The following is a 56,161-nucleotide window of genomic DNA, read 5'->3' on the forward strand; positions in this document are numbered from 1 at the left end:
CTCCCGGTAGACGACCGGGTTGATAGGCCGGAGGTGGAAGCACGGTAACGTGTGGAGCTGACCGGTACTAATAGGCCGAGGACTTGACCACAAAGCATCTTGCTCGCGTCCACTATGTAATTCTGAAACAACAAACACGCCCTGGTTGGTTGGTTGTGTTTGACAGTTTCATAGGGTTACGGCGGTTATGGCGGGAAGGAAACACCCGGTTACATTCCGAACCCGGAAGTTAAGCTTCCCAGCGCCGATGGTACTGCACTCGGGAGGGTGTGGGAGAGTAGGTCACCGCCGGACAATCGTTGAACACGGGGAAGGGCTCCACGCACACGCGTGGGGCCCTTTTTCGCGTTACGGGCCCCTGCGCGTGGCGCGTGGGGCTCTTCTCTGCGTTGTGGGGCCTTCCGCGTTGCGCGCGTGGGCCCTTCTTCTGCGTTCCGGGTCGTTCGCGGAGGTCGGGCGCGGGCCCTTCTTCTGCGTTGACGCGGTGTACTGGGAACGGCAGCGTGACCGCCAAGTCCAACAGCGGCTACGCGGGTGGCAGCTTCGGCTACCAGGCCGGCAAGTTCGATTGTTCCGACCCCGGCAAGCCGGCCAATGCCTACGCCTATGCGTACGACACGATGTCTATGCCTGCGCCTGACGCCTACGACACGATGCCGGGGCGCTACTCGGCTCGCGTCCTCATCCAGATTGAGTAGGCCGTGTTGTGAGCTGCGTCGTGCTGTGAATGTACGACTGACAGGGCCGACCTGGCGCATCCGGGTCGGCCCCACTGTGTGGACGGCTGCATTCGCGGTTGCGTGCGGGGCTGGCCCGCCACGCTTGCGGCGGTGGGTTGTCACACTCCGACGTCTGTCTCGGTCAGCTGTCCCCGCCTATTCCTTCTCCCCTTGTGTGGCCGCCGCTTGTGTGGTCCCGGGGCGCCGTGCTCGGGCGCTCGGACGCGGCTTCGCGGGCGCAGGGAAGCAGCGGAAGGGAGGCGGCGCCGGGGATAGTGATCAGGACGGGGATCCGCGCGTACATTCCTGCTGGAACCGGTTTCCTGCTGGAACCGGTTTGGTGGAGCGTGCCGGTGGGGTGGCGTCCGAGAGTCAGCCGGTCTGATCATCGGGTCGGACCGATCGGCGTTCCCAGGCCAGGGCCGCAACCACACCGATGGCATAGGCGACCAGGTCCCATGGGTCGGGGAACGCGCCGACCAGGACACCGCCGATGCCCGGCGGGGTAATGCCGACTATTTGGTAGAACTCGACGGCGGCGGCGATCGCGGCCGTGGCCAGGGTGCGGCGTGCGGCGGTGGTGCGCCACAGCAGCCCCAAGAACGCGTAGACCAGCATGGTGGCGCCGACGTCGCTCACGTAACCGCGAATGAACGGTTGTCCCGGGCCCCGGTAGAAGAGGGTGAACGCGCCGACGGCGAGGGCGATGCCACCCAGAAGGACCATGGCGCGGCGCATGAGATTGACATCTTCCCCGAATCTCAACGATCAGGACGAACTGATCATAGAGCTCGTCCTTATGGTGGCATGCTGATTGCGTCAGGTCAGCGACCGCGCTGGAGTGCCATGGCTGATCCAGCCAGGCCTCGCACCGCTCGATCTCATCGCCGATGCCCTCATCCCACATCCATGCGCAGCGATCACCCCGTTCCTCGGCTCTCTGCTCCATCAGAGACCACGCCCGCCGGGTCCGCAGTGCGAACACCTCGATGAGCCGGGAACGGTCGACGTCTGACATCCGTAGGCGTCGGCCAGGATCCGGCAGCGGCGCGGCACGTCCATCACCATCCTGACCTGTCCGCCCACCCAGACGCCGCATGACCGCCCGCCTGGATCATGCTGTGCGCCCACCTGGAGAAGTTCCTGACCGTGCACACGGACCGACGCGACCGCATCGCCCATGTGGGTGCCCCTGCGCGGAGCAATGCGCGTTCACACCGCAAGCGTTCCGTGGAGTCGTGCGTACACCTCGATCTCGAAGCGCATACGGGGATCGGAGAGGCCGCACACGAGCATCGTCGCCGCCGGTCGGATCTCGCCGAAGTAGCGGCGGAGGGTTGGCCAACACGGCTCGAAGTCCTCCCGGTCGGGCAGCAGGTAGCGGACCCGGACGACGTCGGCGAACGTACAGCCTGCTTCCATCAACGCGGTCCCGACGTTGCGCAGGCACTGCTCGGCCTGTTCGACCACGTCGTCGGAGATCGTCATGGTCGCGTAGTCGAACCCGGTGGTCCCAGAGACGTGGACCCAGTCGCCGTCCACTACGGCTCGGGCATATCCGATCTGTTCCTCGAAGGTGGAGCCGCTGAAGATCGCGCGTCGTGCTTCTGTCATACGCCGAACCGTAGGCGAACTGCCGTGATACGTCTAAGACTTCTCAGCGAATGATGTGATATCTCTGCGCGTATGGAACGTCCTCAGCTCGCGCTGCATCAGCTCTACGCGTTCGCCGTTCTGGCCGAGGAACTGCACTTCGGGCGGGCCGCCGTACGGCTGGGTGTCGCGCAGCCGCCCTTGAGTCAGCAGATCAGGCGGCTGGAGGAGAGGGTGGGGCATCCGCTGTTCGAGCGAAGGGCCGGCGGGGTCGTTCTGACGTCGGCGGGGCACGAACTGCTGCCTGCCGCTCGGCGTGCGCTCGGCGAGATCGCGGACGGCCTGGAGGCGGCGCGGCGCGTCGGTGGGGGAGAGGCCGGGCGCATTCGGGTCGGGTTCGCGGCGTCGCTGGCATTGACGATTCTGCCGGGGATTCTGCGGGCCTATCGGGATCGCTATCCCGCGGTCGAGATGGAGATCAGGGAGATGACGACGGCGCCGCAGGTGGCCGCGCTCCTGGAGCGTTCGATCGACGTCGGGCTCCTGCGGGAGCCGCCTGACGATCCGGGGCTGGCCGCTGAGGTTGTGCTTTCGGAGGAGTTCGTGGTGGTTCTGCCGGTTGGTCATGTTCTTGCCAGTCGGCGGGTGGTTCCTGTCGCGGCGCTGGCGGAGGAGCCGTTCGTGCTGCTGAACCGGGACGCGGGGCCGACGGTTCACGATCGGATCGTGGGTCTGTGCCGGTCGGTGGGGTTCGAGCCGCGCATCGGTCAGTACGCGGTGGAGTGGGCGACGGTCTCCGCGCTGGTCGAGGCGGGGCTCGGGGTGTCTCTTGCCCCGGCGAGCGTGCGGCGGATCAGGCTCAAGGGGGTGGCCTATCGCCGGATCGAGCCGGACAGCGCGCGCACCACGGTGGCCATGTGCTGGCGGCGGGATGATGCGAATCCGCTGGTTGCTCGGTTTCTGGACGTGGGTAGGGAGAGCCTCCCCGGCCCGCGTTAGATTTACATGCCTTGATGCGTACATACGCCATGAGGTATATTTGCTGGTATGAGCGATGTGATCTGGGCGGCTCTCGTGGATCCCCATCGGCGAGCGGTGCTCGATCTGCTGCGTGAGCGTGATCGGTCGGTCACGGAGCTGGTCGACGAGCTCGGTGTCACCCAGCCGACCGCCTCCAAGCATCTCCGGGTGCTCCGGGCGGCGGGGCTGGTCCGGGTGCGCAAGGACGCGCAGCGTCGCATCTACGCGATCGATCTGGAGCCGATCGCCGAGCTCGATCAGTGGCTGGCCCCGTACCGGCGGCTCTGGAACGACCGGCTCGACACCCTCGGGCGTCACCTCGATGAGATGGGCACAGGCGACCGACATAGGTAAGCAGACATAGGCAAGAGTCATGATGGACCGCGGAACATACGTCGAGATCGACGGCCGGCCGGCCGTGCGCTTCCAGCGCACGTACCCCCACCCGATCGAGCGGGTGTGGCAAGCGGTGACCGAGCCGGGCGAGCTGATTCACTGGTTCCCGCAGAACGTGACGATGGACGCGCGGGAAGGCGGGAAGATCGAGTTCTCCGGCGACCCGCATATGGACAGCATCACCGGCACCATCCTGGTCTGGGATCCGCCGCGGTGCTTCGCCTTCACGTGGGGCGGTGACGAGCTGCGGCTGGAGCTGGCGCCCGATGGTGCTGGTGGGTGTACGTTCACGCTGGTCAACGTGATCCAGGCGCAGGACGCGGCGGCGCGCAACGCGGCAGGATGGGCGGTGTGCCTGGCCGAGCTGGACAAGGTCGTGGCCGGGCAACCGGCCGACGGGCCGCACGGCAAGAGCGCCGAGTCATGGCGTGAGCACTACGACGCCTATGTCGCGGACGGCCTGCCGTCGGGTGCCGAGATTCCTCAATAGTGCCCTAGCCTGGCCCTTCGTCCGCCGGGAGGGCTTCCCTGTTGCACGAGTGATCGGCCGCGCCCTCGTCGATGAGGTCCTCGTACACGCCGACCTTGTAGTTGATCAGGTCCATGCACTCGCTGAGGTTCGCCATCTGGGTGACCAGATACTCGCGGTGCCGTCTCAGCAGGGCGAGCCGTTCCGTCTCGTTCCCCGCGCCCTCCCTGACGAGCTCGGTGTAGCGGCGGATCGCCGCCAGGGGCATGTCGGAGGCGCGCAGGACCATGCACAAGGTCAGCCACTCGATGTCCTGCTCGCTGTAGACGCGGTTCCCGCCGGCTCCGCGGCGCACCGGACTGTGCAGGATGCCCTCGCGCTCGTAGAAGCGCAGCGTGTGAACGCTCAACCCGGTCCGCTCCGCGACCTGCCCAATGCTCAAAATATCCGGCATGTCGTCCAGGTTAGGGCTTGATCTAGAGTCGACTCCAGATCCTAGGATGCCGCGCATGACCATGCGTTACCGCACGCTCGGCGGCACCGGCATAGAAGTAAGCGTCCACTGTCTCGGCGCGATGATGTTCGGTGCTGTCGGCAACAAGGACCACGATGACTGTGTCCGCATCATTCACACCGCGCTCGACCGGGGGATCAACTTCATCGACACCGCGGACATGTACTCCGCGGGTGAGTCCGAAGAGATCGTCGGCAAGGCGCTCGAGGGACGCCGCGACGATGTCGTGCTCGCCACCAAGGTGCACTTTCCCATGGGGGAGGGCCGCAACCGGAGCGGCAATTCGCGGCGCTGGATCGTCAAGGAGGTCGAGGAGAGCCTGCGGCGCCTGCGTACCGACTGGATCGACCTCTACCAGGTGCATCGCCCTGACCACACGACCGACATCGAGGAGACGCTCTCCGCGCTGACCGACCTGGTACGCGCGGGGAAGATCCGCGCCTTCGGCTGCTCGACCTTTCCGGCCGACGAGATCGTCGAGGCGTATCACGTCGCCGAGCGCCGGGGGCTCCAGAGGTTCAGGACCGAGCAGCCGCCCTATTCGCTGCTCGCCCGGGGGATCGAAGCCTCGGTGCTGCCGGTCTGCCAGCGGTTTGGGATGGGGGTGCTGACCTGGAGCCCGCTTGCGTCCGGCTTCCTGAGCGGCAGGTACAGGAAGGGGCAGGCCATCGATCTCACCACCGGCCGTGCCTCGCTCACGCCGGCCCGGTTCGACCCCTCGATCCCTGGGAACGTGGCCAAGTTCGACGCGGTGGAGGAGTTGGCCGAGGTCGCGGACGGTCTCGGATGCTCGCTGCCGGAGCTCGCCGTGGCCTTCTGCGCGGCGCATCCTGGGGTCACGTCGGTCATCACTGGGCCGAGGACCATGGAGCAGTTGGAGTCGTTGCTGAAGGGGGCCTCGCTCACGCTCGACGACGCGGTTCTTGACCGGATCGACGAGATTGTGCCGCCGGGGACCAACGTCTACCACCCGGACGGCGCCTGGACCCCGCCGACGCTGTCGGACCCCGCCCGGCGTCGGCGGCCGCTGGTGGAGCGTGCGGCGGGTTGAGGGCCGCAGGACCCTGAAGGGCCGTTGTCTGGTGCGCCGGTGATCTGGGCGGGCGCGGCTGGGCCGTGCTCGCCTGCCTGGCCGTGCTCGCCTGGCTGGTGCGGTGACCGCTGGATCCCCGGGTGGTCCGTCACACGACCGTCTCTAGTCCTGTGAACGTTCGTGGTGGCTGGGGTCCCTTGAAGGAATACCCCCTTCGGGGGGTGGAAGAGACGGTCCGTCATGGTTGGTGCCCCTGAGGAGGGATTCCTCTTCCCGGGGACGGAAGGGGGCGGTCCGTGATGGTTGGGGTCCCTGGGCGGGATATCCCCTTCCAAAGGACGGAAGGAAATGGTCCGTCGTGGTTGGTGTCCCTGAGGAGGGATTCCCCCCTTCCGAGGGGTGGAAGGAAACAGTCCGTCGTGGCCGGGGTCCCCGAGGAGGGATTCCCCCTTCGGGGAAGCGAAAGAAGGCGGTCCGTGGTGGCTGGGGTCATACCCGCTTCGGGGTAGCGGGGGCGCGGTCCGTGGTGGTTGGGGTCCTGGGTGGGCCGTCCCCTTCCGGGGGTGGAAGGGGACGGCCCGTCAGGTCGGGGTCTCTTGTAAGACGGGTGGGTGGTTACTTCGGCAGGACCAGGAGGGCGTCGCCGACGCCGCGCTCCACCCCGTCGGACGGGCGGTTGACCAGCTTGTTGCCCACCACCATCGCGGTGGAGCCGCCGCCGTCCAGGTTGACCGCCTGCTTGGCGCCCAGCCAGCGCATGAACTGGGCCGCCTCGACGAAGTTGGCCCCCACCGACACGCCGGGCTGCCGGCCGTCGATGGTCGCCAGGATCAGGCTGCCGTTGCGGGTGGTGCCCAGCAGTGTGCGCGGGTGGCGGCGGAGGATCATGTTCACGGAGTCGTGGCCGTCGCGCTTGGCGGTGATCTTGACCTGGCCGTTCCTGACCAGGCCGACGTTGCCGCCGATGACGCTCAGGTCGGGGGTCAGCTTGAGGGCCTTGCCAGCCCGTACGTCCACGACTTTGGTGTCGATCTTGACGGTTCCGCCTTCCGCCGCGTGCGCGTTCAGCCATTCGGCGGCGATTCCGGCGGAGCCGTGCAGGACCCGGGACCCGGCCGGTACCTCGGCGCCCGGCGCGCGTAGTGCCACGACCTTGTCGTTGGCGTCGAGCACGGCGTCGGCGCCGTTGTCCGTGGGCGTCTTGGCGCCGTACTCCGCGGTGTAGAGGATCAGCTCGTCCGCCGCCGCGGCGCGGTTGACGCCGTTGACCACCAGCTTCTGGCCGTCCTGCGCGATCGCGGTCACGGTCGACTTGAGCTCGGTGATGCGGGCCGTGCGGCCCTTGAGCACGACGGCGGAGCGGCCCGGTACGGCCTCGCTGAGCAGTCGACCACCGACCACCGAGATGCCGACGGGCTCGCCGCGCAGGTTCTTGGCGGTGTGGATGTTGAAGAAGCCGCCGTTCACGGCCGCGAGCGCCTTGTTGGCCTTGGCCATCGAGGAGACGGTCTCGCGGGCGGCGACGCTGGTGCCGAGCGTGGAGGTGTACGAGCCGCGGAACTTCCTGGCGTCGATCATGACCACCTTGACGTCCCAGGGCCCGGTGGTCTTCATGCCGTCGTCGCCGACGTAGTCGACCCTGACCTTCAGACCGGCGTCCTTGAGCTTCTTGGCCGTCTCGGCGGCCTTGTCCTTCTCCTCAAACTTCCAGAGGCCGACCCGCACCATGTAGACGGTCTGGGCGTCGGCGTCGGCGACCTTCGGCCGGACGACCTTCTGCAGGCTGGCCGTCTCGCCCGTGGCCTCGACCTCGGCGACCTTGGCCTCGGCTGTCTGCTGCATGCCATAGTCGCGGCCGCTCGGCATCAGGACCGTGACGGTGAAGCCGTCGGTCGCCTTGCCCGCCTTCACATTCCAGAGGTCGATGCCCGGCGCCACGCTGGTCATCGTCTTGGCCGGTACGGCCGGCACGCCCAGCGGGAACTTGGCCGAGGGGAACGAGACCGAAACCTGCTCGGCGGCTGCGCTGGGGACAGCCGTCGCCGTGAGGACCGTGGCTAGCGAGAAGCCGACGGCGAGGGTGCGTCGAGACATGAAAACTCCAGAGGGCGGGCAAAGGAACCGACCCATCCTGGCGAGATCATGGTGGCGGAGGCGGGGAAACACGCTAAACGGTCTGAGAGGTTACAAGATTGACATCCCTCGGGGGATTTTCCTGCGCGCACTGTGGGCGCGGCGTTACCGTGCGGTAGGCCGCGACCGAGCGGCGTACCAGTCCGAGAGGCAGCCGTGATGGGGCTGAGCATCCTCCTTGTGATCATCGCGAGCGTGATTCTGGGGTTCATCCTGGGCGCGTTCGTCACCCGTCCGCGCGGATGGGTGATGTATTCCGACGACCGGACCCGCCCCGTCGTGACGCGCGATCCTCACGAGTGACAACGAGCCGGCGCAAGCCGCACAGCTTCTGGGTTCTGTGCGGCTTGCGCCCACCCCTACAACTACAAGTGCGCTGACCCATACAATGGGGCGCATGACACGCATCAGCATGTGGTGGCGGCCGACAGACGGCCGCTGATCTCCGCATGCTCGGGCCGTCCTCAGGACGGGCCCGGTGCGTGGGTTCTTCTTCAGGACGGCATGACCTGAAGAAAGGAACCCACGATGGACCACATCGTGCTCACCGGAGACCGCCCGACAGGGCCGCTCCACCTGGGCCACTACTTCGGCACGCTGGCCAACCGCGTCGCCCTGCAGAACGTCCACCCGATGTACGTGCTGGTCGCCGACTATCAGGTGATCACCGATCGGGATCTTCCCGGCGCGATCCAGCAGAACATCACCAGCTTGGTCCTCGACTACCTCGCCATCGGGCTCGACCCCGCGAAGGTGACGATCTTCCAGCACAGCGCGATCCCAGAGCTGAACCAGCTGCTGCTGCCCTTCCTCAGCCTGGTGTCCGTGGCCGAGTTGAGCCGCAACCCGACCGTCAAGGACGAGATCGCGCACAGTACGCAGCAGGCGGTCAACGGCCTGATGTTCACCTATCCGGTGCATCAGGCGGCCGACATCCTGTTCTGCAAGGGCACGCTGGTGCCGGTCGGCAAGGATCAGCTGCCGCACGTTGAGGTGACACGGTTGGTGGCGCGGCGCTTCAACGAGCGCTACGGGCCCGTCTTCCCGCTGCCGGAGGCCATGATGGGCGCGCGGCCGCTGCTCAAGGGTCTCGACGGCGGCAAGATGAGCAAGAGCCGGGGCAACGCGATAGCCCTGTCCGCCACGGAGGACGAGACGGCCGCGCTGATCCGCGCGGCCCGTACCGACTCCGAGCGGCTCATCACCTTCGACGAGGCGAATCGGCCGGAGGTGGCGAATCTGCTCACCCTGGCCGGTCTCTGCCTCGGCCACGCGCCCGAGTCCATCGCCGAGGAGATCGGGAACGGCGGGGCCGCCACACTGAAACGGCTGGTCACGGAGGCCGTCAACGAGTTCCTCCGCCCGATGAGGAAGCGCCGCCTTGAGTACTCGGCGGCCGATGCCAGGCAGGTGCTGACGGACGGCAATGAGCGCGCCCGTGAGCGGGCGATCGTCACCCTCGGGGAGGTGCGGGCGGCGATGGGCTTCTGACGGGCAAGGGCGACCGGCTTCTGGCGGGCAGGTACGAGCGGCGTTGGGCTTCTAGCGGGTAGGTACGAAGCGCGGGGCTTTGGCGATGGCCAGTTCGGTGGCCGGGGATCTCAGGGGGCGGCGGTGCCGCGGTCTGGTGAAGCCGGCCTCCCTGAGCAGGCGGGCCATTTCCTTGTAGTCACGTATCCGGCCGCCGCCCGCCACCAGGTAGTTGAGGTGGAGCAGATGGAGCAGGGTGCGGCTGGCCCGGCCCGGCATGAGGCTGTCACCGAACTGGTCGCCGATCGCGATCGTGCCGCCGGGGTTGAGCGCCTTTGCCAGCCGCGCCAGCAGGGTGACCACCTCCTGGTCGTCGAGACAGTGCATGACGTTGAACAGCAGGATCACGTCGTACCCGCCGCCCAGGTCCTCGTCGAGGAACGAGCCGGCCCGCAGCGTCAGCCGGGGGTGGGCCGCCGCCGAGGCGAGGGCCTCGGGCAGGTCGATCACGGTGCTCCGCAGTCCCGGGTGCCGCCGCAGCAGCTCTACGCTGTAAAGGGCATGGCCGCCGCCCACGTCCAGCATCCGCGTGGCGCCCGCGGGGACCGGGATGGCGGCCGCGATGGCGGGAGCCTGGCGGCCGGCCACGGCGGCGGTCCACGCCTGGAACGAGCGCGACAGCTCGGGCTCGCTCTCCGTCAGCGCGTACAGCGAGGTGACGGGCGATCCGTCACGTACGGTCCGTTCGAGCTGGGGCCAGATCACGCAGGCGGTGCGCTCCCAGAAGTACAGGCCCTCGGCCAGGCAGGCGGGGGAGTCGGAGGTGAGCCAGACGCGCGCCGTGCGGGTCAGCCGGTAGCGGCCGCGTCTGGCGCGCAGGTAGCCGAGACCGGCCAGCCCGCGCAGCAGCACGTCCGTCGCGTGCGGGTCCAGGCCGAGCGATCGCGCGAGGTCGGCGGCGGTCGCGGGGCCGCCGCGCAGGGCGTCGAAGAGGCCGAGCCGCATCCCCGCGATCAGCGCGTGCAGGCCCATGACGCCGAAGTAGTCGAGCATCGGGGGCAGGATTGACAGGCGGTGCGCCGCCGCTTCCAGGGGATTGCCGAATAAGGGCACATCGCGACGGTAAGCCGAAATGCTATCTGCTGTCCCGGCGGAACGACTCCAGCGCCAGCAGTGCCACGTGCAGGGACAGGCACGACTCGACGTCGTCCAGGTCGGTGTCGAGGATGCGTTCGAGGCGGCGCAGCCGGTCGTAGAAGGCGGGCCTGGACAGGTGGGCCTTCTGGGCGGCCACCGCCTTGTTGCGTCCCGCGTCCAGATAGATGCGCAGGATGCGGGCCAGGTCGCCGCCGCGCTGCGCGTCGTGCGCCAGCAGCGGTCCGAGCTCCCGCTCGGCGAACGTCTGCAGCCTGGCGTCGTCGCGCAGCAGGTGGAGCAGCCCGCGCAGGCGCAGGTCGGGCAGCCGGTAGAAGGCCCGGCCGTCGGGCTGCCGGACGGCGACGTCGGCCACCTGCTCGGCTTCGAGGAAGCTGCGGCGTACGTCCCTGATCGACTCCACCACCGAGCCCGAGGCCAGGACGAACGCGGCGCCGGGCTTCCACAGGACGCGCAGCCGATCGGCGAGCGCCGTCAGCGCGGGCTCGGCGCCCGAGCGCGGGGGCAGGGGGAGCAGGACGCCGACGCGGTCCTGGTCGAGCGCGCCCACGAGGGCGGGCAGCCGGGCGTCGCGGCAGGCGGCGGCGGTGGCCTCGGCCAGCTCGCCGAGCTGCGCCTGCCCGTCGAGCGCCTGCTCGACGGGCTCGGTCGGCCGGATGACGACGCTGACCAGCTTGCGGCCGGTGAGCGGCACGCCCACGGCGCGGGCGCGGGCCGCGGCCTCGTCCGGATCGGCGTAGGCGTGGGTGAGGATGCCGGTGATGATCGTGCCGTGCGCCTGGCGTTCGAGGGACTCCTGGTGGCGTTCGAGCAGGCGGCCCAGGGCGAGCGTGGTGGCGGCGCGCTCGGCGAGCACCAGGTCGCGGGGCGACGGCGGGCTCTCGCAGAGCAGGATCAGCCGGCCCCAGTCTTGCCCGCGCGCGCCGACCGTGGTGACCAGCCAGCCGGAGGCGGCGTCGTAGGCGGTCCGCTCGGCCGGTGCGACCGCGCGCGACCTGCTCTCCCAGCCGGCCAGCAGCGCGCCGGCGTCGCGGCCCGCGGACTCGCAGGCCAGCACCTGGTGGGCGAGGTTCTCCAGCAGGACCGGTCGGGTGGACAGCCGGGCCACCTGGACGAGCACCTCGGCGGGTGAGGCGCCCTCCACGGACAACTCGGTGAAGACCTCGTGCAGCTGCTCGGAGGCGCGCAGCTCCTCCAGCTGGATGTCGATGATCCGCTCGTGCACGGACTCGGTGATCTGCACGAACGGCGTCTCGCGGGTCAGCACGATCAGCGGCAGCCCGTGCTCCTCCGCCGTCTTGACCACCGCGCGGGGGAGCTCGCGGACGAATCGGCGGCCCAGCTCGACGATCAGCCCGGAGGCGCCGACGGCGGACAGCTCACCGATGTAGTCGGCGAGCTTCTCCGGGTCCTCGGGCAGCGCCACTCCCGTGGTGAGCACCAGCTCCCCGCCACGGAGCAGGTGGGCGATGTCGGCGATCTCGCCGACGTGCACCCACCGCACCTTGGTGTCCAGCCGGTCGCCGCCCGCGACCACGCGCGGGTTACCGCGGCGGACGGTGTCCAGGGCTAGGACGTCGGCGATGGTCGGAAGCACGCGCCCGAGCCTAGCCGATCAGCCTGTAAGATCGGATAGGTACCCATTTACAGAGTGCCGGTCACGAGCCCAGCTCGTCCTCCCTGAACTCCTGGGCGGCCTCCCGCTCCCGCAACTCCACTCGCCGGATCTTGCCGGAGATGGTCTTGGGCAACTCACCGAACTCCAGCCTGCGCACGCGCTTGTACGCCGCCAGTTCGCGCCGCGAGTGCTGGAAGATGGAGCGGGCCGTCGCCTCGTCCGCCTCGAATCCGGGCGCCAGCGTCACGTAAGCCTTGGGTACGGCCAGACGCACCGGATCGGGCGCGGGCACCACGGCCGCCTCCGCGACGGCCTCATGCTCCAGGAGTACGCTCTCCAGCTCGAAGGGCGAGATGCGGTAGTCGGAGGCTTTGAAGACGTCGTCGGTCCTGCCGACGTAGGTGATGTAGCCGTCGCCGTCACGGGTCGCGACATCGCCCGTGTGGTAGTAACCGCCCCGCATCGCTTCACTAGATCCACCGACATATCCGGACATGAGGCCGAGGGGGCGGTCAGTCAGCGGCAGGCAGATCTCGCCGTCGTCGCCCACCTCGCCGGTGATCGGGTCGAGCAGCACGACGTCGTAGCCGGGCAGCGGCCGGCCCATCGACCCCGGCTTGACCGGCTCGCCGGGCACGTTGCCCACCTGGGCGGTGGTCTCGGTCTGGCCGTAGCCGTCCCTGATCGTCAGCCCCCACGCCTTGGCGACCTGGTCGATGATCTCCGGGTTGAGCGGCTCGCCCGCCGCGACGGCCGTACGCAGGGGCAGCCGCCAGGAAGCCAGGTCCTCCTGGATGAGCATCCGCCACACGGTCGGCGGCGCGCAGAACGTGGTGACCCGCTCGTCGCGCAGCACCTCCAGCAGGGCGACGGCGGAGAAACGCTGGTAGTCGTGGATCAGCACGGTGGCGCCCGCGTTCCACGGCGCGAACACGTTGCTCCACGCGTGCTTGGCCCAGCCGGGCGAGGACACATTGAGGTGCACGTCGCCGGGCTGGAGCCCGATCCAGAACATGGTCGACAGGTGGCCCGCCGGATAGGAGGCGTGCGTGTGCTCGACCAGCTTGGGCTGCGAGGTCGTGCCCGAGGTGAAGTAGAGCAGCAGCGTGTCGCCGGCCCGGGTCGGCCCGTCAGGGGAGAAGTCCGCGGCCGCTTCGCGGGTCTCGGCGTAGGGCAGCCAGCCGTAGGCGTCGCCGACCGCGATCCTGGTGTAGCCGCCGTCGCCGAACTTGCCCGCGTCGGAGGCGTTCGCGATCACGTGGGAGATGCCGCCGCGTTCGACGCGCTCGACGATGTCCTTGGCGGTCAGCAGGGTCGTGGCCGGGATGATCACCGCGCCCAGCTTCATGGCCGCCAGCAGCGACTCCCACAGCTCGGCCTGGTTGCCCAGCATGAGCAGGATCCGGTCGCCCCGTTGTACGCCCTGCTCGCGCAGCCAGTTGGCCACCTGATTGGAGCGGGCGGACAGCTCGGCGAAAGTGTAGGTGACCTTGCCGACGATCTTCAGCGCGACCGCGTCGGGGGTCTCGGCGGCCAGGACACCGTCGAACCAGTCGAGCGCCCAGTTGAAGTCCGTCAGCTCCGGCCAGCGGAACTCGCGGCGAGCCGTCGGATAGTCGGCTTCGAGGAGGAGGTCACGTGCGGCACGGAAATCGCTCATGTTCGGGATCCTGCTACGTTGCCAGCCGCCTCTCAAGGCCGTCGAGCACCGACACGAGGCCGAAGTCGAAGCACAGCTCGCGCATCGCGCGCGGATCCTCGTAGTCGGTGGCGATGATCGCCTCCGAGAGGTCGGGGTAATCGGCCGCGGCCTTGGCGACGGTCTGGCGGAGCTCGTCCCCGTCGTAGTCGTAGCCCGCCATCGCGGTGTCCCAGGCGACTTCGGGGATCGTCATGCCGAACACGAAGGCGGTGAGCGCCGCGTTGGCGTAGTCGATGTCCGCCCCCGCGAACCCGGCCAGCTTGAACGTCTTGCGCGTCTGGTCGGAGATCATGAGCGCGTTGGGCCCCAGCGCCGGCAGGCGGCCGATGAGGTCGGCCGACCACCGATGCCGCAGGATCACCTGGCGCATGCTGTGGGCCATGACCGAGGCGGCGTCGCGCCAGCCCACCTCCTCGGGGTCGGGGGCCATCATCTCGCCCCAGATCTCGTCGTAGACCAGCTCCAGCAGCTCGTCCTTGTTGGCCACGTACCAGTAGAGGCTGGTCGCCCCCGCGCTGAGCTTCGCCCCGAGCTTGCGCATGCTCAGCCCGGCCAGGCCCTCGTCGTCGAGCAGCTCTATGGCGGCCGCGACGATCTCTGCGCGGCTGCGGCCAGGGCTGGCCGGCTTGCGCTGCTCGCGGAACCACACGGAGTTGTACTGCTTGCTGGTCACACCTCCAGGATAATTCCACTCGCACACTGTACGAGTTTTGTCGTACGGTGTGCGAGTGGAATCGAACACTGTGCGAGATCCCCGTCGTTGGTGGATTCTCGGCGTCCTCTGTCTGTCACTCCTGGTCCTGGTCGTCGACAACACTGTCCTCAACCTGGCCATCCCCAAACTGATCAAGGATCTGGGCGCGAGCCCCGGCGACATCCAATGGATCATTGACGCCTACGTGCTGGCCTACGCCGGTCTGCTGTTAACCGCGGGCAGCCTGTCCGACCGGTTCGGGCGCCGGCGGTTCCTGATCATCGGCCTGCTGTTCTTCGGCGGCGCGTCGCTGCTGGCGGTGCTGTCGTCCGAGCCGTGGCAGGTGATCGGGTCGCGGGCCCTCATGGGCATCGGCGGGTCGCTGCTGATGCCCTCGACGCTGTCCATCCTGATGACCGTCTTCGATGAGGAGGAGCGGCGCAAGGCCATGGCCGCGTGGAGCGCCGTCGCCATGGTGGGGGTGATCGCGGGCCCCACGCTGGGCGGCTTCCTGCTCGACCACTACTGGTGGGGCTCGGTCTTCCTGCTGAACATCCCCATCGCCCTGGTCGCGGTCGTCGCCGCCGTGACGCTGATGCCGGAGACGCGCAGCGCGGGCCGGAAGATCGACCCGGTGGGCGTGGTGCTGTCGATCGTCGGCCTGACCTCGGCCGTCTACGTCATCATCGAGCGCGAGTGGAACCCGGTCGGCATCGCCATCGCCGTGGTCGCGCTCGGCGCGTTCGTGATCTGGGAACGGCGCTCGGAGCACCCGATGCTGCCGCTCGAACTGTTCAGGAACCGCAACTTCAGCGGGGCGTCGTTCTCGATCCTGCTGATGTCGTTCGGGGCCGGCGCCGTGATGCTGATGCTCACGCAGTATCTGCAGTTCGTGCTCGGTTACGGGCCCATGCAGGCCGGTCTGGCGCTGCTGCCGTACGCCATCGCCGCGACCGTCTTCAACGTGGTCGGCGCCGGACTGGGCAAGAAGGCCAGCAACCGGGTGCTGATCTCCACCGGGCTGGTGGTCATGAGCGGCGGTTTCGTGGTGCTCGCCACGACCACCGGCTACGTCGCGGTGCTCACCGCGCTGCTGATCATGGGCGTCGGTGGCGGCCTGGCCGGGCCCGCGGCCTACGCGTCGCTGATGGGGGCCATCCCCATGGAGCACGCGGGGGTCGGCTCCGCGCTGAACGACACCGTGCAGCAGGTCGGCATGGCCATGAGCATCGCCATCCTGGGCAGCGTGCTGGCCGGGGTGTTCACCTCGGCGATGCCCGCCGACGCGCCCGAGGCGGCCAGGGAGTCGATCGGCGGCGCCTTCCACCTGGGCATCGTGGAGCCCGCCCGCGCGGCCTTCACCGACGCGATGCACTTCGGCTCCTGGGTCGGGGCCGGGTTCTGCGTGGCGGCCGCGCTGCTCGCCCTCGCGGTGCTGCGGCCGGCCACTCCCGCGGTCACCGCCGACACCACCGAGTCCGCCCCGGTCTAGCGGATGCGAGGCTCACGCATGGCCTCCAGGCTGTCCAGTTTGTGCGTCCGCTCGTCGTGGCCGACCTGCCGCAGCAGGTCGGCCACCGACCCGTAGCGGCCGTACTCGGCGGCGTAGGTGCCCGGGTCGGGGACGAAGTCCAGGCCGGGGTTGTCCGCCACGAACGTCATGTACTCGTGCTCCGCGTGGTCCTCGAACTCCGCGTTCAGCCGGTAACTCCAGTCGGGCCGGACCAGGAACAGCACCCACGACACGTGGTAGTAGAAGAACGAGATCAGCCACGGCGCCGCCTTGTGCAGCAGCCAGTTCTGCTTGAGCCCGTGCCGCTGGACGAGGTCCTGCATGATCAGCAGGTGCCACTGCTCGTTGTCCTGATCGGTGCGGGCCTCCACGATGCGCTCGAAGACCCGCCTGGCCAGGCCCGAGCGGCCCGCGTGGCGGTGTACGGCCCAGTAGCCCATGCGCTCCCACGCCTGGTACGGCACGCGGGCGATGATCTCCAGCATGGCGAACTTGGTGAACGAGCCCTGCTTGCCGTACATGAGGTCGACGGGCTTGAACATCATCTTGGCCAGCAGGCTGTACTTCATGCGCGGGGTGTCGAGCGTGTCCCGCTCGGCGCGGAGCAACTGCTCGCGGTCGAGCTTCGGCGGGCCGGGGTGCACGTCGGGCCGGTGGTCCACGGTGATGGTCATGTCCGCTCTCCCTGAGTCTTCTTCGGTGATGACTCGATGGTGGGGGAGCGGGGGGTGGCCGGTCGTCGGCCTCCGGTGGGCAATCGTGGTGCCCCCGCGGGCGTAGCGATCAAGGCGGTCGTACGCCCGCAGGGGGACGGGAGATCCCCTAGGGGATCTGGCCCGGCCGGTCAACGACTCCGCCGGCCAGATCGGCTCTCAGCCAAGCGCTCCCCTTGCGGGCGCTCGGCTTCGGGTTGCCGAGGAGATACTCGTCACGGTTCCAGACGGTCCGCTGGCCGAGCAGGCGGTAGGTCTGGGGATCGAGCACGAAGTAGCGGGTGGTGATCTGCTGGCCCTTCGGCTCGTAGTACACGCCGATGCCGGGGCGGTCGTCCGCGTCGAGGACCCCCACCTCCACCTTGACGGCGGGGATCTTCGCCAGTGCCCGGTAGATGGTCGCCTCCAGCTTGGGCGGCATGATGGCCCCTTGGCCCAGATAGAGGGTCAGCACGCTGAACGCCTGGGCGTCGCGGGGCACGGGGTCGCGCGGGATCGGCACCCCGTCCTCCATGAGCGGCTTGAGCCAGTGCTTGTCGCCTGCGACGTGGGCCAGCAGCTTGTAGGGGTCGGTCGGCAGGGCCGCCAGCTTGTCGTAATACTGCTGCGGCGTCAGGTCGTCGTCGCCCGGGTCGAGTTGCGGGAGGTCGCTGACCTGCAACTCGCCGTCCTCGCCGATCAAGGCGGCCCCCTTGCCGTCGAACCTCATCCACTGCTCGCTGATCGTGGTCTTGCCGTTGACGGGTTGGACGTCCTTGGTCTTGGTGTAGACCCACTGGTCGGGCCGCGGCTTCCGGAAGGGCCGCCGCTCGGCGACCAGGGCCGCCTCCTCCAGGAGTTGGACGCTGCCCGGTCGGGTGGTGTGCACCGCGGGTACGGGACGGGTCTGGTCCGCGGGTCTGGTGAACGGCAGCGCGACCGCCAGCCCGGCCGCCACGGTCCCGGCGAGCAGCACGCGCTTGGCGAGAGGCTGCCACAGCCGTCGCCGCTCTGGAGGCGTGACTGTCGCGGCCGTGGCCGAGGTGAGCCGGTCGCGCAGAGCGGCGAGCCGGGCCGCGTCAGGCTCCGGCGCGTCCGCGCGTAGCCCCTGGAGCAGGTTCAGGTCATCCACGGTCGGCCTCCTCGTCGGTGATCGCGGTGGGGTCGACGCCGCCCAGCGCGGCGCGGGTGCGTTTCCTGGCCCGGTGCAGCCGGGAGCGGACGGTTCCGAGGGGGATGTCGAGCGCCCTGGCCACCTCCTCGTAGCTGAGCTGCGCCCAGGCGACCAGCAGGAGCACCTCCCGGTCGTCGGCGGAGAGCGCGGCCAGTGCCTCGGCCAGCTCCCGGTGTACGGCCGAGGCCGACACGCGGGCCTCCACCCGGTCCGTGTAGCCCTCCGCCACCTCGTCGATCCCGGTCCTGGCCAGTGCCAGGTAGGACCTGACCTCGCGGCGGCGATGGTGGCCGATGAGGTTGGCGGCCATGCCGTACAGCCAGGGGCGGGCGTCCGCGCGCCCAGGGTCGTAGTGTTCGCGCCGCCTGAACGCGGCCAGGAACGTCTCCGCGACGATGTCGTCGGCCAGCGAGTCCCCCAGGCGGCGGGTGACGTAGCGATGTAAGGCGGGCGCGTGCCGGTCGAACAGCGCGGCGAAAGCGCCCGGGTCGCTGTGGGAGCGCCGGATCACCTCGGCGTCGTCCATGCCGCTCAACGCTCCGCCGGCGCCCTCGGCCGACTCTGTTTCCACAACCACCCGGTACTCCTGTCGCCGATACTGTCAGCCCCTTTCACCCGATGGCGGGATTTGAGTTCTCGGGAGTTGTAAGTCCTTATGTCCTGACATATGGTCGAAGTTCGTGCAGGAGTCCGCGTGACATCATGTAAGGGGATTTGGTGTCGTGTGGACATGTTGGAGGTGGGTGTGGCGATGACGAGCCGGGATACTCGAAGCATGTCGGAGCTTCTCGCCCGCCACCGGGCAGTGATCCCCAACTGGGTGGCACTCAACTACAACGAGCCGATCGAGATCGTCAGTGGCAAGGGCAATCGCGTCGTCGACGCCGATGGCAAGAGCTACCTCGACTTCTTCGCCGGCATCCTCACCAACATGATCGGGTACGACGTGCCCGAGGTGCGCGAGGCCGTCGAGCGTCAGCTCGCCACGGGAGTCGTCCACACCAGTACGGTCTACCTGCTGCGCGGCCAGATCGAGCTGGCGGAGAAGATCGCCAGGCTCTCCGGCATCCCCGATGCCAAGGTCTTCTTCACCAACTCCGGCACCGAGGCGAACGAGACCGCGCTGCTGCTGGCCACCTACGCGCGCAAGAGCGACCAGGTGCTCGCCATGCGGCAGAGCTACCACGGCCGCAGCTTCGGCGCGATCAGCGTCACCTCCAACCGGACGTGGAAGAACAACTCGCTCTCCCCGCTGAACGTGCACTTCCTGCACGGCGCCGACCGGCATCTGACCCAGTTCAAGGGGCTGTCGGACGCCGACTACATCGCGGCCTGCGTCGACGACCTGCGCCACGTGCTGGCCACGGCCGTCTCCAACGACGTGGCGGCGCTGATCGCCGAGCCCATCCAGGGGGTGGGCGGGTTCACGATGGCTCCCGACGGGCTGTTCGCCGCCTACAAGGAGGTCCTGGACGAACAGGGCATCCTGTTCATCTCCGACGAGGTGCAGACGGGCTGGGGGCGTACCGGCAGCGCGTTCTTCGGCATCCAGAACCACGGCGTGACGCCCGACATGATGACCTTCGCCAAGGGCCTGGGCAACGGGTTCGCGGTCGGCGGCGTCGTGGCCCGCGGTGACCTGATGGACAGCCTGCCCGCGGTGGGCCTGGCCACGTTCGGCGGCAACCCGATCTCCATGGCCGCCGCCAATGCCACGCTCGATTACGTGCTCGACCACGACCTCCAGGCCAACGCCGCCAGGACCGGGAAGATCATCGCCGATGGCCTGCGCGCGGCGGCCGAGCGGCTGCCGATCATCAAGGCCGTGCGCGGCAAGGGCCTGATGTTCGCCGTCGAGCTGGAGAGCCCCGCGCAGGCCGCGCGGTTCATGGAGGAGACCAAGAAGTCGGGGCTGCTCGCGGGCAAGGGCGGACTGTACGGCACCGCCATCCGCATGGCCCCGCCGCTCACCCTCACGGTGGACGAGGCCGCTGAGGGCTTGAGCATCATTGTTCACGCACTGGAAGTCATCAACGCAGAGGCAGCGACGCAGTGAAGTTCGTCAAGCACTGGATCAACGGAGCTCTGGCCGACGGCGACAGCCGTACCCAGGAGATCTTCGACCCGTCGACCGGCGAGGTCGGCGGGCACGTCGCGCTGGCCTCGGCCGCCGACGTCGACGCGGCCGTGGCCGCCGCCGTGGCGGCCTTCCCCGCCTGGCGGGACGCCTCGCTGACCAAACGGGCCCAGGTGCTGTTCCGCTTCCGCGAGCTGATGTACGCCCACCGCGACGAGCTGGCCGCGCTCATCTCGGCCGAGCACGGAAAGGTGCACTCCGACGCGCTCGGCGAGGTCGCCCGCGGCCTGGAGGTCGTGGAGTTCGCCTGCGGGATCCCGCACCTGCTCAAGGGCGGCTTCTCCGAGGGCGTCTCGACCCGGGTCGACTCCTACTCGCTGCGCCAGCCGCTTGGGGTGGTGGCCGGCATCACGCCGTTCAACTTCCCGGCCATGGTGCCGATGTGGATGTACCCGATCGCGATCGCCTGCGGCAACGCCTTCGTGCTCAAGCCGTCGGAGAAGGACCCGTCCGCGTCGCTGCTCATGGCGCGGCTCTGGCAGGAGGCCGGGCTGCCCGACGGCGTCTTCAACGTCGTCCAGGGCGACAAGGTCGCCGTCGACCGGCTGCTGGAGCACCCCGACGTGCGCGGCGTCTCCTTCGTCGGTTCGACCCCCATCGCCAAGTATGTCTACGAGACCGGCACCAGCCACGGCAAGCGGGTGCAGGCGCTCGGCGGGGCCAAGAACCATATGCTCGTGCTGCCCGACGCCGACCTCGACCTGGTCGCCGACTCGGCCGTGTCGGCGGGCTTCGGCTCGGCCGGCGAGCGGTGCATGGCGATCTCCGTCGTGCTCGCCGTCGACCCGGTGGGCGACGAGCTCGTCCAGAAGATCGTCGAGCGCGTCGACAAGCTGGTGATCGGCCCCGGCTCCGACCCCAGGTCCGAGATGGGGCCGCTGGTCACCGAGGCGCACCGCGACAAGGTCGCCTCCTACCTCGACCTGGGTGTCGAGGAGGGCGCCAAGCTGGTCGTGGACGGCCGGGACACGCGTGTCGAAGGCGGCGGCAAGGCGTCGGAGACGCCCGGCTTCTGGCTCGGCCCGACCGTGCTCGACCACGTGCCGGCCGGCTCGCGGGTGCACACCGAGGAGATCTTCGGCCCGGTCCTGACGATCGTCCGCGTCGGCTCGTACGAGGAGGGCCTGCGGCTCATCAACGGCGGCGCCTACGGCAACGGCACCGCGATCTTCACCAACGACGGCGGCGCGGCCCGGCGCTTCCAGAACGAGGTCGAGGTCGGCATGATCGGCATCAACGTGCCGATCCCGGTGCCGATGGCGTTCTACAGCTTCGGCGGCTGGAAGGCGTCGCTGTTCGGTGACACGCACGTCCACGGCACCGAGGGCGTCCACTTCTACACCCGCGGCAAGGTCGTCACCTCGCGCTGGCTCGACCCGTCGCACGGCGGCGTGAACCTGGGCTTCCCCACCAACGGGTGAGCGATCTCCACCGGGGAGGGACGCGCCAGGCGTCCCTCCCCGTCGTGTGCCCGATAGACTCCCGCACACGGACGAGGGAGGAACGTGGATCGCCGCATACCTGCGATGGCGCTGGCCATGACGGCTCTGATCGCCAGCATGGGGGCGGCGGTCCCATCGCCGAAGAAGACCCCGTCCCCGACCCCCACCCCGTCGGCGAGTCCGACGCAGGGCGACGGCACGCTGCAGATCCTCACCTACCGCGGCTACGCCGAATACGGCGGCACCAGCCCCAGGGTCAACTGGGTGGGCGACTTCGAGAAGACGACCGGCTGCCGCATCGCCCGCCTCGACACCGTGCAGACCGCCGACGACATGAAGAGGGCCGTCGACCAGCGTTCATACGACGTGATCTCGGCGGGCCCGGTGCTGGCCGCCTCGATGATCGAGGCCAAGCAGGTGCAGCCCATCGAGCCGGCCAAGGTCACCGGTTACGACGACCTGACCAAGCGCTTTCGCGACATGACCAAGGTGTCGGGCAAGGTCTACGGCGTGCCCTATCTGTGGGGGTTCCACGAGTTCCTCTACGACTCGACCAAGGTCAAGGACGGCGGCCTCAAGCAGGTCTTCCAGTCCGACCGGGTCTCGCTCAAGGAAGGCCCGCTGACCATCGCCGACGCGGCGCTCACCGACGGTAGCGTGGACGACCCCTTCGAGCTGACCAAGAGCCAGCTGGACCGGGCGATGGCGCTGCTGGGCGAGCACAAGGGCCGCACCTACTGGAAGAACCCGCTCGACCTGGTCAAGGGCTTCGCCACGGGCTCGCTCGACTACGCCCAGGCCACGCCGTACTATCGCCTGCTCCTGCAGAAGGCCGGCAAGCCGATCAAGGCGGTCAGCGCGCGCAAGACGACCGGCTGGCTCGACTCCTGGATGCTCGGCGCGAACATCCCCAACACCGACTGCGCCTACCGCTGGCTGAGCTGGATGGCGGCGCCGTCGGCCCAGCGTGACGCGGCCGCCTGGGTCGGTCTGGCGCCGGCCAACCCCAAGGCGTGCAAAGGGCGGGCCAAGCAGATGTGCGACGCGTACGGGGCCGACAAGCCGAAGTGGCTCGACCGGGTCGCCTTCGCCGCTCGGCCGCCGGGGGGTTGCCGGGGTTCTGATGGGGAATGCACTGATTACGACACCTGGACCAAACAGTGGGGCACACTGGTGAATTGAGCGGGGGCTGCTTTACCCACACATGACCTTTGCCGCAGGCTCGCCCCGTCCCCCCGCTGGGCCGTGCCTGCAGAGACGCCCCGGGCCTCCCCCCGCTCCGGGGCGTCTCGCTTTTCCGGAGGACTGGCCGAAAATTCGACTGAATGACCAGTCAGTGAGTATGTTCTGCTCATGAGAATCCTTCTGGTCGGCGCCGGCGGCGTCGGCTCCGCTGTCGTGCCCATCGCCGCGCGCCGAGATTTCTTCGAACACATCGTGGTCGCCGACTCCCAACAGAGCCGGGCGGCGCGAGCCGTCGCCGGCGTGGACGATCCGCGGTTCAGCGCGATCAGCCTCGACGCCGCCGATCGGGCGGCGGTGGAGGCGGCGCTCCGGGAGCACCGGTGCGATGTGCTCTTCAACGCCGTCGATCCGCGGTTCACGATGCCGCTGTTCGAGGCGGCTCTGGCGGCCGGGGCGGACTACCTGGACATGGCGATGTCGCTGTCCAGGCCGCACTCCAGCCGGCCGTACGAGATGCCGGGGGTGAAGCTGGGCGACGAGCAGTTCGCGCGCGACGAGGAGTGGCGGGCGCGGGACCGGCTCGCGCTCGTCGGGATGGGGGTGGAGCCGGGGCTGGCCGACGTGTTCGCCCGCTACGCCGCCGACCACCTGTTCGACGGCATCGACGAGATCGGCGTCAGGGACGGCTCGAACCTGGTCGTGGACGGCTACGACTTCGCGCCGACCTTCTCCATCTGGACGACGATCGAGGAGTGTCTCAACCCGCCCGTCGTCTGGGAGGACGGGCGGTGGCACACGACCGAGCCGTTCAGCGAGCCCGAGGTGTTCGACTTCCCCGAGGGCATCGGTCCCGTGGAGTGCGTGAACGTCGAGCACGAGGAGGTGCTGCTCGTGCCCCGCTGGATCCCGGCGAAGCGGGTGACGTTCAAGTACGGGCTCGGCGAGGAGTTCATCGGCGTGCTCAAGACGCTGCGCAAGCTCGGGCTGGACAGCGCCGACAAGATCAGGGTGGGCGGTGCCGACGTGGCGCCGCGTGACCTGGTGGCGGCGAGCCTGCCCGACCCGGCGACCCTCGGTGACCGGATGCACGGCAAGACGTGCGCGGGCACCTGGGTGAAGGGCACCGGCAAGGACGGCGGGCCCCGCGAGGTGTACCTCTATCACGTGGTCGACAACGCCTGGTCGATGCGCGAGTACGGCTCGCAGGCCGTCGTCTGGCAGACCGCCGTCCACCCCGTGGTCGCGCTGGAGCTGCTGGCTCGCGGTGCCTGGAAGGGCACGGGCGTGCTGGGGCCGGAGGCGTTCGACGCGGTGCCGTTCCTCGACCTGCTGACCGAGTACGGCTCACCCTGGCGGATCCGCGAGGCGGCCGCCTGACGCCGCCTCTGGCGCGCGGGGAAGGCTCTAGAGCGCGGAAAGGCTCAAGCGCGCGGGAGGGCTTTAGCGCGCGGGGAAGGCGACCACCGTGGCCATCGGCGCCGGGATGAGCGCTTCGGCGCAGTCGGCGCAGGCCAGCACGGGAGAGTCGTCGGGGAAGCGCCCGACGCGGACGCGCGGCCTGGGCCACCTCTTGTGGCAGACCACGCAGGCTTCGCCCTCGAGCTGTGCCCGGCTCAAACCATCAGGGTCGAACGTCAACATTCTCTGTGCCGTTCCTGTCGGACCCCAGTTCATCATGCTCCCAGCAGCGGTAGGCCACTCGTATACCGGATCCGTTATAAGCCCGGGCGCGCTCCTGATCGTCTAGGGCAGCGTCAAGCCCGGGTGAATTCTCTACCCGGCTCACACGCCTTACACCTACAAAAACGGGCATCCAGCCACAAGCTGGATGCCCGTTTCGCGCGTTTCCTACAGTTCAGCGAAAGCTTTCTCCAGGATGCCGAGACCCTCCTCAAGCAGGTGCTCGGGCATGACCAGCGGCGGCAGGAAGCGCAGCACGTTGCCGTACGTGCCCGCGGTGAGCACCAGCAGGCCCTCCGCGTGGCAGCGCCGGACGACCTCGGCGAGCGCGGCCGGGTTCGGCTCCTTCGTGCCCGGCTGGACCAGCTCGACGGCGATCATCGCGCCGCGGCCGCGCACGTCGCCGATCACGTCGAAGCGCTCGCGCAGCGCGTGGAGGCGGGGGAGCATGATCTCGCCGATGCGGCGGGCCTTGGCGACCAGGTCCTCCTCGGCGATGGTCTCCAGCACGCCCAGCGCGGCGGCGCAGGCGACCGGGTTGCCGCCGTACGTGCCGCCCAGGCCGCCGGAGTGCACCTTGTCCATGATCTCCGCGCGGCCGGTGACGGCGGCGAGCGGGAGGCCGCCCGCGATGCCCTTGGCGGTGGTGATGAGGTCGGGCACGATGCCCTCGTCCTCGCAGGCGAACATCTGCCCGGTACGGGCGAAGCCGGTCTGCACCTCGTCGGCGACGAACACGATGCCGTTGTCCCGGCAGAACTCGGCGATCCTCGGCAGGAAGCCCTTGGCCGGCTCGATGAACCCGCCTTCGCCGGCGATCGGCTCGATCACCACGGCGGCGACGTTCTCGGCGCCGATCTGCTTGCTGATCATGTCGATGGCCTGCGCGGCGGCCTCCTCCGCGCAGTTGTCCGGGCCCGTCGGCCAGCGGAACGGGTAGGCCAGCGGCACCCGGTACACCTCCGGCGCGAACGGGCCGAAGCCCTGCTTATAGGGCAGGTTCTTGGCGGTCAGCGTCATGGTCAGCAGCGTGCGGCCGTGGTAGCCGTGGTCGAACACGACGACCGCCGGGCGGCCCGTGGCGTGCCGGGCGATCTTGACGGCGTTCTCGACGGCCTCGGCGCCGGTGTTCAGCAGGACCGTGCGCTTCTCGTGGTCGCCGGGGGTCAGCTCGTTGAGCTTCTCGCAGACCTCCACGTACGACTCGTACGGGGTGACCATGAAACAGGTGTGGGTGAAGTCGGCGACCTGCTCCTGGACCCGCTCGACCACCTTGGGTGCGGCGTTGCCGACGCTGGTCACGGCGATGCCGGAGCCGAAGTCGATCAGCGAGTTGCCGTCGGCGTCCTGGACGACGCCGCCGCCGGCGCGCGTCACGAAGACCGGCAGCGCGGTGCCGATGCCCGGGGGCACGGCGACCTGCTTGCGGGCCAGCAACTCCTGCGATTTCGGGCCTGGGATCGCGGTGACGAGACGACGCTCCTGCGGAATGCTCATGTGCCCGACGCTACGCCGGGCGCTCACCTGGTCCGATGCGTCGATATGTCACACTGGAGTGCCCGTCTTTGCCGGAATGGACAACTCGTATGGCGCCTTCGCTGCGGACCGTGGTGCGACGGACCGGGCTGCGGCCGCTGGTCGGCACCTTGGACTCGGTCGTGCGCTGGGTGGCCGTCAGCGAGCTGGAGGATCCCACGCCCTACTTGGAGGGCGACGAGCTTCTCCTGACCACGGGTATGCGGCTGGAAGGCGACTTTACGCAATATGTCGCCCGCCTCGTGACACGTGGCGTGGCCGGGCTCGCCCTCGGCGTCGGGCTCTCGCACGAAGAGGTGCCGCCCGCCCTGCTGGCGGCGGCCACGGCGGCCGGGTTGCCGCTGCTGGAGGTGCCGCGCGAGACGCCGTTCATCGAGGTCGGCAAGGCGGTCAGCGACCTGCTCGCCGCCGAGCAGTACGACGAGATCACCCGCGCCTTCGCCGCCCAGGGCCGCCTCACGCGGGCCGCCCTGCGGACCGAGGGCCCGTACGCGGTCATCGACCGGCTGGCCAAGGAGGTCGGCGGCTGGGCCGCGCTGCTGGACGAGCACGGCGAGGTACGCCACGCCACCCGCGCCGCCAAGGCCGAGGCGGCGGCCCGCGAACTGGCCCGGCTGCGCGGCGAGCACGGTGTCTGGCGGGGCGGCGGGGCCAACGGGCGGCCGCCCGCGAGCCTGGCGCTGTCCGGGCCGGACGAGCACGTCGTCCTGCGGCCGCTGGGCGGGGGGCCGAGGCCGCGCGGGTTCTTCGTGGTCGGGGCGTCCCGGGCGTTCTCGCCCGTTACGCAGACGGTCATCAACGCGGCCGGATCGCTGCTCACGCTGGCCGTCGAGCAGGGCGGCGCGCAGCGGGAGGCCGAGCGCCGGGTGCGCTCGGCCGTACTGGGGCTCCTGCTGGACGGGGGGAAGGGGGAGGGGCGCGCGGGGGCGGCCTGTGTGGAGCGGGCGCGCGCGGTGCTGGCGCCGCTCGGTGGGCGGCTGCCGGAGGAGCCGGTGGTCGTGCTGGCGGTGGCGGGCGACGCGCTCGACGCGGTGGAGCCGCACGCCTTCACAGCCCGCCTCCCTGAAGCCGTCCGCGTCCCCGAAGCCGCCCGCCTGCCTGATGCCGCCTCTCTTGGGTCGCTGGTCGTGGTGCTCGTGGCCGCTGCGGAGGCCGAGAAGGTGGCCGCGCTCGCCGAGGGGACCGTCGGGATGAGCGCGCCCAGCGCGTACGGTGAGCTGCCCGGCGCGCTCGACCAGGCCCGGCGGGCATTCGAGAGCGGCCGTGACGGCCTCGTCAGGTTCGCCGACCTTGCCGGCCAGGGCCTGCTGACCCTGCTCGACCCCGCCGCCGCCCAGGCGTTCGCGGCGGCGCTGCTCGCGCCCCTCACCAGGTACGGCTCGCGGGCCGACCTGATCGAGTCGCTGCGCGCCTACATCGGCAGCAACGGTCACTGGGACGCGGCGGCCCAGCGGCTCGGCATCCACCGCCACACGCTCCGCTACCGCATGAAGCGGGTCACTGAACTGCTGGGCAGGGACCTGGACGATCCCGGAGTGCGTGCCGAGCTCTGGATCGCGTTGGCGGCTACTTCTTCTGCCTGTCCACCAGGTAGCAGCAGATCGTCGCCGTCGTGACCGCCTCGTAGGTGCGGCCGTCACGCAGGTGACCGGCCCGCTCCAGGCTGATCGCGCCCTGGGCGGCGGCCCACAGCGCGTCGGCGATCTTGCGGGGCTGGGTCGGGACGAGGTATCCGGCGGAGATGCAGTCGGCGATCACCCGGTCGAGGATGTTGAGCGCCGCGCGGGCCAATGTCCTGGCCCGCTCGCTGGGTTCGAAACCGGGGATCGCCCGCTCGAACATCAAGCTGTAGTAGCCGGGCTCGGCCAGACACGCTTGACGGTAGGCGGGGCCGAGCGCGGTGAGGTTCTCGAGTGCGTCCCGCCGCTGCGGGACCGCGTCCAGAAAGCGGCGGAAGCGCTCGAATCCCTCTAGGTAGAGGGCCTCCGCCAGCCCTTCCCTGTTGCCGAACATCGTGTAGATGACGGTCGTCGTGCAGCCGGCCTCCGTGGCGATCCTGCGCATGGTCAAGCTCTCGGGGCCGTCGCTGAGCAGCAGGTTGACCGCGACGTCGAGAAGCCGGGAACGCAGTTCGTCATGGGTGGCCCGCTCACCGAGCAAGTAGGCGCCTTGGAGCCCGAGAGGCGCCGAGGAGGTCATGGGGCCACGCCTTTCTGCGTCGGGGGCCCGCCGCGCTGAGGACCCGCACACGATGACTTAGCCAGCCGGGAGAAAGTTCAAACCGCCCTGCATGGTAAACATCCCGAATTAGGTCTACTTCTGTTACATCCTGGGTAGGCAAGGGAGGTTGTACTTAACGGTGAGGTCTGGTGGGGGTCTTGTGCACGGTGGTGTACGTCCCCGATCGTCGCCCTGGCATAACGTCGAGAACATGGACGTGCGTACCTTCTGGCTCGCGGGCCGGCCAGCCACCGGCGACTCCCAGCTCACCGTGACCAATCCCCACGACGGTCGCGACGTCGGCCGCTATTCCGTGCCGACCGACGCCCAGGTCGAGGAGGCCGTCGCGGCCGCTCACGCGGTCGCCGGGCAGGCCGCCGCGCTCCCCGCGCACGTACGTGCCGAGGCGCTGGCCCACCTCTCGCGCCGCATCGCGGAGCGGGCCGACGAGATCGCCCACCTGATCACCGCTGAGAACGGCAAGCCGATCTTCTGGGCCCGGGGCGAGGTCACCCGCGCGATCGCCACCTTCCGCTTCGCCGCCGAGGAGACCCGCCGCTGGTCGGGCGGTGTGCAGCGGCTCGACACCGAGCCCGCCGCCGCCGGGCGCCTGGCGTACGTCTCCCGTCTGCCGTACGGGCCGGTGCTCGCGATCACGCCGTTCAACTTCCCGCTGAACCTGGTCGCCCACAAGGTCGCGCCCGCCATCGCCGTCGGCGCGCCCATCATCGTCAAGCCGGCGCCCGCCACGCCGCTCACCTCGCTCCTGCTCGGCGAGCTCCTGGCCGAGACCGACCTGCCGGCCGGGATGTTCTCCGTGCTGCCGGTCGAGAACGAGCGTGCCTCCGTCCTGGTGGCGGACCCCAGGCTGCCGGTGGTGTCGTTCACCGGCTCCGCGCCGGTCGGCTACGCGATCGCCGACCAGATCCCGCGCAAGCACGTGACGCTCGAACTCGGCGGCAACGCCGCGGCCGTCGTGCTGAGCGACGCCGACCTCGACTGGGCGGCCCAGCGCGTCGCCCTGTTCTCCAACTACCAGGCCGGTCAGAGCTGCATCGCCGTGCAGCGGGTGATCGTCGAGCGGCCCGTCTACGACGCCTTCGTCGAGCGCCTGCTCCCGGCCGTCGGCGGACTCGTCACCGGCGATCCGGCCGACGAGAAGACGCAGGTCGGACCGCTGGTCTCGGTCCACGCCGCCGAACGTGTCGAGCAGTGGGTCCAGGAGGCGGTCGACGGGGGCGCCCGCGTGCTCGCGGGCGGCACCCGCGAGGGCGCCACGTACGCGCCCACCGTCCTGGCCGACGTGCCCGGCGACGCCAAGGTCCTGCGCGAGGAGGTCTTCGGGCCGGTGATGGTGCTGCAGCCGGCCGCGAACATCGACGAGGCGTACGCGATGGTCAACGACTCCAGGTACGGCCTGCAGGCCGGGGTGTTCACGCGGTCGCTGGACGCGGCCTTCCGGGCCAACCGGGAACTGGAGGTGGGTGGCGTGATCATCGGTGACGTGCCGTCGTACCGGGCCGACCAGATGCCCTACGGCGGCGTGAAGGACTCCGGCGTCGGCCGCGAGGGCCTGCACTCGGCGATGACGGACTACACCTATGAGAAGGTCATGGTGCTGACCGGCCTGTCGCTCTAGCTATGCCCGCTGGGCCGTGTCGAACAGGGCCTTGGCGGCGTCGCCGAAGTACGGGCCGTACATGGTGCGCTGGTCGTCGCTGTACTTGAAGCTGCTCAGCGACGTGATCTCGCCGGTGCCCGTGGCGGGGTCGAAGCCGGACAACCACGGGCCGCCGCTGGAGCCCGCCGTCATGTCGCAGCCCAGGCCCTGGTCGCGGGTCTGCTTGTAGGGGTCGCCGTGCAGACGGCCCGCGCAGTAGACCAGGTGCTCGCCGTCGTAGGGCGGGTCGGCCGGGAAGCCGAAGCCGAACGTCTGGCCGCCGCGCGGGCCGTTGAAGGCGATCTGCTGGCCGCCGACCACGTCGGTGACGTGCCGGCTCTCCGCGGTCGTCAGGGCCACCATGCCCACGTCGTAGCTGTCGTCGGCGGAGTGTGCCCACGGGCCGGTGACGAACATGCGGCGGGCGGCGTACTGGCCGTAGGGGTGGCCGCCGCCGTCGCGGTAGCCGGGCACGAACTGCCAGTTGGCCGCCCACTCGCCGGTGCCGTCCTTGACGCAGTGGCCGGCCGTGACCACGAGGTCCCTGCTCGCGCTCTTGACCGTGCTCGCGGAGCACACGAAGTCGATGCCGCTGACGGTCAGGAAGACGCGGCCGGTGGTGCGGGTCACCGCGCCGCCGGTCAGCCAGCGGGAGCCGGACGTGGTGGTCAGGGGCCGGGCCGACTGGAAGCGGGGGACGGGGATCCTGGCCTTCTCGCTCTCGCGGGTCACCTTCTCGCCGGTCACTTTCTCACCGGTCACTTTCTCGCCGGTCAAGCCGGGTGCGGCGGCGATCCCGGTCTTCTTGGCGAGGCCGCCCAGCAGGCCGTCACGCTTGGTCACGATGCCGAGCATGTCGATCGGCAGGGCGTCGGCCATCCGGGCCGGTGTCCAGTAGTCGAGCACGCGCCGCTGCTCGGCGGGGCTGCGGGCGGCCACGTGCTCGACCACCTCCGTCCGCTTGGCCGTGTGCACGACCTGCTTGGCGACGCGATGGGCGGGGTCATGGTGCTGGACGGGCATGGCGCCGATGAGTGCGGGGCCCATCAGCCCCGTGACGAGCGGTACGGCTGTCAGCAAGGGGGTGCTCAGGCTCATGACCCCCGAGTGTGCACCACAAGATGTGTTCTTGTGACTACTTTCGGTGAATGGCTTCAGAGGGCGTTGGTGCTCTGGGCGGCTTGGTAGACGGCTTGGGCCTCTGACCCGAAATAAGGGCCGAACATCCATTTAGTGGCGAAGTTGTATTTGAAGCTGTTGACGGAGTTCTGAGTGCCGAGGCCGGTCGTTTCATTGAAATTCAGGAACCATGGACCGCCGCTCGAACCGCCGGTCATGTCGCAGGTCAGACCCTGATCCTTGGACATCAGGAAATCGTCGAACGCGCGGCCGCCGCAGTAGGTCAGCTTCGAGCCGTCGTACGGGGCCGCCGCCGGGTAGCCGAAGGCGTACATCTGCTGGCGCCGCGCCTGGTTGAACGCCACACCCTGGCCGCCCACGACGTCGGTCAGCGCATTGCCCCGCAGCGGCGCCACCACGGCGGCGGCGACGTCGAAGTCCATGTCCTCACTGGCGTTCCACTGCGGAGTGGTCAGCAGCTTGGTGGCCGCCCAGGTGCCGTTCGGGCGGCTGCCCTTGTCGTATCCGGGGACGAACACCCAGTTGGTGTGGAAGGCGCCGCCCATCTTGACGCAGTGGCCTGCGGTCAGCACCACGCTCTTGTTGGCGCTGGTCACGGCCGAGCCGGAGCAGGAGGCGTTGCGTCCCTGGTAGGTGAAGAAGACGCGGCCGGTCGTCTTCGTGATCGCGCCGCCTCGGGTCCAGGCCGAGCCGCCGCTGTTGGCGGCCTGCGCCTGCGCGGCGTTGCCGGGGGCGCTGGTGGGCGGGACCGTGGCGGGCTCGCCAGGGGCGCCCATGGCCAGTTTGGCCTGCTTCTTGGGCGCGGGGGCGTCGAGCGGCTGGGCCGCCTCCATCTTCTGGGGGGTCCAGTAGCGCAGGACGGTCTGCTGCTCGGAGGTGGAGTCGGCGGCCGCCTTCTGGGCGGGCTTGGGCCCCGACTGGGCCTGCGCGAGCCCGGCCGGGAGCAGGGCACCCCCGGCGGTGAGGGTGAGGATGGAAAGCAGAGCGACTCTGCGGTGCATTACGTACCTCCCGAAATCCCGGATCTGGGGTTGGAAGGTAGCGGCCCCAATATCCCGATTTCTCAGGATTTACGCATACGGATATGGGGATATTTGGGCGTTAATGTACTGGAATATCTGGAGTCACAGGCGTTGCCATATTCAGGGGCGGGGGAGCCGCGTGCCGGGTCGCTTCCGGCAGCGGGGACAATGGACGGGTGCACGCAGACACCCTCCGCTCCGTCGTCGTCCTCGGCTCCACCGGCTCGGTCGGCACCCAGGCACTAGATGTCATCGGCACCGATCCGGGCAGGTTCAGGGTCGCCGGGCTCGCGGCCGGTGGCGGGAAGGTCGAGCTGCTGGCCGAGCAGGCGGCCGAGCACGGCGCCGAGGTGGTGGCCGTGGCCGACGCCGCGGCCGTGCCGGCGCTGAAGGAGGCGCTCGCGGCGCGCGGCGCGAGCCCGGTGGTTCTCGCCGGCCCCGAAGGGGTCGCGGAGGCGGCGGCCTGGCCGTGTGACACGGTGCTCAACGGCATCACCGGCGCGCTCGGCCTGACCTCCACGCTGGTCGCGCTGAAGGCGGGCCGGACACTCGCCCTGGCCAACAAGGAATCGCTGATCATCGGCGGGCCGCTGGTCAAGCGGCTGGCCGCGCCGGGGCAGATCCTGCCCGTCGACTCCGAGCACTCGGCCGTGCAGCAGTGCCTGTGGGCCAGTGGTCCCGACGGTCACCGGCCGGAGGCGGTCAAGCGGCTGGTCATCACCGCGAGCGGCGGGCCGTTCAGGGGGCGCAAGCGCGCCGACCTGTTCGACGTCACGCCTGAGATGGCCCTGGCGCACCCCACCTGGTCCATGGGCCCCATGATCACCATCAACTCGGCCACCCTGGTCAACAAGGGGCTGGAGGTCATCGAGGCGCACCTGCTGTTCGACATCGGCTTCGACCGGATCGAGGTCGTGGTGCACCCTCAGTCGATCATCCACTCCATGGTCGAGTACATCGACGGCTCCACCATCGCCCAGGCCAGCCCGCCCGACATGCGGCTGCCCATCGCGCTCGCGCTCGGCCACCCCGAGCGGATCGCGGGCGCCGCGGCCCCCATCGACTGGACCCGGGCCCAGGAGTGGACCTTCGAGCCGCTCGACGACGACGCCTTCCCCGCCGTCGCGCTGGCCAGGCACGTCGGCACCGAGGGCGGCACCGCGCCCGCCGTCTACAACGCGGCCAACGAGGCGTGCCTGGAGGCGTTCATCGGCGGCGGGCTGCGGTTCCCGGCTATCGTCGACACGGTCGCCAAGGTCGTCGAAGAGCACCGGGTGACCCCCGCGGACTCGGTCGAGGAGGTGCTCGCCGCCGACGCCTGGGCTCGCATCCGGGCGAGCGAGCTCGTACGGGGCGCGGCCGGCGGATGAGACCTGGGACGGAGCTCACAGCCCGGCAGTCCCACGGGCTACCTACACTGGATACCGTTACCGAAACTCAAGGGTTGAAATGTCTTCTGTAGCACTCGGCATCCCCACGGTCCGTCCCAAGCCGCTCGCCCAACGCCGGCACTCCCGCCAGATCATGGTCGGCGGCGTCCCGGTCGGTGGCGACGCGCCGGTCTCCGTGCAGTCGATGACCACCACGGTGACCGCCGACATCAACGCCACCTTGCAGCAGATCGCCGAGCTGACCGCCTCGGGCTGCCAGATCGTGCGGGTGGCCGTGCCGTCGCAGGACGATGCCGACGCGCTGCCCGTCATCGCCCGAAAGTCGCAGATTCCGGTCATCGCCGACATTCACTTCCAGCCGAAGTACGTGTTCGCGGCCATCGAGGCGGGCTGCGCGGCGGTGCGCGTCAACCCCGGCAACATCAAGAAATTTGATGACAAGGTGGGCGAGATTGCGCGGGCCGCGGCCGATCATGGCGTGCCGATCCGCATCGGCGTCAACGCCGGCTCGCTCGACCCCCGGTTGCTGCAGAAGTACGGCAAGGCGACCCCGGAGGCGCTGACCGAGTCGGCGCTTTGGGAGTGCTCGCTGTTCGAGGAGCACGGGTTCCGCGACATCAAGATCTCGGTCAAGCACAACGACCCCGTCGTCATGATCAACGCGTACCGGCTGCTGGCCGCCCAGTGCGACTACCCGCTGCACCTGGGTGTGACCGAGGCCGGTCCGGCCTTCCAGGGCACCATCAAGTCGGCGGTCGCGTTCGGCGCGCTGCTGGCGGAGGGCATCGGCGACACCATCCGCGTCTCGCTGTCGGCGCCGCCGGTCGAGGAGGTCAAGGTCGGCGCGCAGATCCTGGAGTCGCTCGGGCTGCGGGAGCGCGGGCTGGAGATCGTCTCGTGCCCGTCGTGCGGGCGGGCCCAGGTCGATGTCTACACGCTGGCGGAGCAGGTGCAGGCGGGGCTCGAGGGGCTGAAGGTGCCGCTGCGGGTGGCCGTGATGGGCTGCGTCGTCAACGGGCCGGGGGAGGCCCGCGAGGCCGACCTGGGCGTGGCCTCGGGCAACGGCAAGGGGCAGATCTTCGTCAAGGGCGAGGTCGTGAAGACGGTCCCCGAGTCGCAGATCGTCGAGACCCTGATCGACGAGGCCCTGCGCATCGCCGACTCGATGGGCATCGAGCTCGATGGCGAGCCTGAGGTTGTCGTCGGCTGATTTAGACCCATATTTTTTACGGCTCAGCCCGGTTGGCCCCAGACGCCGACCGGGCTGAGCCCTGTCCAGGGGCACGCTCCTCCGGTGGAGGTGGTGCGGCGCCGTGACGTGCGCCCTCTTGGCCAGTGGCGGGGCAAACCGGCCACCCCGGCCGTCCGCGAGTGCATTACGGCGTGCAATTGGGCGATTACAGAATGGTAAGCGTTCTTCCATACCCAGCGTCATGACTCGGTTACTCAGAGACCATCGGTCTGCCAATCGAATGGGAGGCCGTGTGAAGCGGGTCGTAAGAGTGGTCGTCGGGATGGCGATGCTGGTGCCGGTGGTCGGGGGAGCGAGTAGCGCCGTGGCCGCCGGAAGCGCCGTGAGGTCGGGATTGGACTGGGGCCCCTGCCCGGCGGCGTCTCCGGCGTCCTCATCGGAGACAGCCGATTCCGGGACAGTCATCAGTCGGTCCGCGCCCCCGGTGAGCGGTGTCGAGTGCGCCTCCGTGCGGGTGCCGCTCGACTACAACGAGCCGGCGGGGCAGTCGATCACGCTGGCCCTCAACCGGATCAAGGCCAAAGTGCCGCGCGACGGCGGCGACTACCTGGGCCCGCTGCTGGTCAACCCCGGCGGGCCGGGCGCCTCGGGCCGGTCGCTGGCCGAGTACGTGTCGGCGACGCTCTCGCAGAAGGCCGCCGACCGTTACGACATCATCGGCTTTGACCCGCGCGGCGTGGGCAACAGCGAGCCCGCCATGCACTGCGTCGACCCCGCCGTCTATTACGCCCCGCCCAGGCCCGACGCGGTGCCGCGCGATGAGGAAGACGAGAAGGTGCTGCTCGGCAGGGCCAGCGAATACGCCAGCCGATGCGGCGACCTGTACGCCTGGCTGCTGCCCCACCTGACCACCGAGAACACCGCCCGCGACATGGACAGCATCCGCGCGGCCCTCGGCGAGTCGCAGATCAGCTTCCTCGGCTACTCCTACGGCACCTATATCGGCGCCATCTACGCCACGCTGTTCCCCGACCGGGTCAAGCACCTCGTCCTGGACAGCACGGTCGACCCGGACGGCGTCTGGTACAAGGCCAACCTGGCCCAGGACCGCGCCTTCGAGCGCAGGCACCGCGCCTTCCTGGCCTGGACCGCCAAGAACAACGCCGTCTACAAGCTCGGCGGCTCGCTCAGCCAGACCTCGTTCGCCTGGTACGCGATGCGCTCCAGGCTGCACGACCGCCCGGCCGCCGGGGTGGTCGGCCCGAGCGAGCTCGACGACACGTTCACCGTGGCCGGCTACAGCGACAGGATCTGGCCCGACCTGGCCGCCGCCTGGTCCAGGTACGTGCGGCAGGGCGACGGGAAGGCACTGGTCGACGTCTACAACAAGTACGGCAAGCCGGACGCCGACGAGGAGAACGGCTACGCCATCTACCTGAGCGTGCAGTGCCGCGACGTCCAGTGGCCCAAGTCCTGGGACAAGTGGCGGACGGACATGACGCGGGTGTACCGGCAGGCGCCGTTCCTCACCTGGTCCAACGCCTGGTACAACGCCCCGTGCGCGTTCTGGTCCGTGCCGGGCGGCACCCCGGTCAAGATCAACGCGTCCAAGCGGCTGCCTCCGATTCTGATGATCCAGTCGAAGGACGACGCCGCGACGCCGTACCAGGGCGCCCTGAACATGCGCAAACTGTTCCCAAGCGCCCGCATGGTCGTCGACGCGGGTGGCAACCACGGGTCCTCGCTCTCGGGGAACCAGTGTGTGGACCGTCACCTGGTCGCGTACCTGGTCGACGGCACGGTGCCGCGGCACACCGCCAACTGCGACAAACTGCCGGCGCCCAAGCCAACGGCCCATATGGCGGCCCTTAGCCCTCTAGGTCACGAAAGGCGCACCGAGCTCCTCGCCAGATGAGCTATTCGGTGGTCGTTCGCGTAGTCTGACCATGTGATGCTGCGTACATCGGCGTCGCGTGTGCTCGATGACAGCGACCGGGACGAAGCCCTTGCCTTGCTCGACTTCGATCCGGTCGCCAACGTCTTCGTCTCCTCCCGGGTGCGGACCGTCGGACTCAATCCGGCGCGGCTGGGCGGGCAGATGTGGGGGTTCGGGCCGCGCGGCGGGCTCGTCTCGCTCTGCTACGCGGGGGCAAACATGGTGCCGGTCAACGCCGGTCCCGAAGCCGTGCACGCCTTCGCCGACCGCGCCCGCAAGCAGGGCCGCCGCTGCTCGTCCATCGTGGGCCCCGCCGACGCGGTCTCACTGCTGTGGGAGCGCCTGGAGCCGTACTGGGGCCGGGCCCGCACGATCCGCTGGGCACAGCCGGTCATGGCCACCTCGCGCAGGTCGCCCGTGCCCGCCGACCCGCTGGTCCAGCGGGTCCGCCCGGACCAGTTCGAGACCCTGCTGCCGGCCTGCGTCTCGATGTTCACCGAGGAAGTGGGCGTCTCGCCCAACCTCGGCGACGGCGGCGCCCTCTACCGGACCAGGGTGGCCGAGCTGATCCGCATCGGCAGGTCCTACGCGCGCATCGACGACGGCCGCGTGGTGTTCAAGGCCGAGGTCGGCGCGGTCACTCCCCATGCCTGTCAGATCCAGGGGGTGTGGGTCGACCCCGCGTTGCGCGGCCAGGGACACGCGGTGGCCGGGATGGCGGCGGTCGTGGACGCGGCCCTGGACTGCTTCGCTCCGGTGGTCTCGCTGTACGTCAACGACTTCAACCACTCGGCGCGGGCGGTCTACCGGAAGGTGGGCTTCCACGAGGTCGACACGTTCATGTCCGTCCTGTTCTAGCCATGATCTTGGTGATGGGGATCTGGGAGTCGCTGGTCAAGGTGTGACCGCGGGTGACGGTGACTCGGTCAGTGCAATGGCGCGTTCGCCCTTGCCGCCGCGGGACTCCTCGACGGCCGTGACCTCGGCGCGCATGTGGCCAACCAGCTCGCCCGCCGTCTGGTAGTCCCCGCCCGCCCGGCCGGGCGGGGAGCACGTTCGTGTGGTGCGGGTTGGGGCTGCTATCCGCCGAGGTGCGGTGCGCGTGCGGCGGCGGAGCCGTCCCGGATCACCTCGCCGGTGAGGTTGCCGTTGGCTCCCGAGCCCAGGAAGACGATGAGGTTGGCCACGTCGTCGGAGTGGGAGAGCCTGCGGGTGGGGGTGGCGGCGGCGAGGGCGTCGGTGACGAAAGCCGGGATGTCGGGGCGGCTGTCGGTCAGGGTGAAGCCCGGCGCCACGACGTTGACCAGGATCCCGTCCGGGCCGCCGTTCCAGGCCAGGCTACGGGCGAGCCCGTACAGGCCCGATTTGGCGGTGCCGTAGGGGCCCGGGCCGGGCAGGCCCTCCTCGGCGACGCTCGAGGAGATCAGCACGATACGGCCCCAGCCCTTGGCGCGCATGCTGGACAGGACCGCGCGGACCGTGGCCGCGGTTCCGATCAGGTTGGCGCCGATCATCGCGTCCCACTCCTGCAGCGGGACGTCCTCGAAGCGGAGGCTGGGGTCGGGCGGGCCGTCGCCGCCCCAGCGCACGGCATTGGCGATGAGGACGTCGATGCCTCCCCAGCGCTCTATGACGCTCGCGACAGCTTGGTCGATGGTGGGTAGGTCTTCGAGGTCGAGTCGGACGACGTGCGCCTGCCCGCCGGAGGACTCCACGTCAGCGGCCACCTTCTCGGCGCTGTCGGGGTTGTTGCGGTAGGTGATCGCCACCCGGGCGCCTTCGCGCCCGAAGGCGCGGGCGGTCGCGGCTCCGATGCCGGTCGACGCGCCGGTGATCAGGACCACGCGGCCGTTGAGATCTGTGATCATGATGCGATTTCCTCTCGAGTCAGGTTGCGGACGGGATCTCGGCGCGGGCTCGGGTCGCCAGGGCGTGCACCGCGTCGAGCGCCGCGGTATGGGAGGCCTCGTGCTGGTCGCGGAACTGGGCGAGGAAGGGCATGACCATGGCATGCGTGAGCTCGGCATGGACGAACTCCACGTCGTCCAGCCCGAGCACGGAGAAGTAGGCGCGCAGGTAGGGCTCCTGGAAGTCGAACTGCTCGCGGGGCATGCCCGGGCCGTAGCCCCCGCCGCGCGCGCTCAGCACCACGGCCGACTTGCCCTTGAGCGGCAGCCAGGGCAGGGTCACGCGGTCGATCCACGCCTTGAGCGCGGCGGGCACCGTGAAGTTGTACATCGGCACGCCCAGGAGCAGGACGTCGGCCGCGAGGAGCTGTTCCACCAGCGGACGGGTGGCCGCCCAGCTCCTGGCCAGTTCGGGGGCGGTCGCGGCCACCTTGTCCATGGCCTCGATGTCGCGCACCCCGTTCACGGATGACTGGGTGGCGAGGTGGACCCGGTTCTCGTCGATGGGTGGCACCGGGTCCGCCACGAGGTCGCGGTAGGTGTAGATGCCGTCGTGATGGGTGGCCCGCCACCCGGTCACGAAGGTCCTGCCGAGCCTGCGCGAGAACGAGTCGCTGCGTCCGCTGGCGTCCAGATGCAGGAGATGCGTCACAAGATTGCCTCACATTCAAGATGGTCTGGAATCGCAATCAATATAGAGCAAGATAGTTGCAAGTCAAGAACATATGAGTTTGGTATCATGCTGGGCATGGCCAACGCTCCCGCCCTGGAAGGCTCGCCCGGCAGCTGGTTGCACCAGGACCTGCACTGGCTGTTCGCGCGGCTCAAGCAGGGTCTGGCCACAGCCGAGAGCGCGGCCGTACGTGAGCACGGCATGACCCTGTGGGGTTACACGGTCTTGATGGCCATCGTTGAAGCCCCTGCCAGCTCCCAGCTCGCTCTCGCCCAGGCCGTATCGGTCGACAAGAGCAAGCTGGTCCTCATCCTCGACGACCTGGAAAGCGCTGGCCTGGTGCGCCGCCGGCCGGACCCCGCCGACCGCAGGGCCCGCATCATCGAGGTCACCCCCGAAGGCAGCCGCGCCCTCAAAGCCGCCCGCGCCGACATAGAGGCGATCGAGGACCGGCTCTTGGCCGACCTCGCCCCCTCGGCGCGCAACTCTCTGCAGAGCGCGCTACAACATCTCGTCGGCGAGCCCATCGCGAGGGTCGAGGACGGACGGCCACACGAAACCGCCTGCGCCCCCGACCCAGCCTGACCGCGGCCGGAGCCCATTCCCGGCGTCCTCGACGCCGCACTCCCGAAATCCGGTGAGGCACGGATATCGGTCCGGTGTACCTTGCTGGTGCGGCCGTCTGGGGTCAGGGCCGTCTGGGTCAGGGCCGTCTGGGGTCAGGGCCGGACCAGTTTGTCGAAGAGTCTGGCCAGCTCGGTGTCCGGGTCGGCGGTGAGGCCGGCGTGGACCGGGCCGGTCTGCACGATCGTGCTGCGCGGTGCCGTCAGCCAGCGGAACCTTCCGCCGAGCGACTCCTTGCCCAGCGGTCCGGCTTCCTCGCCACAGGCCAGTTCATAGGCACTGAGCGCCTGCCGTACACCGTCGATGTCCACAGCCGGGTCGAGGGCGCGCAGCCGGGTCGCGTCGAGATCGACTCGCGCGCAGAGGTAGTCACGTGGCTGGCAGTAGAGCAGCACGCCCGCGTTGATCAGCTCGCCGCGCTCGACGCGCGGCATCACGCGGATCACCGCGTACTCGTAGACGTCCCTGCTCATCGGTCGCCTCCCCGCCAGAACTCGCCGACGGAGGCGGGGCCTGTGGGTTCGCCGACCGGGGTGGCGGGCGGTCTCAGCCACTCGTACGGTGCCCGCGCGCGCTGGAGCAGGTGGTCGACATAGGCGTCGCGGACGGCCTGCGCCGAGTCGAAGCCGGGTTCGTCGTCGAGCCATTCGTCGGGCACCAGCGCGGTGACGGTTTCCAGGAGCTCGGGACTGATCTTCGCGGACAGCTCGGCCGCTGCGGCCTCAAGGTGAGTCGCGAACGGCGCCAGCACATGGTCTCCCACGTCGAACGGTCGTCGTGGGTCGGCAGTCCGCCAGTTGTGGTGGAACCAGAGCGCAGCGCCATGGTCGATCAGCCAGATGTCGCGGTGCCAGACGAGCAGGTTGGGGTTGCGCCAGCTGCGGTCGACGTTGTGGATCAGGCCGTCGAACCAGACCACCCGCGAGGCGAACATCCGGTCGGGCGTCCACGTCAGCGGCTCGAACCCGAGGGAGCCGGGCAGAAAGTCGATCGCCAGGTTGAGGCCGGTGCTCGCCTTGAGCAGGTCCTGCACCTCCTCGTCGGGCTCCCGGATGGCGATCTGCGGGTCGAGGTCGATCAGCTTGATCTCGGGAGTACGGAGTCCGAGCCGCCTGGCCAGCTCACCCGAGATGATCTCCGCCACGAGCACGCGTCGGCCTTGGCCCGCTCCCCGGAACTTCACCACGTAGGTGCCGAGATCATCCGCCTCGACCACGCCCGGCAGCGATCCGCCCTCGCGCAACGGCGTCACATAACGGGTCGCCGCGATCTTATCCAGCACGACACGAGGCTATCGCCCGATCAGAGCACTTCCGCCTCCCGCCGTCACACGCGCCGGATGGTGCGGCGGATCAGGAGCGGGCCCGGATGGCGAACAGGATGATGTGGCGGATCAGGCCGCTGCCGAGGCGGATGACGATCCAGTAGCGGAGGAATGCGCGGCGGGCGTCGGGGCTGGTGGCGAGCACCCTGGTCTCGGTGACCAGGCGGATGCGCCCCGGCCCCGCGTCGTCCAGCAGAAAGCTGAACGTCCCTTTGGCGTAACCGGGCCGGTCGAAGGCGCGAAAGTCGTCCTCGTCGCCGATCGCCGGGGCGTGCTCGGCTCGGCCCAGACGCCACCACTGCCCGATCGTCCCCAAGACGATCTCCCGCATCGGGTCCACGGCCAGCAGCGTGAAGGGGGGCGCTTCCTGCTTAGGCCGGTCACCGGAGGAGCGGGAGAACAGGCGCCGGATGGCGAACAACGGCTTGGCCAGGCGGATGTCCCGCGAGTCCAGGTGGATGAGTGCCTGCCAGACGCGGTCACGGGAGGCGTTGATCACGATCGAGTGCAGTTCCGCCGCGTCCGGGCGGGGGATGAAGTCGTCTACCAGCGTCGGCATGGGGGGCTCCTTGTGCACGGGGCCTGCTCGCGGCCTCCATACGGTTGCGTATGGAGGCGACTATACGCCGCCGTATGGCAGGCTGTCGGAGCGGGGACGGTGTCCATCGGCGGGGTGCGGTCGAGCGAGGGGAGGTGTGGGGTGGCTGAGCGAGGGAAACGTGCGGTGGCGGAGCGGTTGGGGCCCGACGACTGGGCGAGGGCCGCGCTGGCGGCGCTCGCGGAGGGTGGCCTGGGCGCCGTGGCGGTGGAGCCCGTCGCGGTACGGCTCGGCGTCTCCAAGGGCAGCTTCTACTGGCATTTCGCCAACCGCCGGGCGCTGGTCGAGGCGGCCCTGGCGCACTGGGAGGCCGGGACCGAGCGGGTCATCGCCCGGCTGGAGTCGCTCGACGAGCCCGTGGCGCGCATGCGGACCCTGCTGGACCTGGCCTTCGGTGACGCGGAGAACGCGGCGATCTCGTTCCGGCTGATCAGCGAGGTGGACGATCCGATGGTCGGCGAGGTGGTGCGGCGGGTGAGCCGGCGTCGCCTGGACTTCATGCAGGACGTACTGCGGGAGCTCGGCCAGCCGGAGGAGGAGGCGCGTCGGCGGGTGCTGGCGGCTTACAGCGGTTACCTCGGGCTGGCCGCCCTCGTGCGCGTCGGGGCGGTCGACGAGGTGCCGGGGTCCCTGGTCGACCTGGCCATGGCCGAGCTGGGCCTGCCCCCGGACGCCCCCTCATGACGGCCCAGCGAAGTTAGTGGGGGTCGGGCCGGCACAGCGCTCCACTTGGCCATTCGGAGACACGGCCATCTCGGCCGGCCCACGGCTGGGTCAGCCCGGCTTGACCGCCCGCGTCGCAAAATAGTGCGACATGTAGTGAGCGGATGCGTTGGATTGGTGCGGTGCTTCTGCGAAGCCGGTGAGGACGAACCCCGCGGCGAGTTGCCCGCCGATCTGGTCGGTGAGGGTGTGACTGTATTCAAGAGGGGCATCCGCGCCGAACTTCGTGGCGCGTTCCTCGGCGGAGTACTGCGTGACATCGCTGTAGGGCAGCTTGTGCACGACGACCAGCTCGCCGCGCTCGTCGAGCGTCTCGTGGTCGAACAAGTACACATCAGGGTTAAGGAAGCCCACGAGCAGAGTTCCGCCCGGCCGCAGGACGCGGAAGCACTCACACCACACTGGTGCCAACTCTGGTACGAATAGGTTCGAGACCGGGTGGAATACGACATCGAATGTTGCGTCGCCGAAGGCGCTGAGGTCGCGCATGTCGCCTAGGACGGTGCGCAGCTCGAGTCCGTCGCGCGCCGCCACCATTTGGTCCTGGCCGAGCTGGCGGGGCGAGTTGTCGAACACGGTGACCCGCGCCCCTGCGGCAGCGAGGATCGGACCCTGCTGGCCACCGCCGGAGGCCAGGCACAACACGTCCTTGCCGGTCACGTCCGCCGGCAGCCAGGAGCGGTCGACCGGCTCACGCCCGATGAGAACAATCGACCAGTCGCCCATGCGGGCGCGTTCGACATCCTCAGCACTCACCGGCCTCGACCACTCGTTGCCCTCATGGACATACTTGTCCCAGGCTGCCCGATTATGGGCAACGGGGTCGACAACAATGTCCTGCATGTTTAACTCCCTGCCACAGCCAAGCGGACACCAACGGTACTGACAGTTCGGTGCCGCTACAGTAGCCACGCGAATCAGGGTGCGGGCTCAACAAAATCAGCGGGCGTCGAGGTGTCCACGGGCTCGCCGGGTGGTCGCGCAGCGTCGTCGAAGGCCCATCTGCCGATCGCCGAGCGGATTGCTCCCGGCCCGACCCTGTGGCTGTTCCCCGGGCGGATGCGACCAGGTGGAAGCCGCCATGGTCATGACGTTGGTGATCGGCCGACGAGATCGTCTTGGTTGTCGGCGGCCCACTGTGCGAGGTGCGCGAGGGGCCCATTGGTGAACGATTCCCCCAGCGTGGAGAGCCGGTAGACCGCGCCTGTGTGCGCTGACGCTGGGTCGGCGCTGCTGCCTCTCACGACGAGCCCGCGTGCCTGGAGACGATCTAGCGCCTGCGTCAGCACCTTGTCGCTGACTCCCGCGATCCTCGTGAGCAGGTCCTTGCGTCGCGTTGGCCCCAGGCGCAGCGCCGAGAGCACGACAGGATCCCAAGCGTGGCTGATAAGTTCGGCCGCCGCGCGCACCTGGCAGTCGGAGATGAATGTCTGGCAGGACCCCTTGAGCACAAACCCAGTATCGCCTCGCTCTCCTACCAAATGGTAGGAGCTCCCTCCGTAGCGTCCCAAGAGCACAGCTTCGAGACAGAGGAGATCGCTGTGAACATAGGAATCTTGGGGACCGGAAACCTGGCCGTGACGCTTGGCCAGGCCTGGGCTCCGGCAGGTCACTCGCTGCTGGTGACAGGGCGCGACTCCCTGCACGCCAAGGCGGCCGCCGACCAGATCGGCCCTCCGGCGAAGGCTGTCGATCCCACGGACCTCGCAACTCGGGTCGACGCGCTCGTGGTTGCGGTCCCATGGGAAGGGCTGGAGGAGGCGCTGTCTCTCGTCGGCGCCCCCGAGGGGTCACTGGCAGGCAAGGCCGTAATCGACTGCACCAACCCCGTCGACTACACAACCTGTGAGCTGAAGCCGACGGCCGGCTCGGCAGCGGCGCTCGTGGCGCACACCGCTCCCGGGGCGCACGTGGTGAAAGCGCTCCACCTGTTCGCAGGAGCCTCATGGCCGTACGTGGGTCCGCAGGAGTCAGCACCGGTCGTGGCGATCTGCGGCGACGACTCGGGTGCTCTCGATCGCGCTGCGGCGCTTATCCAAGATCTTGGTGCCCGGCCCGTGGTGGTCGGTGGACTCAACTGCGCCCGGCAACTGGAGGAGGCCGCCGGATTCGTCATGAGAGTCGTGATGGCGGGCTACAACCCGAGGCTCGCCGTTCCCGACGTGGATCCGGCACTTCTTCGGGCAGCACAGACGGCGATCGACTGAGCCGGCAGACCACCGGAGAGGGTCGCGACCCAACCTCGCGGCCCTCTGCCGCCGCGGCGGGGTCACACCTTCGCGATGACCTCCTCCGCGAAGCGTTCCATGGCGGCGATCTTGAGCTCCAGGGTGCCCTCGCCGTACCGCTGCTTCTCCTCAGGGGTGGCCAGCCACCACGGGGCGGCCATCGTCCCGGTGACGCCCTTGGCGGCGAAGTGCCGGTACGTGTCGGCGTCCGGCAGCACCGCCAGAGGGGCGATGATCTCGAACGGCCCGGTCCTGCCGTTCTCGTCCAGCAACCGTCGTAAGGAGTCGAGCACGGTGTCGAGCTGCTCCTCCGTGTAGATGCGGTTGCCGATCCAGCCGTCGCCCAGCTTGGCCGCCCGGCGCAGGGCCGCCTCGCTGTCGCCGCCCACCATGACCGGGATCGGCTCGGCGGGGGTGGGTGAGATGGACAGCTCGGGCAGGCCGTCGATCGTGACGGTGTCGCCGGTCCAGAGGTCCCGGAGCGCGGGGATCATCTCGTTGAGCCGCCGTCCGCGCGTGTGGAAGTCCTGGCCGGTGGCGGCGAACTCCTCCGCGCACCACCCGACGCCCACCCCGAACGTGACGCGATCCCGAGACAGCACCGCCGCCGTGGACACCTGCTTGGCCACGGTGAACAGGTCGCGGGCCGGGGCGATGTAGACGTTGGGGGCGAAGCGCAGCGTGGTGGTCACCGCGGACATCGCGCCGATCGTCACCCACACGTCCGGCCAGTGTGTCTCGGCGGTCCAGCGCGGCCGGCCGGACTTGGAATAGGGGTACGGCGTCGCGAAGTCGGCGTAGAAGAGGTGGTCCGACAGGGTGAGCGTGTCGAACCCACACCTTTCGGCCGTCTTGGCCAGCTCCAGGAACTGGTCGGTGTCCGCGAACGAGGCTCCCAGCCAGAATTTCACTGGAACTCCGGAATGACCTTGGTGGCGAACATCTCCAGGTTCCGCTTGACCGTGTCGAGCGGGAGCACGCCCTGCTGTCCCTGCATGTAGAGGCCGAACCATTCCAGGTCGGGCATCCGGTCGAGCATCCGCTGGATGCCGCGCTTGACGTCGTCGGGGGTGCCGAACAGCGCCATCTCGACGTCGTTCATGCGCTTGGCGTCGCCCTTCTCGGGGGAGATGGGCTTGTGTTTCTCGTCCTCCTTCTTCCGCAGCACCTCCAGGTAGCCGAACGGGCCGAAGAAGGCGGCGAAGTCCTTGGGGATGCTCCGGCCGAAGGTGTTGATCGCCTCCTCGGTCGTGTCCGCGATGCCGACGATCTTGAGGATGCCGGTGTGCTCGCCCAGCTTGTAGTCGCGGCCCTGCCGGGCGGACTCCTCCTGGTAGAGCTTGGCCTTGGCGGCGTGGTCGTCGGGGTTCGGGGTGAACATCCACGGCAGGATGTTCTCCTGCGCGGCCCTGATGACCGAGCGGTCGGAGATCGTGAACGGCTGCCACAGCTCGGGATGCGGGTTCTGGTACGGCCGCGGGCAGACCGAGATGGCCTGCACCTTGTCGTCGTCCGAGATCTCACCCGGGGCGCCGAACGTCTTGGTCCACTCCAAGGCGGGCCAGCCCTCGATGCCGTCGAACGGATAGGGCACCTCGTAGTCAAGTACGTCGGACTTGTAGCGGAGCGTCTCCTGGGTCCAGGCCATCTTCATGATCTTCAGCACCTCGCCGAAGACGTCGAAGTTCCGCGTGTCGGAGGCCGAGCCGTCGGAGCGGGCGGCCGCCGCGTGCCAGCGCTGGCCCAGTACGTTCATCCACCGGTTCTGGTAGCCCCTGGCCACGCCCAGCCGGAGCCGTCCCTTGCAGAACTGGTCGAGCAGCGCCACGTCCTCCGCCGCCCGGATGGGGTCCCAGGCCGGCAGCACCATGCCGAGCGGGGCGAGCAGGATGCGTTCGGTCCTGGCCGCGAGGTCGGTGAGGAACATCAAGGGGTTGACCGAGAACTCCATGCCTTCCGAGTGGAAGTGGTGCTCGGTCATCATCAGCGCGTCGAAGCCGATCTGGTCGGCGTGGACGGCTATCTCCCGTACCTCGTGCAGCAGATTCTGGTACGACTCCGTGTCACGTCCGATGGGCCGCTTGGCCTTGGCGTTCTCCTCGGCCGCGTATCCGGAGCCCGGAATCTGCGGATTCAGGAAAATGGAAAACTTCACCGGGAGACCTCTTTCCGCGGGACGCTTCTCTGACCGGCAAGCTACTCTAGAAATCTTAGCCGAGCAATCGCTTGGTTGACGTCAAGGAGAGACGCATGCGGCTTGGTGTCACGATGTTCACCACGGATCTGGGCATGCCGGTCGTGGATCTGGCCAAGGCTGCCGAGGAGCGCGGATTCCACTCGCTCTACGTACCGGAGCACACCCATATCCCGGTCTCGCGGCGCACCCCGCACCCGATGGGGCTGGACGAACTGCCCGACGAGTACAAGCGGGTGTTGGACCCGCTCGTCGCGCTGTCGTTCGCCGCCGCCGCCACCGAGCGGCTGGTCGTCGGCACCGGCATCCTGCTCGCCGCCCAGCGCGACCCCATCGTGACCGCCAAGGCGATCGCCACCCTCGACCACCTCTCCGGCGGGCGCGTGGTGGTCGGCGTCGGCTTCGGCTGGAACGTGGAGGAGATCGAGAACCACGGCGTGCCGTACGACCAGCGGCGCGAGGTCGCGCGGGCCAATGTCCTGGCGATGCGGAAGCTGTGGCGGGACGAGGTGGCCGAGTTCGAGGGGTTCGAGCCGTCGTGGTCGTGGCCCAAGCCGATCTCCGAGCCGCCCGTCTACATCGGCGGCGCGGCGGGCCCGAAGCTGTTCGCGCACGTCGCCGAGTGGGCCGACGGCTGGATCCCGATCGGCGGCAAGGGGATCAAGGCCGCGCTGCCCGCTCTGCGCGAAGCCTGCGACAAGGCCGGGCGGCCGATGGCCAAGGTCATCCCGTTCGGGACGTTGCCGACCAGGGAGAAGCTCGACTACTACGCCGAGCTGGGCATCGAGGAGTCGGTGGCCAGCCTGCCCAGCGGATCGGCCGACGAGATCCTGCCGCTGCTCGACCAGTACGCCCGGCTCATCTGAATTGTGACGCGGAGACCCGATCCTTCTTGAGGGGCGGGAGACAGACACGTCACCCCGGGGTGGCGGTCAGGGCGAGGTCGTCCACGGTCACCGTGACAGGGGTGTCGGTGGCCGTACGGGACAAGTAGGTCAGAACGCCGGCCCCACCCGGGACCTGGAGTCCGGAGGTCGCGTCCGTGACGGAGAGCAGCCAGTCCGGCTCGGGCGCGCCGACGGCCCAGACCTTGCCGCGGATCGTGGTCGGCGACGTGCCGGTGACCTGGACGCGTACCCGCATCGCGAGGCCCGCGCCCGCGGTCAGCCCGGGGACCCGCAGCGGCTGTGCGAGGTCGATCTCACTGCGGCCCGCCGCAGAGCGGATCAGCTGGAACAGGACCTTGCCGTTGGGCCGCAGGCTCACGTGCGCCCGGTACCCCCCGACCGTCGGGACCCTGCGTCCCACGGCGGTCACGTAGATCCCGCCGCTGGTGGGGGGCTTGTCGCCGGCGAAGGTGAAGCTGAGGTCGGTTCTGGTCTCCTTCACCCCGTCCAGGTACGCGCTGGAGCCGACTCCGGGGGACATCGTGATCCGGCCCTTCTTGCCGTCCACGGAGTAGCCGCTCGCCGGAACGCCGACCGACCAGTGACGCTCCCCGTCGTCCGTCGTACCGAATCCGGCGCTGACCGTGCGCCCGAACGTGTCGGACACCCGCAGCCCCCCGCCCGGGACCGCCGACACGCCCGGACTCGCCGACCCGCTGGGCGAGACCTCCCGTGGGCCAGACGGTGCGGCCGATGAGGGCTCGGCGGAGGTGGGGGCGGAGGCGTCGGGATGTGAGGCGGCCGAGGAGCGCGGCTCACCGGTACCTGAAGACGCCTGCGACCCCGTCCCGCCGCCCGGCCGCAACCAGGCGAGCGCCCCCACCACGACCACGACCAGCGCCGCCGCCACGGCGAGCGCGGCACGGCGGCCCCCGGCAAGATCCCGACCGCCGGTCGTGGCCGACGTTCCCCGATCGTCGGCCGGTTCGGCGGCCAGGCGGCTGCCCAGGCTGGTGAGCTCCACGATCGACCGGCCGCGGCCACCGGAGACCGGGTCGATCAGGCGGGACAGCAGCTCGCTCGCCGCCGGTCGGTGCGAAGGGTCCTTCTCCAAGGCGGCGGCGATCGAGTCGCGCAACGGCGGCGGGATCGCTGACAGATCCGGTTCGTGGGTGACGATGCGGTTCAGCACGTCCGCGATGCTCGCGGCGGCGAACGGGGAGGTGCCGGTGGCGGCGAAGACCATGGTGCCCGCCCAGGCGAAGACATCCGAGGCGGGTGCGGCGGGGGCGCCGCTCAGCTGTTCGGGCGCGAGGTAGGCAGGGGTGCCGATGAGTCCGCTGGTCATGGTCGTGACACCGTCCGCGCGGGCGATGCCGAAGTCGACCACCCGGGGACCGTCCGGGCCGAGCAGCACGTTGCTCGGTTTGAAGTCGCGGTGCACGACGTCGGCCGCGTGGATGGCGGCCAGGGCCGTCGTGGTGCCGACGGCCAGCCGTTCCAGCTCGCCGCCGTGCAGGGGGCCGTGCTCGTGCACCCGTTCCGCCAGCGTCGGCCCGTCCACGAACTCGCTCACCACGTACGGCCGCGGCCCGTCCGGCACGGCCGTGAGCACGCGTGCGGTGCAGAAAGGCGCCACGCTCTCCACCGCGGCCAGCTCGCGGGCCAGCCGGGCGCGGGCCTCGGCGTCGGCCCTGATCAGCACCTTCACCGCCACCCGCTGCCCAACTGGATCGCGGGCCAGGTAGACGATCCCCTGGCCGCCCTCACCGAGCCGGCCCAGCAGCTCGAACTCACCCAGACGTGGAGGATCCTCAGGGGCCAGAGGGGCAACCATGCCCCATACGGTACTGATCCGCTCGCCCAAGTGTGAGACGTCTGGCGCGGGTGATGTCGAGGCGGTCTTGAGCCGCCAGAGCAGGCCGTCACATCAGGGCGTCACACCAGGTCCTCGCACCAGGGCGGCGAGTAGGTCCAGCGCGGTCGCCCTGCCGGGTTCGTCGGCGATGCCGTCGAAGATCTTGAACGCGTCCTCGGCCAGCTTGCGCGCCGCGTCGCGGTCGCCCTCAGCCCGGTTGACCCGGGCCAGCGCCAGCAGCGCGTGCGCGTCCAGCAGCCGGTCGCCGAGACGTACGGCGATGGACCTGGCCCGCTGCGCGCAGTCCCTGGCGTCGGGCACCCGCCGCTGCGCCAGCCGTGCCGCGGCCAGCTCCAGCAGGGTGTCGGCGTGCCGGTGCCGGTCGCCCAGAGCATCGAAGAAGCCCGCGGCGGCGGCGAGCCGGTCGGCTGCCTCATCGGGGCGGTCGGCCCGCCGCAGCACCGCGCCAAGCGCCTGCTGCGCCTCGGCGCCGGCCCTCCCGCCGCTGAAGGCGCGCAGAGAGGAGGTCAGCTGGCGTTCCGCCTCGTCCAGACGGCCCTGTTCCAGGTACACCTGGCCGATCCTGCGCCGGACCTGCGCGGCCTCCTTGCCGCTGGACGTACCGAGGCTCGTGAACGCCCCGAGCGCCTGGGTGAGCAGATCCAGCGCCTCTGGCCACCGGCCCTCGGCCCGGCACAGGTCGCCCTGGTCGCGCAAGAGCAGGGCCTCGGCGCGAGCGTCACCCGTGCGCCGCGCCGCCGCGAGGCCGGTCTCGGTGACCGGCCGCCAGTCGTCCAGGAAGCGCCGCCGTTCCAAGAACGGGCCCAGCAGATGCGCGAGCCGCCATGCGCCCTCGTCGAGCCCGGCCCCGTGCAGGTCCCCGACCAGGGCGGCGAGGAACGCGCGCTCGGCGACGAGCCACTCGACCGACTCCTTGATGTCCCTGGTCACGAAGCTGCGCATGGTCGGCTCACCGGAGACCAGCGGGAACCGGGACGCCTGCACCCGGGCGATCACCACGGCCTGGAGCCGCGCGAGCGCGTCCCGTACCGCATGCACGCCCTCCTCCTCCACCAGCCGCTCGCGGGCGTAGAGCCGGGTGAGGTCGTGCATGCGGTAGCGGACCTGGCCCGCCACGTCCACGGTGTGCGCCTCCAGCAGGCCGGCGTCCACGAGCGTGTCGGCCTGGTCGCCGAAGACCTGGGCGGCCCAGTCGCCGACGTCGGGGGCCGACAGCGCGCCCAGCAGTCGCACCATGCGGCGCGCCGGCGTGGGCAGGCCCTCGTAGCCGACCGCGTACACGCTGCGGACCGTCTGGTCGCCCGAGTGAAGGCGGTCCAGCCGCTCGCACTCGTCCTCCAGCAGGCCCGCGAGGTAGCCAGGGGTCCAGCCTGGTCTGGTGGCCAGGCGGGATCCGGCGATGCGCAGCGCGATGGGCAGCCCGCCGCAGAACCGCATCAGCTCCCGCACCCCGCCGTCGTCCGCCCGTTCCTCGCCGATGAGCTTGACGAGCAGGTCACGGGCCTCCTCGTCGTCCAGGATGCCCAGCGGCAGCCGTACGGCGCCGGTCAGCCCGCCGAGCGCCGACCGGCTGGTGATCACGGTGGGGCATGAGGTGAGCAGTGGCCGTACCTGGGACTCGTCGGCGGCGTCGTCCAGCACGACGAGCATGCGGCGGTTGGCGGTGTACGTGCGCAGCAGCCGCTGCCGCTGGCCCTCCGATACCGGTATCGCCTGGGCCGGGCAGCCGAGCCAGCGCAGGAAGTCCTCCAGGATCGCGCCGGGCCGGGTGGACTCGCGCAGGTCCGCGTACAGGATCCCGTCGGGGAAGCGCTCCCTGTGCCGCCAGGCGGCGCGTACGGCGAGCGCCGACTTGCCCACCCCGGCCGGGCCGTGCACGACCACCAGGCCGGAGAACACCTGGTCGAGCAGGTTGGCGCGGCCGGTGAAGTGGGTGACGTCCCGCGGCAACAGCACCGGCGGCCCCGCGGAGACGTGCAGCATGACGTCGTCGTGCAGCATGCGGTGATAGAGCAGCTGCAGCTCGGGGTCGGGCTCGATGGCGTGCCCGCTGTCGAGCTCGTCGCGCAGCGCCGTGTACGCGGCCAGCGCCTCCACGCGCCGCCCGCTGCGATAGAGCGCCAGCATGAACTGGCCGCGGAAACGCTGCCAGAGCGGGTGCTGCGCGACCAGCCGCCGCACCTCGGACAGCAGCTCGCGGTGCCGGCCCGCGTCCAGGTCGAGCTCGATCCGGCGCTCCAGGGCGAGCAGGCGAAGCTCTTCGAGCTCCTCGCGCAGCCGCCCGGTCTCGGCCCAGCGCCTCGCGTCAGGATCCACGTCCGCCAGAACCGGCCCGCGCCACAGGCCCAGCGCCTCTCGCAGCTGCCCGTGGTCACGCCCGGCCAGCCCCTCCTCTATGAGCCGGCGGAAGCGACCGACGTCGAGCTGATCGTCGTCGATGGCCAGCGTGTACGTGCCGGACACGGTGGTGATGACGTCCTTGCCGATCAGCTGCCGGAGCTGGCCGATGTAGCCGCGGATCAGCGAGTCTGACCGGTCGCCCTCCTCCAGCGGCCACAGCAGCTTTCGCAGCCGCTCGACGGTGAGCGGGCGGCGGGCGTTGAGCACGAACATCGCCAGCAGGTCACGGTGCTTCGGAGCAGTGGGGGTGCGATCCTCGGCGCCATCGCGTACCGACAACGCCCCCATGATCCGAAATTCCATGACAAATCCCCGGGTACGGCGGGCAGGACGTGGCGTCGAAGCCTCCACGATCCCACAGCTCCACCGCACCTCGCGCCCGGGATTCGCCGGGCGAATCACCGGCTTCAGCCGGTGGCGGTTGATCGGAGACTGCCGTAATCTCAGGGGCTCCCGGACAAGGTCGAGGCGATGCGGCGGGCGCGGGTGTGGCAGGTGGCCGTGGCCGGTGCCGGGCTGGCCATGGGGATGGCCGGGTTCGTGCTCTGGCTGCGGGGGGCGCAGAGCCCAGGGCTGGTGGGAGAGTGGACCGGGTCGGCCGGCCCGGCGTCAGTCCGCGCGGGGACCGCCGGGACGGGGCCGGTCTTCCCCGTGGCGATGGAGCTGGCGGACGATGGCTCGGCCCTGCGCTGGGGTGTGGGGCTGCGTTGTTCGGGGCTGCTCGGTCCGACCAGGAGCCGGCTCGTGTTCGCGCTCGATCGGGTCAAGGGCGAGGGGTGCGTTCCGGGGATACTGCGGGTGTTCCCGACGCCGGAGCCCGACCAGGTGGTCATCAAGATGACACGTCAGGGTGACACGGACATTACCTATTCAGGCACGCTCTCACGACATTCTTGACCGGCTGTGTCACGGTCAGGCGGCATTGCGTCGATCACCGTTGACTGTCCGGCGTCCTTTGCCTTCAGTTGGATGCAGAAGGTGGGTGGCGGCGAGGGGAGGCAACCCCGTGCCAACGGCACAGCCACTCAGAACGGGGGATCCGCGGCGGCTCGGCGCCTACGAGCTGTCCGGGCGTCTGGGCGAGGGCGGCCAGGGCGTGGTGTACCTCGGGACGAGGGCCGAGGACGTCTACGCGGTCAAGCTGCTGCACGGGCCCGTGGGGGACGAGAAGGTGGCGTTCCTGCGGGAGGTGGAGCTGGCCAAGCACGTGGCCCGGTTCTGTACGGCCCAGGTGATGGACGCCGGGTTCGACGACGGCCGGCCGTACATCGTGAGCGAGTACGTGGACGGACCGTCGCTGCAGCGTGAGGTCGCGCTCACCGGGCCGCGCCGTGGCGCGGCGCTCGAACGGCTCGCCGTGGGTACGGTCACCGCGCTGGCGGCGATTCACCGGGCGGGCATCGTGCACCGTGACTTCAAGCCGCAGAACGTGCTGCTCGGTCCGGACGGGCCACGGGTGATCGATTTCGGGCTGGCCAGGGCGCTGGACGCGGCGGCCACGGTGAGCGGGCGGGGAGTGGGCACGCCCGCGTACATGGCGCCGGAGCAGATCACCGCGTCGGCGCTCACGGGAGCGGCGGACGTGTTCTCGTGGGCCGCCACGATGTGCTTCGCGGCCAACGCGTCGGCGCCGTTCGGGCAGGACTCGGTGGCGCCGGTGCTGCACCGCATCCTGACCGCGCCGCCGGAGCTCGGGCGGCTGGACGGGTCGTTGCGGGAGCTGGTGGTGGCGTGCCTGGACAAGGACGCCAAGAACCGGCCGACCAGCCGGGAGTTGCTGCTGGCACTGCTGGGTGACGCCGGCTCCGCGCCGCCGGAGGTGCTGCGCTCGCCGCCGTCGCACATCCTGCGGGTGACGCCCGCTCCGTCGGTGGCGAACGGGGTGCCGGACCGGCTGCCGCCGCCCTACCCGATGGCCGAGCCGGAGGCGACGGGGGCGGCCGGTGGTTACCGGTGGCCGGGCGCCTCGGCGGAAGGTGCCGCGTCGGCGGGTGTCGCGTCCTGGTCGCCGACGGTCCCGCGGCAGGGCGCCGGGGAACCGGAGGCCCAGCCGAACGGTGCCGGGGAACCGGATGTCCGGCCGCACGGCGTCGGGGAGTCGGACGTCCGGCGGAATGCTGTCGGGCAGCCGGATGCCCGGCGGAATGGGGCCGGGGAAGCCGGTCCGCCCCACGGCGGCGCCGTCTCTTCCGGTGGCGGTCCCGTGGGGCTGTCGGGTGAGCGGCGGCAGGGTACCCGTCAGGCGGTGGGCCGGGCGGCGCTCGCGGTCACCGCCGCGCTCCTGGTGAGCGGCGCCGTGCTGGTCAGCGTGCTGGTGCCGACGTTCAGGGACGAGAAGGAGGCCCGTCCGCAGGCGGCGGCCGTCCAGCCGTCGGTCGTGACGACCGAGCCGCCCGCGACCACGTCCCCGCCCACCCGGGCGGCGACCAAGCGGGGAGAGCAGGCGGGGGAGAGCCATGTGCCCTCCACCCAGGGGCCGTCCGTCGGCGTCGCCGGCGTGCGGGTACCGGTGGTGGCCGGGATGGGGCGCTCGGCGGCGGTCGCGGCGATCAAGCGGGCCGGGTTCGTGGTGGGGGAGGTCACGCAGGTCGACTCGCGGCGGAAGATCGGCCAGGTGCTGGGCAGCAGTCCCAGCGGTGGGGCCACGGTGGCGCGGGGGAGCACGGTCGCGCTTCAGGTGTCAGCGGGGCTGGCGGTGCCGGCCGTCGTCGGGGTGGCGCGCGAGCAGGCTGAGGCGGCGCTGGTCAATGCCGGGCTGGTGGTGGGCGGGACGAAGAGCACCTGCTCCGATCGGCCGGAGGGGCAGGTGCTGTCCAGCGAGCCGGGAGCGGGGAGCCGGGTCTCGGGTGGTACGAAGGTGACGCTGGTCGTCGCCCGCAACGGGGCGACGGTGCCGTCCGTCGTCGGGCAGCCCAAGGCGGCGGCTCGGGCGGCGCTGCGGGGGGCCGGGTTCGCCGTGAGCTTCAAGACGCAGGTGGTCACGGACGACGCTCAGGTGGACGTGGCACTCTCGCAGAGCGTCGCGGCCGGGAGCTGCGCTAAGGCCGGGGCCGCCGTGGTGGTGACCGTCGGCGTCGCGGGCCAGGGCGGTCCCGATCCGACCGAGCCCACGCCGACGGTCACCGTGGAGACCCCGCCGCCGGACTGACGGCCCCGGGTGTGACTTCCGCGATCTCGCCCCGCAGTCGGGATCGCTCGGCCGCCCACGCGATGAGATGGCTGTGCAGGCTCTCGCTCGGCGAGGAGAGGATCTGGGCGCGGTCGCGGGTGCGTACCGCCGTCAGGAACGCTTCCACCAGCGCCTCGTCACCGCCGCCGTGCCCACCGCCGGCGGTGCCGTCGCCCGTGGGGCGGGTGTCGACCGTGTCGGTGCCGCCGGTGAGGAAGTCGGTGACGGTGAGGCGGTCGCCGTCGCCCTCGATCGAGCCGCGGGTGCCGAAGATCCGGGTCTGCCGGTGCGCGGCCGGGGTGAAGGCGGTCATGGTGAACGCGACGGTGACGCCGCCCTCGAACTCCAGGTTCACCACCTGGTGGTCGACCACGTCGTTGTCGCAGGCGTACACGCACCTGCCGTACGGGCCGGTCCTGAGCGCTTCGAGGACGCCGCGCTCGGAGACGTCGTCGGTGACCACGTTCAGCGGCCACGCCTCCTTGCCCGCCAGCGGCAGGTAGATGCGCTTGGCCGAGTAGGGGCAGGCGTCCTCGACGGCGCAGTCGAGGCAGCGGTCGGCCGCGCCCTCGGGCCGGTGCTCCGGCCGGAAGTGCTTGAGGCCCCCGAAAGACGACACCTTGGCAACCTGCCTGCCGGTGAGGTGTACGAGCCAGTCGAGGTCGTGGCAGGACTTGGCGAGCAGCATGAACGTCGACTCGTCGGACCTGCGCCAGTTGCCGCGTACGTACGAGTGCGCCTGATGCCACCACCCGACCGGCTCCAGGTGCTGGATGCTGACGATCTCGCCGATCCGTCCGGCGTCGAGCAGCGCCTTCAGCGCGCGGGTGTACGGCGTGTAGCGCAGCACGTGGCAGACCGCGAAGATCGCGTCGGAACGCTCTGCGGCGGCCACGATCGCCCGGCAGTCCTCCTCGGAGACGGCCATCGGCTTCTCCAGCAGGATGTCGTAGCCCAGCTCGGCGAACCGCACCGCGGGCTCGACATGATCGGCGTCCTGCGTCGCGATGATCACGGCGTCGGCCTGCCGGGGGAGCGCCGCCAGCTCGTGCCAGTCCGCGTACGGCGTCGCGCCGGGGTGCCTGGCCCGGCGGCTCTCGACCGGGTCGGCCACCGCGA

General features: G+C 69.8%; 52 protein-coding genes and 2 rRNA genes (1 of these 54 cut by a window edge). 26 read left to right on the plus strand and 28 right to left on the minus strand.

The genetic code is table 11. From position 1 onward, the window contains the following. The 3 genes from AB0J16_RS05185 to AB0J16_RS05195 all read left to right on the plus strand — a co-directional run. Positions 1–91 (plus strand): 23S ribosomal RNA (locus AB0J16_RS05185); the annotation flags it as partial. Positions 92–177: 86 nt separating this feature from the next. Beyond that, positions 178–294: ribosomal RNA gene (gene rrf, locus AB0J16_RS05190) — 5S ribosomal RNA — on the plus strand. A 209-nt stretch (positions 295–503) separates the two neighbouring features. Continuing rightward, complete coding sequence (locus AB0J16_RS05195; RefSeq protein ID WP_358534862.1) at positions 504–698, plus strand: hypothetical protein; 195 nt, start codon at positions 504–506, stop codon at positions 696–698. Positions 699–1,091: 393 nt separating this feature from the next. Here the strand turns inward: AB0J16_RS05195 and AB0J16_RS05200 are convergent, their stop codons facing one another. Both AB0J16_RS05200 and AB0J16_RS05205 read right to left on the minus strand, forming a co-directional pair. After that, complete coding sequence (locus AB0J16_RS05200) at positions 1,092–1,457, minus strand: DUF2809 domain-containing protein (protein ID WP_358534864.1); 366 nt, start codon at positions 1,455–1,457, stop codon at positions 1,092–1,094. A 474-nt stretch (positions 1,458–1,931) separates the two neighbouring features. Beyond that, positions 1,932–2,333 carry a RidA family protein gene (locus tag AB0J16_RS05205; RefSeq protein ID WP_358534866.1) on the minus strand — a complete coding sequence of 134 codons (402 nt, stop codon included), beginning with the start codon at positions 2,331–2,333 and terminating at the stop codon, positions 1,932–1,934. A gap of 72 nt (positions 2,334–2,405) precedes the next feature. Here AB0J16_RS05205 and AB0J16_RS05210 point away from each other — a divergent pair, with 72 nt between their 5' ends. The 3 genes from AB0J16_RS05210 to AB0J16_RS05220 are packed head-to-tail and all read left to right on the plus strand — an operon-like array spanning position 2,406 to position 4,218. Continuing rightward, positions 2,406–3,311, plus strand: a complete 906-nt coding sequence (locus AB0J16_RS05210; RefSeq protein WP_358534868.1) for a LysR family transcriptional regulator — start codon at positions 2,406–2,408, stop codon at positions 3,309–3,311. Positions 3,312–3,359: 48 nt separating this feature from the next. Further along, positions 3,360–3,686: a metalloregulator ArsR/SmtB family transcription factor gene (locus tag AB0J16_RS05215; protein WP_358534870.1), complete on the plus strand. Its 327-nt coding sequence runs from the start codon at positions 3,360–3,362 to the stop codon at positions 3,684–3,686. Positions 3,687–3,705: 19 nt separating this feature from the next. Further along, entirely contained in the window at positions 3,706–4,218 is a 513-nt protein-coding gene (locus tag AB0J16_RS05220) for an SRPBCC family protein (protein ID WP_358534872.1), read from the plus strand. A gap of 4 nt (positions 4,219–4,222) precedes the next feature. Here AB0J16_RS05220 and AB0J16_RS05225 read toward each other — a convergent pair whose 3' ends face one another. Beyond that, complete coding sequence (locus tag AB0J16_RS05225; RefSeq protein ID WP_358534874.1) at positions 4,223–4,651, minus strand: MerR family transcriptional regulator; 429 nt, start codon at positions 4,649–4,651, stop codon at positions 4,223–4,225. A 55-nt stretch (positions 4,652–4,706) separates the two neighbouring features. On the opposite strand from AB0J16_RS05225, the gene AB0J16_RS05230 reads away from it, so the two are divergent. Continuing rightward, positions 4,707–5,762, plus strand: coding sequence for an aldo/keto reductase (locus AB0J16_RS05230; RefSeq protein ID WP_358534876.1), 1,056 nt, complete (start codon positions 4,707–4,709; stop codon positions 5,760–5,762). Between the two features lie 597 nt (positions 5,763–6,359). On the opposite strand, the gene AB0J16_RS05235 is transcribed toward AB0J16_RS05230, so the two are convergent. Further along, positions 6,360–7,838, minus strand: a complete 1,479-nt coding sequence (locus tag AB0J16_RS05235) for a phosphodiester glycosidase family protein (RefSeq protein ID WP_358534878.1) — start codon at positions 7,836–7,838, stop codon at positions 6,360–6,362. Between the two features lie 198 nt (positions 7,839–8,036). Here AB0J16_RS05235 and AB0J16_RS05240 point away from each other — a divergent pair, with 198 nt between their 5' ends. After that, positions 8,037–8,180, plus strand: a complete 144-nt coding sequence (locus AB0J16_RS05240; RefSeq protein ID WP_358534880.1) for a hypothetical protein — start codon at positions 8,037–8,039, stop codon at positions 8,178–8,180. Positions 8,181–8,405: 225 nt separating this feature from the next. After that, positions 8,406–9,368 (plus strand): tryptophan--tRNA ligase, encoded by a 963-nt coding sequence (gene trpS, locus AB0J16_RS05245; RefSeq protein WP_358534882.1) that lies wholly within the window; start codon positions 8,406–8,408, stop codon positions 9,366–9,368. A gap of 51 nt (positions 9,369–9,419) precedes the next feature. Here the strand turns inward: trpS and AB0J16_RS05250 are convergent, their stop codons facing one another. The 4 genes from AB0J16_RS05250 to AB0J16_RS05265 form a co-directional block, all read right to left on the minus strand. Next, positions 9,420–10,460: a methyltransferase gene (locus AB0J16_RS05250; protein ID WP_358534884.1), complete on the minus strand. Its 1,041-nt coding sequence runs from the start codon at positions 10,458–10,460 to the stop codon at positions 9,420–9,422. A 22-nt stretch (positions 10,461–10,482) separates the two neighbouring features. Beyond that, a complete protein-coding gene (locus tag AB0J16_RS05255; RefSeq protein WP_358534886.1) occupies positions 10,483–12,099 on the minus strand; it encodes a PucR family transcriptional regulator ligand-binding domain-containing protein in 1,617 nt (538 codons plus the stop codon). Between the two features lie 61 nt (positions 12,100–12,160). After that, a complete protein-coding gene (locus tag AB0J16_RS05260; protein WP_358534888.1) occupies positions 12,161–13,780 on the minus strand; it encodes an AMP-binding protein in 1,620 nt (539 codons plus the stop codon). A gap of 13 nt (positions 13,781–13,793) precedes the next feature. Then, positions 13,794–14,495, minus strand: a complete 702-nt coding sequence (locus AB0J16_RS05265) for a TetR/AcrR family transcriptional regulator (protein WP_358534890.1) — start codon at positions 14,493–14,495, stop codon at positions 13,794–13,796. A 55-nt stretch (positions 14,496–14,550) separates the two neighbouring features. Here AB0J16_RS05265 and AB0J16_RS05270 point away from each other — a divergent pair, with 55 nt between their 5' ends. Further along, a complete protein-coding gene (locus tag AB0J16_RS05270; protein ID WP_358534892.1) occupies positions 14,551–16,008 on the plus strand; it encodes an MFS transporter in 1,458 nt (485 codons plus the stop codon). On the opposite strand, the gene AB0J16_RS05275 is transcribed toward AB0J16_RS05270, so the two are convergent. From AB0J16_RS05275 to AB0J16_RS05285, 3 genes are all read right to left on the minus strand, one after another. Continuing rightward, a complete protein-coding gene (locus AB0J16_RS05275) occupies positions 16,005–16,703 on the minus strand; it encodes an alternative oxidase (protein ID WP_358534894.1) in 699 nt (232 codons plus the stop codon). The genes AB0J16_RS05270 and AB0J16_RS05275 overlap by 4 nt on opposite strands. A gap of 148 nt (positions 16,704–16,851) precedes the next feature. Then, complete coding sequence (locus tag AB0J16_RS05280) at positions 16,852–17,853, minus strand: CU044_5270 family protein (protein WP_358534896.1); 1,002 nt, start codon at positions 17,851–17,853, stop codon at positions 16,852–16,854. Then, positions 17,846–18,472, minus strand: a complete 627-nt coding sequence (locus tag AB0J16_RS05285; protein ID WP_358534898.1) for an RNA polymerase sigma factor — start codon at positions 18,470–18,472, stop codon at positions 17,846–17,848. Before AB0J16_RS05285 ends, AB0J16_RS05280 begins: the two co-directional genes overlap by 8 nt. A 198-nt stretch (positions 18,473–18,670) precedes the next feature. Here AB0J16_RS05285 and AB0J16_RS05290 point away from each other — a divergent pair, with 198 nt between their 5' ends. The 4 genes from AB0J16_RS05290 to AB0J16_RS05305 all read left to right on the plus strand — a co-directional run bounded on the left by AB0J16_RS05290 (position 18,671) and on the right by AB0J16_RS05305 (position 24,036). Then, a complete protein-coding gene (locus AB0J16_RS05290) occupies positions 18,671–19,951 on the plus strand; it encodes an aspartate aminotransferase family protein (protein ID WP_357946421.1) in 1,281 nt (426 codons plus the stop codon). Then, the gene (locus AB0J16_RS05295) at positions 19,948–21,453 is read left to right on the plus strand and encodes a CoA-acylating methylmalonate-semialdehyde dehydrogenase (RefSeq protein WP_358534900.1); all 1,506 of its coding nucleotides are present in this window, start codon (positions 19,948–19,950) and stop codon (positions 21,451–21,453) included. Before AB0J16_RS05290 ends, AB0J16_RS05295 begins: the two co-directional genes overlap by 4 nt. Before the next feature lie 84 nt (positions 21,454–21,537). Further along, the gene (locus AB0J16_RS05300; protein ID WP_358534902.1) at positions 21,538–22,656 is read left to right on the plus strand and encodes an extracellular solute-binding protein; all 1,119 of its coding nucleotides are present in this window, start codon (positions 21,538–21,540) and stop codon (positions 22,654–22,656) included. Positions 22,657–22,827: 171 nt separating this feature from the next. After that, positions 22,828–24,036 (plus strand): saccharopine dehydrogenase C-terminal domain-containing protein, encoded by a 1,209-nt coding sequence (locus tag AB0J16_RS05305; protein ID WP_358534904.1) that lies wholly within the window; start codon positions 22,828–22,830, stop codon positions 24,034–24,036. Positions 24,037–24,099: 63 nt separating this feature from the next. On the opposite strand, the gene AB0J16_RS05310 is transcribed toward AB0J16_RS05305, so the two are convergent. Together AB0J16_RS05310 and gabT are read right to left on the minus strand one after the other, a co-directional pair. Then, positions 24,100–24,276, minus strand: a complete 177-nt coding sequence (locus AB0J16_RS05310) for a hypothetical protein (RefSeq protein ID WP_358534906.1) — start codon at positions 24,274–24,276, stop codon at positions 24,100–24,102. Positions 24,277–24,507: 231 nt separating this feature from the next. Next, positions 24,508–25,836 (minus strand): 4-aminobutyrate--2-oxoglutarate transaminase, encoded by a 1,329-nt coding sequence (gene gabT, locus AB0J16_RS05315; protein ID WP_358534909.1) that lies wholly within the window; start codon positions 25,834–25,836, stop codon positions 24,508–24,510. 89 nt (positions 25,837–25,925) lie between these two features. Here gabT and AB0J16_RS05320 point away from each other — a divergent pair, with 89 nt between their 5' ends. Further along, positions 25,926–27,491 (plus strand): PucR family transcriptional regulator ligand-binding domain-containing protein, encoded by a 1,566-nt coding sequence (locus AB0J16_RS05320; RefSeq protein WP_358534911.1) that lies wholly within the window; start codon positions 25,926–25,928, stop codon positions 27,489–27,491. On the opposite strand, the gene AB0J16_RS05325 is transcribed toward AB0J16_RS05320, so the two are convergent. Next, the gene (locus AB0J16_RS05325; protein ID WP_357946438.1) at positions 27,442–28,074 is read right to left on the minus strand and encodes a TetR/AcrR family transcriptional regulator; all 633 of its coding nucleotides are present in this window, start codon (positions 28,072–28,074) and stop codon (positions 27,442–27,444) included. The two genes, AB0J16_RS05320 and AB0J16_RS05325, sit on opposite strands and share 50 nt — an antisense overlap. A gap of 232 nt (positions 28,075–28,306) precedes the next feature. Between AB0J16_RS05325 and AB0J16_RS05330 the strand changes: the two genes are divergently transcribed. Continuing rightward, entirely contained in the window at positions 28,307–29,734 is a 1,428-nt protein-coding gene (locus AB0J16_RS05330) for an aldehyde dehydrogenase family protein (protein ID WP_358534913.1), read from the plus strand. Here the strand turns inward: AB0J16_RS05330 and AB0J16_RS05335 are convergent, their stop codons facing one another. Together AB0J16_RS05335 and AB0J16_RS05340 are read right to left on the minus strand one after the other, a co-directional pair. After that, complete coding sequence (locus AB0J16_RS05335) at positions 29,735–30,853, minus strand: hypothetical protein (protein ID WP_358534915.1); 1,119 nt, start codon at positions 30,851–30,853, stop codon at positions 29,735–29,737. It abuts the gene before it with no gap. A gap of 56 nt (positions 30,854–30,909) precedes the next feature. Further along, the gene (locus AB0J16_RS05340) at positions 30,910–31,896 is read right to left on the minus strand and encodes a trypsin-like peptidase domain-containing protein (protein WP_358534917.1); all 987 of its coding nucleotides are present in this window, start codon (positions 31,894–31,896) and stop codon (positions 30,910–30,912) included. Between the two features lie 197 nt (positions 31,897–32,093). On the opposite strand from AB0J16_RS05340, the gene dxr reads away from it, so the two are divergent. The 4 genes from dxr to AB0J16_RS05360 all read left to right on the plus strand — a co-directional run bounded on the left by dxr (position 32,094) and on the right by AB0J16_RS05360 (position 37,294). Further along, complete coding sequence (dxr, locus tag AB0J16_RS05345) at positions 32,094–33,287, plus strand: 1-deoxy-D-xylulose-5-phosphate reductoisomerase (protein WP_358534919.1); 1,194 nt, start codon at positions 32,094–32,096, stop codon at positions 33,285–33,287. Between the two features lie 79 nt (positions 33,288–33,366). After that, a complete protein-coding gene (gene ispG, locus AB0J16_RS05350) occupies positions 33,367–34,518 on the plus strand; it encodes a flavodoxin-dependent (E)-4-hydroxy-3-methylbut-2-enyl-diphosphate synthase (protein ID WP_358534921.1) in 1,152 nt (383 codons plus the stop codon). Positions 34,519–34,984: 466 nt separating this feature from the next. Next, positions 34,985–36,415 carry an alpha/beta hydrolase gene (locus AB0J16_RS05355; protein ID WP_358534923.1) on the plus strand — a complete coding sequence of 477 codons (1,431 nt, stop codon included), beginning with the start codon at positions 34,985–34,987 and terminating at the stop codon, positions 36,413–36,415. 36 nt (positions 36,416–36,451) lie between these two features. Then, positions 36,452–37,294 carry a GNAT family N-acetyltransferase gene (locus AB0J16_RS05360; RefSeq protein ID WP_358536117.1) on the plus strand — a complete coding sequence of 281 codons (843 nt, stop codon included), beginning with the start codon at positions 36,452–36,454 and terminating at the stop codon, positions 37,292–37,294. Positions 37,295–37,515: 221 nt separating this feature from the next. On the opposite strand, the gene AB0J16_RS05365 is transcribed toward AB0J16_RS05360, so the two are convergent. Together AB0J16_RS05365 and AB0J16_RS05370 are read right to left on the minus strand one after the other, a co-directional pair. Further along, the gene (locus tag AB0J16_RS05365; RefSeq protein WP_358534925.1) at positions 37,516–38,304 is read right to left on the minus strand and encodes an SDR family oxidoreductase; all 789 of its coding nucleotides are present in this window, start codon (positions 38,302–38,304) and stop codon (positions 37,516–37,518) included. 19 nt (positions 38,305–38,323) lie between these two features. Beyond that, positions 38,324–38,995: an NAD(P)H-dependent oxidoreductase gene (locus AB0J16_RS05370; protein WP_358534927.1), complete on the minus strand. Its 672-nt coding sequence runs from the start codon at positions 38,993–38,995 to the stop codon at positions 38,324–38,326. A gap of 96 nt (positions 38,996–39,091) precedes the next feature. On the opposite strand from AB0J16_RS05370, the gene AB0J16_RS05375 reads away from it, so the two are divergent. Next, positions 39,092–39,601 (plus strand): MarR family winged helix-turn-helix transcriptional regulator, encoded by a 510-nt coding sequence (locus AB0J16_RS05375; RefSeq protein ID WP_358534929.1) that lies wholly within the window; start codon positions 39,092–39,094, stop codon positions 39,599–39,601. A 134-nt stretch (positions 39,602–39,735) separates the two neighbouring features. Here AB0J16_RS05375 and AB0J16_RS05380 read toward each other — a convergent pair whose 3' ends face one another. The 3 genes from AB0J16_RS05380 to AB0J16_RS05390 form a co-directional block, all read right to left on the minus strand. Next, positions 39,736–40,113: a DUF3037 domain-containing protein gene (locus AB0J16_RS05380; protein WP_358442507.1), complete on the minus strand. Its 378-nt coding sequence runs from the start codon at positions 40,111–40,113 to the stop codon at positions 39,736–39,738. Then, positions 40,110–40,922, minus strand: coding sequence for a HipA family kinase (locus AB0J16_RS05385; RefSeq protein WP_358534931.1), 813 nt, complete (start codon positions 40,920–40,922; stop codon positions 40,110–40,112). The genes AB0J16_RS05380 and AB0J16_RS05385 overlap by 4 nt, the downstream gene beginning before the upstream one ends. Before the next feature lie 70 nt (positions 40,923–40,992). After that, the gene (locus tag AB0J16_RS05390) at positions 40,993–41,523 is read right to left on the minus strand and encodes a hypothetical protein (RefSeq protein ID WP_357946469.1); all 531 of its coding nucleotides are present in this window, start codon (positions 41,521–41,523) and stop codon (positions 40,993–40,995) included. Positions 41,524–41,688: 165 nt separating this feature from the next. Here AB0J16_RS05390 and AB0J16_RS05395 point away from each other — a divergent pair, with 165 nt between their 5' ends. Then, complete coding sequence (locus AB0J16_RS05395; RefSeq protein ID WP_358534933.1) at positions 41,689–42,246, plus strand: TetR/AcrR family transcriptional regulator; 558 nt, start codon at positions 41,689–41,691, stop codon at positions 42,244–42,246. Between the two features lie 90 nt (positions 42,247–42,336). Here the strand turns inward: AB0J16_RS05395 and AB0J16_RS05400 are convergent, their stop codons facing one another. Both AB0J16_RS05400 and AB0J16_RS05405 read right to left on the minus strand, forming a co-directional pair. Continuing rightward, complete coding sequence (locus tag AB0J16_RS05400) at positions 42,337–43,128, minus strand: class I SAM-dependent methyltransferase (RefSeq protein WP_358534935.1); 792 nt, start codon at positions 43,126–43,128, stop codon at positions 42,337–42,339. A 242-nt stretch (positions 43,129–43,370) separates the two neighbouring features. Further along, positions 43,371–43,736 carry a helix-turn-helix domain-containing protein gene (locus tag AB0J16_RS05405; RefSeq protein WP_358534937.1) on the minus strand — a complete coding sequence of 122 codons (366 nt, stop codon included), beginning with the start codon at positions 43,734–43,736 and terminating at the stop codon, positions 43,371–43,373. On the opposite strand from AB0J16_RS05405, the gene AB0J16_RS05410 reads away from it, so the two are divergent. Next, positions 43,665–44,492: an NAD(P)-binding domain-containing protein gene (locus AB0J16_RS05410; RefSeq protein WP_358534939.1), complete on the plus strand. Its 828-nt coding sequence runs from the start codon at positions 43,665–43,667 to the stop codon at positions 44,490–44,492. The genes AB0J16_RS05405 and AB0J16_RS05410 overlap by 72 nt on opposite strands. Before the next feature lie 62 nt (positions 44,493–44,554). Here AB0J16_RS05410 and AB0J16_RS05415 read toward each other — a convergent pair whose 3' ends face one another. After that, positions 44,555–45,424, minus strand: coding sequence for a TIGR03619 family F420-dependent LLM class oxidoreductase (locus tag AB0J16_RS05415; protein ID WP_358534941.1), 870 nt, complete (start codon positions 45,422–45,424; stop codon positions 44,555–44,557). Continuing rightward, positions 45,421–46,668 (minus strand): LLM class flavin-dependent oxidoreductase, encoded by a 1,248-nt coding sequence (locus tag AB0J16_RS05420; protein WP_225299207.1) that lies wholly within the window; start codon positions 46,666–46,668, stop codon positions 45,421–45,423. The genes AB0J16_RS05415 and AB0J16_RS05420 overlap by 4 nt, the downstream gene beginning before the upstream one ends. A 95-nt stretch (positions 46,669–46,763) precedes the next feature. On the opposite strand from AB0J16_RS05420, the gene AB0J16_RS05425 reads away from it, so the two are divergent. After that, entirely contained in the window at positions 46,764–47,573 is an 810-nt protein-coding gene (locus AB0J16_RS05425; protein ID WP_358534943.1) for a TIGR03619 family F420-dependent LLM class oxidoreductase, read from the plus strand. Positions 47,574–47,622: 49 nt separating this feature from the next. Here the strand turns inward: AB0J16_RS05425 and AB0J16_RS05430 are convergent, their stop codons facing one another. After that, positions 47,623–49,431: a serine/threonine-protein kinase gene (locus tag AB0J16_RS05430; protein WP_358534945.1), complete on the minus strand. Its 1,809-nt coding sequence runs from the start codon at positions 49,429–49,431 to the stop codon at positions 47,623–47,625. A gap of 93 nt (positions 49,432–49,524) precedes the next feature. Then, positions 49,525–52,176: a BTAD domain-containing putative transcriptional regulator gene (locus tag AB0J16_RS05435; protein ID WP_358534947.1), complete on the minus strand. Its 2,652-nt coding sequence runs from the start codon at positions 52,174–52,176 to the stop codon at positions 49,525–49,527. A 168-nt stretch (positions 52,177–52,344) separates the two neighbouring features. Here AB0J16_RS05435 and AB0J16_RS05440 point away from each other — a divergent pair, with 168 nt between their 5' ends. Next, positions 52,345–52,770: a hypothetical protein gene (locus AB0J16_RS05440; RefSeq protein ID WP_358534949.1), complete on the plus strand. Its 426-nt coding sequence runs from the start codon at positions 52,345–52,347 to the stop codon at positions 52,768–52,770. An 85-nt stretch (positions 52,771–52,855) separates the two neighbouring features. Further along, positions 52,856–55,021: a PASTA domain-containing protein gene (locus AB0J16_RS05445; RefSeq protein ID WP_358534951.1), complete on the plus strand. Its 2,166-nt coding sequence runs from the start codon at positions 52,856–52,858 to the stop codon at positions 55,019–55,021. Here AB0J16_RS05445 and AB0J16_RS05450 read toward each other — a convergent pair. Then, a protein-coding gene (locus AB0J16_RS05450; protein ID WP_358534953.1) for a Gfo/Idh/MocA family oxidoreductase crosses the window boundary here: on the minus strand, positions 54,993–56,161 show its 3' portion. It continues 85 nt past the right edge of the window; 1,169 of the gene's 1,254 nt are visible here — the last part of the coding sequence; its start codon lies off the right edge, out of view — the gene reads right to left on this strand; the stop codon is at positions 54,993–54,995. The genes AB0J16_RS05445 and AB0J16_RS05450 overlap by 29 nt on opposite strands.

The sequence above is a fragment of the Nonomuraea sp. NPDC049750 genome, assembly GCF_040659625.1.
GTDB lineage: Bacteria > Actinomycetota > Actinomycetes > Streptosporangiales > Streptosporangiaceae > Nonomuraea.

Coding starts and splice junctions, on each gene's coding strand:
- AB0J16_RS05390 (WP_357946469.1), bottom strand. CDS start 41,523: ATGCCGACGCTGGTAGACGACTTCATCCCCCGCCCGGACGCGGCGGAA.
- AB0J16_RS05215 (WP_358534870.1), top strand. CDS start 3,360: ATGAGCGATGTGATCTGGGCGGCTCTCGTGGATCCCCATCGGCGAGCG.
- AB0J16_RS05325 (WP_357946438.1), bottom strand. CDS start 28,074: ATGACCTCCTCGGCGCCTCTCGGGCTCCAAGGCGCCTACTTGCTCGGT.
- ispG (WP_358534921.1), top strand. CDS start 33,367: ATGTCTTCTGTAGCACTCGGCATCCCCACGGTCCGTCCCAAGCCGCTC.
- AB0J16_RS05340 (WP_358534917.1), bottom strand. CDS start 31,896: ATGCACCGCAGAGTCGCTCTGCTTTCCATCCTCACCCTCACCGCCGGG.
- AB0J16_RS05200 (WP_358534864.1), bottom strand. CDS start 1,457: ATGCGCCGCGCCATGGTCCTTCTGGGTGGCATCGCCCTCGCCGTCGGC.
- AB0J16_RS05440 (WP_358534949.1), top strand. CDS start 52,345: ATGCGGCGGGCGCGGGTGTGGCAGGTGGCCGTGGCCGGTGCCGGGCTG.
- AB0J16_RS05425 (WP_358534943.1), top strand. CDS start 46,764: ATGCGGCTTGGTGTCACGATGTTCACCACGGATCTGGGCATGCCGGTC.
- AB0J16_RS05235 (WP_358534878.1), bottom strand. CDS start 7,838: ATGTCTCGACGCACCCTCGCCGTCGGCTTCTCGCTAGCCACGGTCCTC.
- gabT (WP_358534909.1), bottom strand. CDS start 25,836: ATGAGCATTCCGCAGGAGCGTCGTCTCGTCACCGCGATCCCAGGCCCG.
- trpS (WP_358534882.1), top strand. CDS start 8,406: ATGGACCACATCGTGCTCACCGGAGACCGCCCGACAGGGCCGCTCCAC.
- AB0J16_RS05205 (WP_358534866.1), bottom strand. CDS start 2,333: ATGACAGAAGCACGACGCGCGATCTTCAGCGGCTCCACCTTCGAGGAA.
- AB0J16_RS05320 (WP_358534911.1), top strand. CDS start 25,926: ATGGCGCCTTCGCTGCGGACCGTGGTGCGACGGACCGGGCTGCGGCCG.
- AB0J16_RS05210 (WP_358534868.1), top strand. CDS start 2,406: ATGGAACGTCCTCAGCTCGCGCTGCATCAGCTCTACGCGTTCGCCGTT.
- AB0J16_RS05275 (WP_358534894.1), bottom strand. CDS start 16,703: ATGACCATCACCGTGGACCACCGGCCCGACGTGCACCCCGGCCCGCCG.
- AB0J16_RS05380 (WP_358442507.1), bottom strand. CDS start 40,113: ATGAGCAGGGACGTCTACGAGTACGCGGTGATCCGCGTGATGCCGCGC.
- AB0J16_RS05360 (WP_358536117.1), top strand. CDS start 36,452: ATGCTGCGTACATCGGCGTCGCGTGTGCTCGATGACAGCGACCGGGAC.
- AB0J16_RS05290 (WP_357946421.1), top strand. CDS start 18,671: ATGTCGGAGCTTCTCGCCCGCCACCGGGCAGTGATCCCCAACTGGGTG.
- AB0J16_RS05225 (WP_358534874.1), bottom strand. CDS start 4,651: ATGCCGGATATTTTGAGCATTGGGCAGGTCGCGGAGCGGACCGGGTTG.
- AB0J16_RS05375 (WP_358534929.1), top strand. CDS start 39,092: ATGGCCAACGCTCCCGCCCTGGAAGGCTCGCCCGGCAGCTGGTTGCAC.
- AB0J16_RS05435 (WP_358534947.1), bottom strand. CDS start 52,176: ATGGAATTTCGGATCATGGGGGCGTTGTCGGTACGCGATGGCGCCGAG.
- AB0J16_RS05230 (WP_358534876.1), top strand. CDS start 4,707: ATGACCATGCGTTACCGCACGCTCGGCGGCACCGGCATAGAAGTAAGC.
- AB0J16_RS05220 (WP_358534872.1), top strand. CDS start 3,706: ATGATGGACCGCGGAACATACGTCGAGATCGACGGCCGGCCGGCCGTG.
- AB0J16_RS05260 (WP_358534888.1), bottom strand. CDS start 13,780: ATGAGCGATTTCCGTGCCGCACGTGACCTCCTCCTCGAAGCCGACTAT.
- AB0J16_RS05330 (WP_358534913.1), top strand. CDS start 28,307: ATGGACGTGCGTACCTTCTGGCTCGCGGGCCGGCCAGCCACCGGCGAC.
- AB0J16_RS05335 (WP_358534915.1), bottom strand. CDS start 30,853: ATGAGCCTGAGCACCCCCTTGCTGACAGCCGTACCGCTCGTCACGGGG.
- AB0J16_RS05240 (WP_358534880.1), top strand. CDS start 8,037: ATGGGGCTGAGCATCCTCCTTGTGATCATCGCGAGCGTGATTCTGGGG.
- AB0J16_RS05430 (WP_358534945.1), bottom strand. CDS start 49,431: ATGGTTGCCCCTCTGGCCCCTGAGGATCCTCCACGTCTGGGTGAGTTC.
- AB0J16_RS05305 (WP_358534904.1), top strand. CDS start 22,828: ATGAGAATCCTTCTGGTCGGCGCCGGCGGCGTCGGCTCCGCTGTCGTG.
- AB0J16_RS05400 (WP_358534935.1), bottom strand. CDS start 43,128: ATGCAGGACATTGTTGTCGACCCCGTTGCCCATAATCGGGCAGCCTGG.
- AB0J16_RS05365 (WP_358534925.1), bottom strand. CDS start 38,304: ATGATCACAGATCTCAACGGCCGCGTGGTCCTGATCACCGGCGCGTCG.